We start from the raw sequence: 57,245 nt of genomic DNA, 5'->3' as shown, positions 1-57,245 counted from the left end.
GGACCAAGGAGTCCTGGACCGGCGGGCACGCCAGCCCGCGGGCCGCCGTCGAGGCGTACCGCAAGGCGGCCGCGGCCAAGACCGACGTCGAGCGGCAGGCCGACACGAAGGAGAAGACCGGCGTCTTCGTCGGGGCGTACGCCACCAATCCGGTCAACGGCGCGCAGGTCCCGATCTTCATCGCGGACTACGTGCTGGCCGGCTACGGCACCGGGGCGATCATGGCGGTTCCCGCCCAGGACGAGCGGGACTGGGCCTTCGCCGAGGTCTTCGACCTGCCGATCGTCCGGACGGTGCAGCCCGCCGAGGGCTTCGACGGCAAGGCGTACACCGGCGACGGCCCGGCGATCAACAGCGCGGCGCCCGAGCGCGGCCTGGACCTGAACGGCCTGGCGGTCGCCGAGGCCAAGGCCAGCATCATCGAGTGGCTGGAGGCGAACGGGCACGGCCGGGGCACGGTCACCTACCGGCTGCGCGACTGGCTGTTCAGCCGGCAGCGTTACTGGGGCGAGCCGTTCCCGATCGTGTACGACGAGACCGGTGCCGCCATCGCGCTGCCGGAGGAGATGCTGCCGGTCGAGCTGCCCGAGGTGGAGGACTTCTCACCGCGGACGTTCGCCCCGGACGACGCCGACAGCAACCCGGAGACGCCGCTGTCGCGGGCCCGCGACTGGGTCGAGGTCGAGCTGGACCTGGGGGACGGCCCGAAGCGGTACACCCGGGAGACCAACGTGATGCCGCAGTGGGCCGGCTCCTGCTGGTACGAGCTGCGTTACCTGGACCCGACCAACACGTCGCGCTTCGTGGACGCGGAGAACGAGCGGTACTGGATGGGCCCGCGCGGCGAGGGCGACTGCGGCGGCACCGACCTGTACGTGGGCGGCGCCGAGCATGCCGTACTGCACCTGCTGTACGCCCGGTTCTGGCACAAGGTGCTGTTCGACCTGGGCCACGTGTCGTCGTTCGAGCCGTTCCGCAAGCTGTTCAACCAGGGCATGATCCAGGCGTACGCGTACACCGACTCCCGGGGCAGCTACGTGCAGGCCGAGGAGGTCATCGAGCGCGACGGCGGCTACTACCTGGGCGATGACGTGGTCAATCGCGAGTACGGCAAGATGGGCAAGTCGCTGAAGAACGTCGTCACGCCGGACGAGATGTGCGAGGCGTACGGGGCGGACACGTTCCGGGTCTACGAGATGTCGATGGGCCCGCTGGAGGTGTCCCGCCCGTGGGAGACCCGGGCGGTCGTCGGCTCCTACCGGTTCCTGCAGCGGGTCTGGCGGGCCGTCGTCGACGAGCAGACCGGTGCGCTGCGGGTCACCGACGAGCCGGCCGACGAGGCGACCCGGCGGCTGCTGCACAAGACCGTCGACGGGGTCCGGGCCGACATGGACGGGATCCGGTTCAACACCGCGATCGCCAAGCTGATCGAGCTGACCAACGCGCTGACCCGGCTGCCGGCCACCCCACGTGAGGTGGCCGAGCCGCTGGTGCTGATGCTGGCGCCGTTCGCCCCGCACGTGGCCGAGGAGCTGTGGCGGCGGCTGGGGCACGACACCTCGCTGACGTACGCGGACTTCCCGGTCGCCGACCCGGCGCTGCTGGTGGCCGAGACGGTCACCTACCCGGTGCAGGTCAACGGGAAGGTCCGCGGCCGGGTCGAGGTCCCCGCCGACGCGTCGGAGGAGACGGTCCGCGCCGGCGCCCTGGAGGCGGTGGCCGCGACCCTGGGCGGCAAGGATCCGCGCAAGGTGATCGTGGTGAAGGGCCGGATGGTCTCGGTCGTGCTCTGAACCGGCTGGTGGGCGCGCCCTCGTCGGGCGCGCCCACGGCGGGTTCGTCCTGGTCGGCCGGCGCGCCGTGCACCGCGCCCGGTTTGCGGCACCGCTGTCGAGGCCGGCGGCGGTACCCGGTCGCCGCGATTGCGGCATCGCGGTCGAGGTCGGTGGCGGTACCTGGTCGCCGCGCGGTTTGCGGCATCGCGGCCGAGGCAGGCGGCGGTACCCGGTCGCCACGCGCGGTTTGCGGCACCGCGGTCGAGCTCGGTCGCCGCGCCTGTGGAACTGACGTCACCAAAGACTCAAGCGGTCATCTGTCGGCATCGCCGTCTGAGTCGGCATCGCGTCTGAGCCGGCAGCTGAGTCGGCGTCGGCGTCTCGAGTTGGCGTCGGCCGACAGTGAGCCCCGAACCGGCGCTGATCAACTCGACTTCATTGAAGTCGGGGTATCAACGGCGGATTATCGCCCCGACTTCATGGATGTCGAGTGGATCAACCCGACCAGGGCGGCCCGGGGTGGGTCAAGCCGACCCCGGGTGGGTCAGCCCGACCCGGGTGGGTCAATCCGACCCGGGTGGGTCAGCCCGACCCGGGTGGGTCAATCCGACCCGGGTGGGTCAATCCGACCCGGGTGGGTCAGCCCGACCCGGGTGGGTCAGCCCGACCCGGGTGGGTCAATCCGACCCGGGTGGGTCGACCCGAACCAGGCGGGTCGACCGATCCGAACGTGTCAATTCGATCCCCGTGTGAGCCGGAGTTGGCGTCGGCGTCCGAGTCGTTTCTGACATCAGCTCGAAAGGCTCCGCGGGGCGCTGCCAAGAGCCGGCGGCTGCCACGGCACGAGCCGAGCCGAGCCAAACCAAGCCGAGCCAAACCAAGCCGAGTCAAACCGAGCCGAGTCAAACCGGACCAAAACGAGCCGAAACGGTCAGGCCAGGTCGAGCGCGGCTTCGACCGTCGGGCGGTGCCGGCGTAGCCAGTCGTGCCAGCCGCGTACGGTCTCGACCGCCCCGGCGGCGCGCAACCGGCGCATGCCGGGCTCGTCCCGGTCGGCGCCGGCGGAGATGCCCCGCCACGTGCCCTCGATCTGGTCGAGCATGACCCCGAGCAGTTCGGCCCGGGGGAGCAGCCCTTCGGCCCGCCCCTCGTAGGCGTCGCAGAGCAGCGCGCAGCGGCGGGCCAGCTCCGCCGGGTCGGCGCCGTCGCCGAGCTCGGCCCAGTGCCAGCCGGCGAAGGCCACGTCCTCGATCCGCCGGCCGGGGCCGGCGCGGTCCCAGTCGAGGAACACGATCGGCAGCGGCCCGCCCGGGGTGTCTCGGTACACCGTGTTCTTCGGCGACAGGTCGCCGTGGCAGACAGTCTCGGCGGTACCGGCCAGCGGGCTGCCGGCGCAGGCGTCGTGCAGGCGCCGGATCAGCCCGGCCAGCGCGACCAGCGCCGGGTCGGCGAAGTACGCGGGGTCCTCGCGGTCGCGCCACGGCACCCGGCCCTCGACGTAGCTGAGCACCTGCCGGCCGTGCTCGTCGGTGCCGAGGTGCCGGGGCGCGAGATCCGTGCGCGCGAGATGTGCGAGCAACGCGGCCACGAAGTCGTCGTCCGCCGGCGCCGTGCGACGGACGCTGTCGCCGACGCGGAGCACCTCGGCGATGAAGCCCCCGGGCAGCGGCTCGGCGGCGTCGACGCCGGCGGGGCGGTCCGCGGGATCCGGTCTATCGGACACCGGGGCCCTCCGGCGCGCTCCGCCGGCGCCGCTCCGCCCGCCACAGCCGCCGGACCAGGATCGCGCCGGCGACCAGACCGAGGCCTGCGGGGGCCACGGCGAACCACTGCACGTCGCCGGGCGAGGTGACCGCGGCGCCGACCGCGGCGTAACCGAACGCGCTCGGTACCGCGGCGATCACGCTGCCGGCGAGGAACGGCAGCAGCCGCGCCGCGGTGGTGCCGTAGCCGTAGCTGACCAGCCCGAAGCCGGCGATCGGCAGCAGCCGGACGGTGATCACCCCGAGCACGCTCTGCCGGGCGAACCAGCCGTCGAGCCGGGCCAGTCGGCCGCGAACCCGGGCGGCGACGAACTCCCGCCCCAGCAGCCGGCCGACAGTGAAGCCGATGGCGGCGGCCACCAGCGCCGCGGTCAGCGCGTACCCGGCGCCCTCCAACGGGCCGAAGATCGCGCCCGAGGCGAGGGTGATGAAGGTACGCGGAACCAGCGCGACCAGCAGCAGCGCGCCGCCGAGGACCGCCGCGAGCGGCGCGAAGCCGCCGAGCCGGTCGGCCAGCCCGGGCAGCTCGGACGGATCCGGCCGGGGTACCAGGAGCAGCAGCAGGCCGCACGCCGCGATCACGAGCAGCAGCAGCGCGAACCGGACGGCCGACGGCTGCCGCAGCAGCCGCCGGACGGCGGGTGTCATGCGCGGGCGGCGGCCACCGCGGCGCGGCGCTCGGACCGGAGCCGGTCGGACCAGGTGTCGTCCAGCGGCGGCAGCTGGTGGATCCCGGTGGCCCAGCGCAGCAGCAGGTCGGCGAGGGCGGGGTTGCGGGCCAGCGCCGGACCGTGCGAATACGTCCCGAGCAGCTTGCCGCGCCAGGCGCCCTCGCTGGCGCCGTCGTTGCCGACGCCGGCGGTGACCCGGGCCAGCGGGGAGACGTCCGGCCCGAGGTGGGTACGGCCACCGTGGTTCTCGAAGCCGCTCAGCGGCGGAATCCCCAGCCGGGCGTCGATGTCGCCGGTCAGCTCACCGACGGCCCGGGTCTCGCCCCGGTCGGAGGTGATGTCGAGCAGCTCCAGCCCGGCGCACTTGGTGCCCTTGGCGAAGAACGAGTTGCCGAGCAGCTGGTAGCCGGCGCAGACCCCGAACACGACCGAGCCCTGGGCCACGGCGCGGTGCAGCGAGCCGTCGGCGATCAGCCGTTGCGCGCCCAGCGCCTGCGGGCCGTCCTCGCCGCCGCCGACGAGGTAGATGTCCGCGGTGGCGGGCAGCCGCTGGTCGGAGCGGACCTCCAGCACCTCGATCGGCAGGCCGCGCTGGCGGGCGCGCCGGGCGAGGATCAGGGCGTTGCCCCGGTCGCCGTAGGTGGAGAGCAGGTCGGGGTAGACCCAGACGATGCGCAGGCTCTCAGTTGACACGGTCCAACTCCGCTCGGATGTCCTGGAACGCGGTGTAGTTGGCGATGACCTCGAGGCGCCCCGGGGGCACCGCGCGGACCGCCTCGTCGAAGCTCCGTATGTGCTGGAACGGCACGTCGTTGACGTCGAGCCGGACGGCCAGGTCGTACGCCCGGTCGCCGGTGATCAGCACCTGCCGGCCGCGCAGCGGGGCGAAGTCGACGTCGAAGAGCCAGGAGGTGTCCAGCCCGTCGGGGTCCCGCGCGTTGATCGACAGCAGGGTGGGCGCCACGTCGGCCATGTCGAACGCCTCCAGCCAGCTGGCCGGGTTCTTGGCCAGCAGCAGCCGGATGTGCCGCCCGTCCCGCTCGACCTGCGCGTAGCGGCCGGCGATCGAGGTGACGCTGGAGAGCCGGGAGACCGCGTCGACGGGGCGTACGCCGAACTCCGCGGCCACGGCCAGCGCGGTCGCCGCGTTGCCGACGTTCACCTTGCCGGGTAGCTGGAGGGAGACCTTGTGCCAGGCGCCGGTCGGGTCCAGCACGCCGTCGTCCTCCACCGTCCACTGCGGCTGGGGGCGGCGCAGCGGGCAGCCGGTGCACCACCACTGGTCACCGGAGCGCTGGATGGTGGAGCCGCACTCGGGGCAGACCCACGAGTCGTCGTGCCAGCGCTGTCCCGCGCTGAACCAGGTCACCTGCGGCGGGTTGATCCGGTGGTCGTGGTTGGGCGGCGGCGTGGCCGCCCAGACGACCATCGGGTCGTCGGCGTTGGCCACCACCCGGATGTCCTGGTGCCGGACCAGGGCGGCCCGCCAGAGCTGCGCCATCATGGCGACCTCCTTGGCGCGGTCGAGCTGGTCGCGGGAGAGGTTGAGCAGCGCCACCACGTGCGGCTCGGTCGCCTCCAGCACCTGGGCCAGGTAGTGCTCGTCCACCTCGAGCACCGCGTAGGGGGTGCTGCCCGCCTTGGCCAGGGCGGAGGTGTGGCCGGTCGGCATGTTCGCGCCGAAGGAGTTGGTGGCGACCTTGCCCAGCACGCCGACCGCGGCCGCGGCCAGCCGGGTCGTGGTCGTCTTGCCGTTGGTGCCGGAGACGAGCGCGATCGCCCGACCGGCGGCGAGGTGCGCGAGCAGGTCTGGGTCGATCTTGAGTCCGATCCATCCGCCGATCACCGAGCCGTCACCCCGGCCCGCGGCGCGCGACAACGCCGCGGCGGTCCGGGACACGGAGCTGGCCACCTTCGCCCGCAGGGGCATCTTCGCGTCCGTCACGCGAGCGAGGTTACCGGACCATCGGTCTCGCCAGATCGCCACCGACGGCGAACCGTTCGGCCGGGGCGCTCTGGCGGGCGGCCGATTCCGGCTCCGCCGGACGGAGTCGATCAATGTCGGAAAGCGGACGCGGTCGGTGGGCGGCTCCGGCCCTCCACTCCGCCCCACCCGCCGTGACGTGCGGTTTTAGGCGCGGATCGGTCGCGCCACGCGGGCATTTCTGGTTGCAGGTGGAGGGAAGTGGAGTAGAGTGGGGCCCGATGGTGAGGCCGGGAGGGCCCACCGGCCCGGGGGGTCAGCGGCGCCGCGAACGCCGCTCAGGGGCGAGGGGGTTGGGCCGTGTTTCTCGGCACCCACACTCCGCGCCTGGACGACAAAGGCCGGTTGATCCTTCCGGCGAAGTTCCGGGATGAGCTGGCGGGGGGTGTCGTGATCACCAAAGGGCAGGAGCGCTGCCTCTACGTGTTCCCGATGCCCGAGTTCCAGCGGATCGCGGAGCAGCTGCGTGCTCAACCGATGACGAGCAAGGCGGCCCGGGCCTACAGCCGGGTCTTCTTCGCCAGTGCGCACGACGAGGTTCCGGACAAGCAGGGTCGGGTGACCATCCCGGCCCACCTGCGGGGATACGCGGCGCTCGACCGGGATCTGGTCGTGATCGGCGCGAGCACGCGGGTGGAGATCTGGGACAAGGCCGCCTGGGAGAGCTACCTCGCCGAGAGCGAGGACGAGTTCGCCGACATCGAGGAGGGGGTGCTGCCCGGCGGTCTGTAGGGCGGACGGCGCCCGGCGTACTGCGAGATCTCCAGCCGCTTTCGAGTTCCTGGCACCCCTTCCCCGGTGCCAGGCGCACGATCTCTCGGGGCCCGCGGCCTCGCGACGGGCGGGAGCGGATGGGGATCTGGCGGTACGGCGGCAGGCGCCGGCCGACGCGGGCGCGAGAAGGAAGAACGGTAACCAGCGGTGGGGGTCGACATGGGGGAGATTCGCGGCACGCACGTGCCGGTGCTGCTCGAGCGCTGTCTCGAGCTGCTGGCCCCCGCGCTGGGTCGGGGTGACCGGACGGTCCACGTCGACGCCACGCTGGGGTTGGGCGGGCACGCCGAGGCGGTGCTCGAGGCGCATCCGCAGACGATCCTGATCGGGCTCGACCGGGACACGGAGGCGCTCGCGCACGCCCGGGTACGGCTGGCTCGTTTCGCCGACCGGATCCACCTCGAGCACGCGGTCTACGACGAGTTGCCCGACGTGCTCGACCGGCTGGGTTACCCGGGGGTCGACGGGATCCTGTTCGACCTGGGGGTCTCGTCGCTGCAGTTGGACGCGCCCGACCGGGGGTTCGCCTACGCGCAGGACGCGCCGCTGGACATGCGGATGGACCAGACCCGGGGGGTGACCGCCGAGGAGGTGGTCAACACCTACGGGCATCCGGAGCTGGCCCGGGTGCTGCGGGTGTACGGCGAGGAGAAGTTCGCCGGGCGGATCGCCTCGGCGATCCTTCGGGAGCGGGAACGGGCCCGGATCACCTCGTCGGCGCGGCTCGCGGAGCTGGTCCGGGACTCCATTCCGGCACCAGCCCGACGAACCGGGGGACACCCGGCAAAGAGAACGTTTCAGGCTTTGCGGATCGAGGTAAACAGAGAGCTGGCGGCGCTGGAGACGGCGCTGCCGGCCGCACTCGACGCGCTCAACGTGGGCGGTCGCATGGTGGTCCTGTCCTACCACTCGCTGGAGGACCGGCTCACCAAGGCGGCGCTCGCCGATCGGGTCCGTAGCACGGGCCCGATCGACCTCCCGGTCGAGCTGCCCGGGACCGGCCCGACGTTCCGGCTGCTGAGCCGGGGCGCCGAGCTGCCCGGGGAGCTCGAGGTCGCTGCGAACCCGCGCGCCGCCTCGGTGCGGCTGCGGGCCGCGGAGCGCATCGACCCGGACGCGCAACGGCAGGGGCGGACCGACCGCGAACGGTCCCGTCGGCGCGTCAAGGCGATGAACCAACCGGGCACGGGGTCCGTGCGATCCGTGGGGGATCGCGAAGGGGCCCCGGGGGACGGGACAGGGACGGACGTAGAGGGGGAGGGGACATGAACGTTGACGGGCGCGAGCGCCGGGACTTCACCGGCGTCGGACAGCGCGCACCGCGGTCGGGGGGCCGGACCGCGGCGGAGCGGGTCAGCCGCGTCGGAAACGGTACGTCTCGCACGGACCGGATGAACCGGCAGGGGGAGTCGAGCGCGCGGGGGGCGCGCGAGTTCCCGGTTCAGGGCAGCACGGCGCTGCGGCCGCAGGAGCGGGGTGGCCCGACGGCCGCCCGCCCGCCTCGGCTGCGGGTGGCGCCGCCACCGCCGATGTCGGTGCCGCGAGCGCCGTTCGCCGCGCTGATCGTGGTGCTGGTGGTCGGCGGGGTGCTCGGCATCCTGCTGGTCAACACCAAGATCAATGAGAACGCGTTCAAGCTGGAGAAGCTGCAGCAGCAGCAGGCCCGGCTGGACCTGGAGCAGGAGCAGCTGAAGAAGGAGATCGCCGACGCCGAGGCGCCGGGCAACCTGGCCGCGCAGGCCCGCAAGCTCGGGCTGGTCGAGTCGGGCGAGCCGGGCTACGTCCGTCTGCCGGACGGCCGGACCATCGGCGTGCCGCAGCCGGCCACCGGCGCACCATCGGTGACCAGCCAGCAGGGCACGGGACGCTGACCGGTGCCACCGCGGTCGGAGGATCCGCGCCGGGACGATCCAGGATCCCGGCGCGGCTCGGCCCGGGAGGGCCGGGGCACTGGTGAACCGGGCGTCGGAGGGATCTCCGGCGCCCGGGCGTACACCCCTCGGGGGCGCACCATCCGGGAGGGGAACGAGCGGGTGTCGCGGGGTGGCGGCGCCGAGCAGCGCCGCACCCCGCGCGGCACCCGGTCGGGCGACCCGTTCCGGCCGGCCCTGCAGGTGCTCGACGGTGGGCGCGCCGGGACCGCCCGGACGGCTCGCCGGGACGCCTCGGCGGCCGGCCGCTCCGGCGTGGTCCGCACCGTGCAGGCGCGCATCCCGGGCAACCCGGCCGACGAGCCGGCGGCGCCGCGCCGCCGGACCGCCCCCCGACCGCCGCGCCGGCCGGACCGGCCCGCCGGGCGGCGGCCGTCGCGCAAGCCGCCCAAGCCGCCGAAGCTCGCCGACCCGCGACTGCGACTGCGGTTGGGCACTGTGCTCACCCTGGCGCTCTTCGTGACCATCGGCATCCGACTGGTCGTCCTGCAGGCGGTGGACGCGCCCGCGTACGCCGGCGGCGGCGTCGCGGACCGGACCCGGACGGTCGACCTGCCCGCTCCCCGGGGCGCGATCTACGACCGCACCGGGGCACTGCTCGCGCACAGCGTGGAGGCCCGGTACGTCTTCGCCGACCCGACCCTCATCGAGGATCCGGCGGGCACCGCCAAGGCGCTCTCCCCGCTGCTGGGGATCCCGGCGTCCAAGCTGACCCGGCTCATGCAGCCGCGCAAGCTGGAGAACGGCAACCCGTCGCGCTTCGAGTACCTGGCCCGGGGGGTGGAGATCGGTGTCGCCAAGCAGGTGCAGGCGCTCGAACTGCCCGGCATCGGCGTGCACCGCGACGAGCGGCGCGAGGTGCCGGGCGACGACCTGGCCGCCAACCTGATCGGCTTCACCAGCCAGGACATGGTCGGGTTGGAGGGGCTGGAGGCCCGCTACGACGACCTGCTGCGCGGCGAGGACGGCAAGCGCGTCTACGAGGCCGGCCTCGGCGACCTGGCCGCCCCCATCCCGGGCGGCTACAGCGAGACGACGCAGCCGAAGCCCGGCAGCTCCCTGCAGCTCACCGTCGACCGGGACCTGCAGTACATGACGCAGGTGATCCTCCGCCGGCACACCGAACAGGCGCGCAACGTCACGGCCGCGGCCGTGGTGATCGACGTCGCCACCGGCGACGTGCTGTCCCAGGCGAGCGATCCCACCTACAACGCCGCCAAGCCGGAGGCGAGCAGCCCGGTCGCCCGGGAGGACGTGGCCACCAGCTTCGTGGTCGACCCCGGCTCGGTGCACAAGGCGATCACCTTCGGCGCGGCGCTGCAGGAGGGGGTGATCAAGCCGGACACCACGCTGCCCATCGAGAACAGCATCAAGATGGGCGACACCTGGTTCTCCGACACGCACCCGGCGAACGGCCGACGGATGAGCATCGCCGGGATGCTCGCGTACTCCTCGAACGTCGGCACCATCAAGGTCGCCGAGAAGCTGGGCCGGGACCGCCTCATCGACTACCAGCGCCGGTTCGGGCTGGGCCAGCCCACCGGGGAGGGCATGCCGGGGGAGGCGAGCGGCCGGCTGCTGCCCGCGGAGGAGTGGAGCGGGTCGTCGTACGGGTCGGTGCCGATCGGGCACAGCGTGGACGCCACCGCGCTGCAGATGGCCGCCGCGTACGCCGCCATCGCCAACGACGGGACGTACATCCAGCCGCACCTCATCAAGGAGGTCATCGGGCCGGACGGGAGGCGGACGCCGGCCAAGGCCCCGGTCACCCGCCCGGTGCTGAGCCCGCAGAACGCCCAGGCGCTGCGCACGCTGCTGGAGGCGGTCACCACGGTCGACAACGCCACCGGCGTGACGGCCGCCGTCCCGGGATTCCGGGTCGCCGGCAAGACCGGCACCGGCTGGCGGCTGGTGGACGGGAAGAAGCAACCCGGCGAGGTCTCCTCGTTCATCGGCATGGCGCCGGCCGAGAAGCCCCGCTACGTGATCGCGGTCTTCGCGTACGTCCCCGCCGGCGGCGGCGCGGCGATCGCCGGACCGGCGTTCAAGGAAATGATGCAGTTCACTCTCCGTCACTACAAGGTGCCGCCCTCGACGACGAGCAAGTCGCCCGAGTTCGTGGTCTATCCGCGCTGAGCAGGCACGGCGGGACATCATCGGTGAGTGGGGACGAACCACCGGGGCGGCTGTGCGGCCGACGCCGGACGACCGGGTAGGGTCTGACGCCGTGTCCGGCAATCCTCGTCCCCGTACGGTCACCGGAACCCGGCTCGGCGACCTCGCAGCCCGGCTCACCGTCGAGCCGCCGACCGACGCCGCCGACGTGGTGGTGACCGGCATCACACACGCCAGCCAGGAGGTCCGCCCCGGCGACCTGTACGCGGCGCTGCCCGGCGCCCGCCGGCACGGCGCCGAGTTCGCCGCCGCGGCGGCCGCCGCCGGTGCGGTGGCCGCGTTGACCGACCCGGCCGGCGCGGCCGCGGTGGCGGAGGCCGGCCTGCCGGCCCTCGTGGTGCCCGATCCCCGCGCGGTGCTCGGCGCGCTCGCCGCCGCCGTCTACGGCGACCCGACCGCGGGGCTCACCGTGATCGGGGTGACCGGCACCGCCGGCAAGACCTCGACGGCCTACCTGATCGAGTCCGGCCTGCGCGCCGCCGGGCACACCACCGGACTGATCGGCACGGTGGAGACCCGCCTCGGCGACCTGGTGATCGAGAGCGTGCGGACCACCCCGGAGGCGACCGACCTGCACGCCATGCTCGCCGCCGCGCGCGAGCGCGGGGTGACAGCCGTGGTCATGGAGGTGTCGAGCCACGCGCTGGCCATGGGCCGGGTCGGCGGCGTTCGCTTCGCCGTCGGCGGCTACACCAACTTCGGCTCCGACCACCTCGACTTCCATGCCGACTCGGCGGAGTACTTCGCGGCCAAGGCGCAGCTCTTCGACGGTCGCTGCGGGGTGGAGGTGCTCAACCACGACGACCCGGCGCTGCGACCGCTCTTCAAACCGGCCACGGTCAGCTACTCGGCGTCCGGTGACCGGGCCGCGACCTGGTGGGCCGACGGGATCGGCGGCGAGGGCTACGCCCAGCGCTTCACCGTGCACGGCCCGGACGGGCTCACCCTGCCCGGGAGCGTGGCGCTGCCGGGCCGGCACAACGTGGCCAACGCCCTGCTCGCCATCGCCGCGCTGACGGCCGTCGGGGTGGAGCCCGGCACGGCGGTCGCCGGGGTGGCCGCCTGCGGCGGCGTGCCGGGTCGGCTGGAGCTGGTCACCCCCGCGGACGCGCCCGTCCGTGGCGTGGTCGACTACGCGCACAAGCCGGACGCGATCGTGGCCGCCCTGGCCGCGCTGCGTGAACTGAGCACCGGCCGGCTGATCTGCGTGATCGGCGCCGGTGGGGACCGGGATCGGGGCAAGCGGCCGGTGATGGGCGCCGCCGCCGCGGAGGGAGCCGACGTGGTGCTGGTGACCGACGACAACCCGCGGACCGAGGATCCGGCGGCCATCCGCGCCGAGGTCCTCGCCGGGTCCCGGCAGGCCGGTACGACGGCCCGGATCGCCGAGGTGGCCGGCCGTCGGGCGGCGATCGACGAGGCGGTCCGGCTGGCGGAGCCGGGCGACGTGATCGCGCTGCTCGGCAAGGGCCACGAGCGCGGGCAGGAGGTGGCCGGCGAGGTGCTGCCGTTCGACGACCACACGGAGCTGGCGGCCGCGCTGCGCGCCCGCTTCGGCGACCTGGCGGGTCACCGGTGATCCCTCTGACGCTGGCCGAGGTGGCCACCGCCGTCGACGGTCGGCTCGTCGGCGCCGACCCGGACGCCCGGGTCACCGGCTCGGTCGAGTTCGACTCGCGCAAGGTGAACGCCGGCGGGCTCTTCGTCGCCTTCCCCGGCGAGAAGGCCGACGGGCACGACTTCGCCGAGGGGGCCGTCGAGGCCGGCGTGGTGGCCGTTCTCGGCACCCGGGAGGTGCCCGGCGTGCCGATGGTGCTGGTCGACGACGCGCGGGACGCGATGGGGCGGCTGGCCCGTACGGTGGTCGACCGGCTGCCGCAGCTGACCGTGGTCGGGTTGACCGGCTCCTCCGGCAAGACCACCACCAAGGACCTCGTCGCCCAGCTCAGCTCCCGCCTCGGCACCACGGTCGCGCCGCCCGGCTCGTTCAACAACGAGCTCGGGCATCCGTACACGGCGCTGAAGGCCGATTCGGAGACGCGCTACCTGGTGATGGAGAAGGGCGCCCGCGGGATCGGGCACGTGCGTTACCTCTGCGAGCTGGTGCCGCCCCGGATCTCGGTGGTGCTCAACGTCGGGACGTCGCACATCGGCGGCTTCGGCTCGCAGGCGAACATCGCCCTGGCCAAGGGGGAGCTGGTCGAGGCGCTGCCGGCCGACGGCCTCGCGGTGCTCAACGCCGACGACCCGCTGGTCGCCGCGATGGCGTCCCGCACCGAGGCCCGGGTGGTCTTCTACGGCGAGGCGGCGGACGCCGACGTGCGGGCCGAGGACGTGGCGCTCGACGAGCGGGGACGCCCGTCGTACACGCTGGTCACGCCGGAGGGGCGCGCGCTGGTGCGGCTCGGCCTGACCGGCCGCCACCAGGTCTCCAACACGCTCGCCGCGGCGGCGGTCGCCCGGGAGCTGGGCATGCCGCTGACCGAGCTGGCGCAGGCGCTGGGCGAGCTGGGACTGGTCTCGACCCGGCGGATGGATGTCTTCGACCGGCCCGACGGGGTGACGGTCATCGACGACTCGTACAACGCCAATCCGGCCTCGATGTCGGTGGCGATCAAGGCGCTGGCCGCGCTGGGCGGCGGGCGGCGTACCGTCGCGGTGCTCGGCTACATGGCCGAGTTGGGGCCGTACGAGTACGACGGCCATGCGGAGGTCGGCCGGCTCGCGGCCGAGCTGGGCGTCGACCGGCTGCTCGTGGTGGGCGAGTCGGCCGCGCCGATCCACGAAGGCGCGACAGCGGTAAGCAACTGGGGAGGAGAGTCGGTGCTGCTCACCGATCAGGCGGCAGCCGTCGAGGTGTTGCGGGAGGAGCTACGGCCGGGCGACGTCGTCCTGGTCAAGGGCTCCCGGTACCGCACCTGGGAGGTGGCCGACGCGCTGCGCGCTGACGCCAGTGGGGAGACCGCTGCATGAGGGCGGTAATCGTCGCCGTCGGGGTGGCCTTCCTGATCTCGCTCTTCTGCACCCCGATCGCGATCAAGGTCTTCGCCCGGCTGAAGGCCGGCCAGCCGATCCGATCAAACCTCGGGCTCGCCAGCAATGAGGGCAAGAAGGGCACGCCGACGATGGGCGGCGTGGTCTTCATCCTGGCCACGGTCATCGCGTACGTCGCGGGTCACCTGGCCCTGACCACCCTGCCGGACCTGCAGATCGCCCAGGTCGAGCCGACCATCACGGCGCTGGTGCTGCTGGGTCTGATGGTCTTCTCCGGCGCGGTCGGCTTCATCGACGACTTCCTCAAGGTGCGCAAGCGGCACAGCGGGGGTCTCAACAAGCGCGGCAAGCTGCTGGGGCAGATCCTGGTCGGCGCGGTCTTCGGTGTGGTGGCGCTCTACTTCCCGAGCACCATGACCGATGCGAAGGGCACGGCGACCAACACCGAGACCGTCGGCAGCACGACGTTGAGCTTCATCCGGGACATCCCGGCGCTGGAGCTCACCAAGGTCGGCGCGGTCATCCTCTTCATCTTCGTGGTGATGGCGGCGACGAACGGGGTGAACCTCACCGACGGCCTGGACGGTCTCGCCACCGGCGCGTCGGTGATGGTCCTCGCCGCGTACGGGCTCATCGCGTTCTGGCAGTACCGGCACTGGTGCGCCGACCCGAGCTACACCCGGGACTACTGCTACGCGGTCCGCGACCCGCTGGAGATCGCGCTGATCGCCGGGGCGGCGGCCGGGGCCTGTGTGGGCTTCCTCTGGTGGAACACCTCACCGGCCCGGATCTTCATGGGTGACACGGGTGCGCTCGGCCTCGGTGGCCTGATCGCCGGCATGGCGATGTCCACCCGGACCATCATGCTGCTGCCGATCATCGGCGGCCTCTTCGTGATCATCACGATGTCCGTCGTGATCCAGATCATCTCGTTCAAGACCACCGGCAAGCGCGTGTTCCGGATGTCGCCCCTGCAGCACCACTTCGAACTGGCGGGGTGGAGCGAGGTCAACATCGTGGTCCGGTTCTGGATCATCGCGGGCATCTGCGTGGCGATCGCCCTGGGCCTCTTCTACAGCGAGTACCTCGCCAACGTCACCTGAGCCGTCCGGCCGGCCGGGCCGACCGTCCCGCCCGTCGGGAGGTCGGCCCGCCGCTGGTCGGGACGGCCGGCGTCCTGCCGCGCGGGCTCCGCGCGCGGCTCCCTCCTCGCGGCCCGACACGCCGAAGGGGCGGTTGCGGGGGCGGGCGCCCGGCGTAGCCGCGATGATGTCCGGGTGGGGGAGGAACGAGGCACCGAGGGCACCAGCAAGGCCCGGCCCCGGCGGGAGCCGGGTGGCGGGCGTACGACCGAGGCGGCCGCCACGGCGCGGGGGCCGGACGACACCCCGGCGCTACCGCGCGGGCTGGACGCGGCCGGCGGCCTCGCGGCGCTGCGCGGGCTGCTGGACCGCCCGATGGCCTCCTACTATCTGCTGATCTCCAGCGCCGGCCTGCTGCTGCTGATCGGCCTGACCATGGTCTTCTCCGCGACCAGCGTGAAGGACTACGCCGAGGACGGCAACGCCACGGCCTCGGTGGTCAAGCAGGCGATCTTCGCCGTGATCGGGGTGGGCGCCTTCTGGGCCTGCCAGCGGCTGCCCGCCACGACCTACCGGGCGCTCGGCCGGCCGCTGCTCTTCACCGCGATCGGGCTGCTGCTCGTGCTCAACCTGCTGGTCGCCTGGGCCCGGGTGAGCGGAACGGATTCGGCCTCGATCGGCCCGATCGAGGCGTACCTGAACTGGCTGTTCATCGGCGGGATCCAGGTGCAGCCCTCCGAGCTGGCCAAGTTCGCGCTGGTGCTCTGGGGCGCGCACGTGATCGCCCGCAAGGGCGCGGCGCTCGGCTGGTGGCGCGAGCTGGCCACCCCGCTCGTCCCGATGGTCGGCCTGCTCTTCGTGCTGGTCGGCTACAACGACCTGGGCACCATGATCTGCCTGCTCGCGCTGGTCGTCGGGCTGCTCTGGGCGGCCGGGGTGCGGCTGCGGGTCTTCGGCGCGCTCTCGGTCGCCGGTCTGGTCGGCGTCGGCCTGCTCATCGCGGTCGCGTCGCTCGGCGCGGGCTCCGGCGAGCGGGGCGCGGAGAACTACCGCCTCGCCCGCTTGATCTCCTTCTTCAACCCGCCGGACCCGGAGGAGTGCAAGCTGACCGACTGCTACCAGCTCTTCCAGGGGCGGCTCGCGATCGAGCACGGCGGCTGGTTCGGCGTCGGGCTCGGCAAGAGCAGCCTGAAATGGGACTGGCTGCCCGAGGCGCACAACGACTTCATCTTCGCCATCGTCGCCGAGGAGCTGGGGGTGGTCGGCTGCGCGGTGATCCTCACCCTCTTCGCGGTGCTCGCCTACACCGGGCTGCGGATCGCCCGGCGGGTCGACGACCCGTTCCGCCGGCTCGCCGCCGCCGCGGTGACGACCTGGCTGGTCAGCCAGGCCGTCATCAATGTCGGTGGGGTGGTCGGGCTGATGCCGATCACGGGTCTGCCGCTGCCGTTCATCTCCGACGGTGGAAGTGCGCTGGTCGTCACGCTCGCGGCGGTCGGCATGCTCGCCTCCTTCGCTCGCGCCGAACCCGATGCGGCCAGAGCCCTCCATGCCCGTCCGCCGGCCCGGTGGGTCCGACTACTCTGGGCCCCGTTGCCGCCGCTTCCCGGCCGGCGTCGCCGGACGGCGCCGCCTCCGGCTGCCCGTGGGCCGGTGCCCCGGGCGCGGCAGCGGCGGTCCGACGAAGAGGCCGCACCCCGCGGCGCCCGGCAGACCCGGGCGCGGAGCGGGACGGCGAGCGAGAGGAGACGCTGATGGGTCCGCTGCGTTCGGTGGTGCTCGCGGGAGGTGGCACCGGGGGGCACGTCTACCCGTTGCTCGCCTTCGCCGACTGCCTGCGCCGACACGACCCCGGCGTCCGGATCACCTGCCTGGGCACACCCCGGGGGATGGAGAACGACCTGATCCCGCCGCAGGGCTACGACCTGCGGCAGATCCCCGCCTACCAGCTGCCCCGCTCGATCAACATGAACCTGGTCCGCACGCCGGGCCGGATGTGGACCGCGGCCCGCGCCGCGGGCAAGGTGATCGACGAGGTCCAGGCCGACGCGGTGGTCGGCTTCGGCGGGTACGTCTCGGTGCCGGCCTACCTCGCCGCCTGGCGCCGGGAGATGCCCATCGTCATCCACGAGGTGAACGTGCCGCCGGGGGTGGCGAACCGGCTCGGCATGAAGTTCACCAAGCACGTCGCGGTCGGCTTCCCGCACCAGCCCCAGCAGGCCGAGTCGTTGCGGGACGCCCGGGTGGTCGGTGTGCCGCTGCGGCGCAGCATCGCCGGGCTGGACCGGGCCGCGCTGCGCAACGCCGCCCGGGCCCACTTCGGGCTCCGTCCGGACCTGCCGGTGCTCTTCGTCGCCGGTGGCTCGTCGGGCGCCCGCTCGATCAACCTCGCGGTCGCCGGCGCGGCCAAGGAACTGGCCCGCAACGGCGTGCAGGTGCTGCACGTGATGGGTGCCCGCAACGAGCCGGTGCCGATCCCCACCGACCTGCCGGTGCCGTACGTGACCCTGCCTTATCTCTCCGAGATGGAGCTGGGCTACGCCGCCGCCGACCTCATGCTCGCCCGGGGCGGGGCGATGACCGTCGCCGAGGTCGCGGCCATCGGCCTGCCCACGATCTTCGTGCCGTACCCGCACAGCAACCAGGAGCAGAAGCGCAACGCGCTGCCCGTGGTGGAGGCCGGCGGCGGGCTGCTCGTCGACGACACCGAGATGACCCCGGCCTGGCTGGAGCGGACGGTGATCCCGCTGGTCCGCGACCCGCACCGGCTCGCCGCGATGGGGGCGGCCGCGGCGGCGTACGGGCGGCGCGACGGCGACGTGGCGTTGCTGAACTACGTCCTGGAGGCGGTGGCCTGATGACCGCGCAGTTCACGCCGGCCGGCACGCTCACCGCCGAGGACCTCGGCACGATCCACCTGATCGGCGTGGGCGGGGTCGGAATGAGCGGCCTGGCCCGGCTCTTCCTCACCCGCGGCATCCCGGTCTCCGGCAGCGAGTTGCGGGAGTGGCCGTCCCTGGCCGGGCTGCGCGCTCTCGGCGGCACGATCCACATGAGCCACGAGGCGACCAACCTCGACGGTGTCGACACGGTGGTCTACTCCTCGGCGATCCCCCAGGACCATCTGGAGCTGGTGGAGGCGCGCCGGCGTGGCCTGCGGGTGCTGCACCGGTCGGAGGCGCTCGCGGCGGCGATGACCGGTCGGCGGGCGGTGGCGGTCGCCGGCACGCACGGCAAGACCACCACGACCTCGATGGTCACCATGGTGCTCCAGCAGGCCGGCACGGATCCGTCCTTCGTGATCGGTGGCGAGATCTCCGAGGTCGGCTCGGGCGCCCACCACGGCACCGGCGAGCACTTCGTGGTGGAGGCGGACGAGAGCGACCGCTCGTTCCTGATCTACCGCCCGTACGTCTCGATCATCACCAACGTCGAGGCCGACCACCTGAACACGTACGGCGACTACGCGACGCTGGAGGCGGCGTTCGTCGAGTTCGCCCGGCTCACCGACCCGCACGGGTTCATCATCACCTGCGCCGACGACCCGGGCGGGCGACGGCTGACGGAGACGCTGCGCGCCGAGGGGCGCCGGGTGCACACGTACGGTGAGTCGGCCGACGCGGACCTGCGACTGACCGAGATCGCCTCGTCGGCGCAGGGCGTGCGCTATCTCGCCGCGATCGACGGACGGTCGTTGGGCGAGTTCCGCCTGCCGGTGCCGGGGCGGCACATGGGCCTCAACAGCGCCTCGGCGGTGCTCACGGCGTACCTGCTGGAGCTGCCGCTGGAGGCGGCGGAGGCCGCGCTGGCGGCGTTCCCCGGCGTGCGCCGGCGCTTCGAGCGCAAGGGCGTCGCCGACGACGTGCTGGTCTACGACGAGTACGCCTACCACCCCACCTCGATGACGCTGGCGCTGCAGACGCTGCGCGAGGTGGCGGGGGACGGCCGGCTGATCGTGGTCTTCCAGCCCTACCGGCTCTACCGCACCCGGGACCTGCAGGAGGAGATCGCCCAGTCTCTGGCGATCGCCGACGAGCTGGTGCTGCTGGAGGTCTTCGGCCCCGGTGAGCTGCGCCAGCCCGGTGAGGGCTCGGCCGCGCTGATCGAGGCGGTGCCGCTGCCGGCGGAGCGGAAGGTCTTCGTCGACTCCTGGGAGGCGGCGCCGGTGGAGGTGGCCCGGCGGGCCCGCCCCGGTGACGTGGTGGTAACGATGGGCGCGCCGCCCATCTCGCTCATGGGCGACCAGCTGCTGGACGCCCTGCTGGCCCGTACGGAGGACGCCTCCGGGGCGGCGACGCGGGCCCCGGGCGGTGCGTCCGGCGGCAGCATGGCCATCGGGGGCACGGTGCCGGGCGCGCCGGCCGCCGGCGGCGGTCAGGCCGCCGGTGACGCCGTGACCCCGGACGGCGCGACGCCCGCCGGCGGATGAGCCCCGGGCCGGCCCGGGGGAGGACCACCGGGGAGGCGGCCGGGCGGCGCGGGCGCGTCGTCCGGCGCTGGCAGCTGGTCCGGGCGGACAGTGACGCGGTGCCGCCCTCGACCCGGCGCTTCATGCGCCGGGCCCGGCAGCGCCGGATGCGCGCCGCGCTGCCCTGGGCGGTCGCCGCGGCGGTGCTCGCGCTGGCCGGACTGATCACCTGGGTCGTCCTCGGCACCGGCCTGTTCGGGGTGCGCGAGGTGCGTGTGGAGGGCGCCGAGATCGTGACGCCGGTGCAGGTACGCGAGGCCGCCGGCGTGCCGGACGGGATCCCGCTGGCCCGGGTGGACCTGGCCGGCACAGCCGGGCGGATCGGCGCGCTGGCGCCGGTGGAGCGGGCGACGGTGTCCCGGGACTGGCCCGGCGCGCTGGTCGTACGCGTGGTGGAGCGCACCCCGTTGGCGGCGGTGCCACAGGGGGAGCGGTTCGTCGTGATCGACCGCAGCGGCACCGCGTTCCGCACTCTGGACGAGCGTCCGGACGGCTTGCCGCTGGTGCGGGTGAGCCGGCCGGGGGCGGACGATCCGGGCACCCGGGCGGCGGTGGAGGTGCTCGGCGCGCTCACCCCGGAGCTGCGCGACTCCCTGGTGGACGTCACAGTGGAGAGCCTCGCGCTGATCAAGCTTCGCCTGGCCGGTGGTCGGACGCTGATCTGGGGCGACGCGTCCCGGGGCGAGGAGAAGGCGCGGGTGGCCACGGCGCTGCTCGATCAGCGGGCGAGGACGATCGACGTGAGCGCGCCAGAGGTGGTCACCTTCCGGTGACGACGGTCCCGCACCGGTCGGATCGACGTGACCCGGCCCGCTCCGGCGGCGACACGCCGACCGGGTCCTTGGCTCCTGGCGCGAGGACGCTTACGTTGCCCCGAAGAGGATCAGTGGTTGACATAACTGTAAGCCTCTAGTAGAGGGTGAGGGTTCGTTCCCTTGTCCTCGTTGGAGACTGCCGACGTCGACCGCTGGCCTGGCCAAGCCGTGTGGGTCGGCCCATGCCAATCTCGAGGGGGAAAGGACCTTCAGATGACACCTCCGCACAACTACCTGGCGGTCATCAAGGTCGTCGGCATCGGTGGCGGCGGCGTGAACGCCGTCAACCGAATGATCGAGGTTGGGCTCAAGGGCGTCGAGTTCATCGCGATCAACACCGACGCGCAGGCGCTGCTGATGAGCGACGCCGACGTGAAGCTCGACGTCGGCCGCGAGCTGACCCGTGGGCTCGGCGCGGGCGCCAACCCGGACGTCGGCAAGAACGCCGCCGAGGACCACCGCGACGAGATCGAGGAGGTGCTCAAGGGCGCCGACATGGTCTTCGTGACCTGCGGTGAGGGTGGTGGCACCGGCACCGGCGGCGCGCCCGTGGTGGCGAACATCGCCCGCAAGCTCGGCGCGCTCACCATCGGCGTGGTGACCCGGCCGTTCTCGTTCGAGGGCAAGCGCCGGCAGGTGCAGGCCGAGGCCGGGATCGACGAGCTGCGCAACCAGTGCGACACGCTGATCGTCATCCCGAACGACCGGCTGCTCGCCCTCGGCGACCGCAACATCAGCATGATGGACGCGTTCCGCACCGCCGACCAGGTGCTCCTCTCCGGTGTCCAGGGCATCACCGACCTGATCACCACGCCGGGTCTGATCAACCTCGACTTCGCCGACGTGAAGAGCGTGATGAGCGGCGCGGGCAGCGCGCTGATGGGCATCGGCAGCGCCCGGGGCGAGAACCGCGCGGTGGAGGCGGCCGAGGCGGCGATCTCCAGCCCGCTGCTCGAGCAGAGCATGGACGGCGCCCGCGGGGTGCTGCTCTCCATCGCCGGTGGCTCCGACCTCGGTCTGTTCGAGATCAACGACGCGGCGCAGCTGGTCACCGACGCGGCCCACCCGGACGCGAACATCATCTTCGGCGCGGTCATCGACGACGCGCTCGGCGACGAGGTGCGGGTGACCGTCATCGCGGCGGGCTTCGACGGTGGGGCGCCCGCGTACAAGGCGGCCGAGCCGGGGCGGAAGACCAACCAGAACCAGCCGGCACCGCAGAACCCGCCGGTGGCGGCGTCGCCGACCGTGCCGGCGCCGCAGCAGTCGCCGCGCCGCGTACTCTTCGACGACGTCGACGTGCCCGACTTTCTCAAGAACGGATCCTGAGCGCCACCGATGACCGACAGCTCGACCAGGGTGCGGCCCGACCGCCGTGCCGAACTGGCGGCCGCGCTCGCCGGGGTACGCTCCCGGATCGCGGACGCCTGCGCGGCCGCCGGACGGGACCGCGCCGAGGTCACCATGATCGCGGTGACGAAGACCTATCCGGCCGTCGACGTGCTGGCGCTGGCCGAACTCGGCGTGACCGACGTCGGGGAGAACCGGGACCAGGAGGCCGCCGCCAAGGCCGCCGAGGTCGCGGCGGCCGGGGTGACGCCGCGCTGGCACTTCGTCGGACGGCTGCAACGCAACAAGGCCCGTTCGGTGGTCGGCTACGCCGACGCGGTGCACTCGGTGGACAGTGTCCGGCTGGCCCGGGCGCTGGACGTCGCGGCGGCCGGTCGGGACCGGCCGTTGACCGCGCTGGTGCAGGTGAGCATCGACGGCGACTCGGCACGCGGTGGCGCGCTGCCGGACTCGGCCGATCCGGACGTCGGGCTGGGCGCGGTCGCCGAGGCGATCGCGGCGGCGCCGGCGCTGCGGCTGGCGGGGCTGATGGCCGTGGCGCCGCTGGGCTGGGAACCGGAGCGGGCCTTCGCCCGGCTGGCCGAGGTGGCCGAGTGGATGCGGACGCTCCACCCGGAGGCGACGGCGCTGTCGGCCGGTATGAGTGGCGACCTGGAAATCGCGATCAGATACGGCGCGACACATGTCCGCGTCGGTAGCGCGTTGCTCGGAATGCGCCCCACGCTGCGGTAGCCTGACCGCGAAAGAAGCAAATTACATCGGTGTTGTTTCAGGAGCGGCATCCCGTCGTCGGGGGGTCGTGGCACACGACGCGAATCGCGTGCCAGTGGATTGCCGTTCCGGTCCGGTGGGCAGAGGTAGGTCCACTCGCGACAGCGACACGGCACGGGGGCGCGTGCCGCACGGCGGATGGAAGGGCGCGGGATGGGTGCACTGCGCAAGGCGGGGGTCTGGCTCGGTCTGGTCGAAGAGGACGACGAGCGGGCCTACGACGACGGTGGCTACGACAAGGGTGGCTACCGTGACTCGCGCTACCGGCAGAGCCGGTACGCGGAGGAGTTCGCCGACGAGGAGGACGAGGCCGAGGAGCCGCCGGCACCGCGCCCGCGGCTGGGGGAGCGTGGCCGCCTCACGGAGCGGACGAGTGGTCGTGCCACGGAGGCCGAGCGGACCGAGTCGGAGCGCCCGGAGCGCCCCGAGCGGTCCAGCGTCCGGTCGATCACCCGGTCGACGGGGGAGACCTCCGGCGCGCTGACCTACCACACCCGCGACAACCTCGCCCTCGCCCCGCAGACCGCGCCGCGGGAGCGGACGGTCGCCGCCGACGAGGAGCAGCGTTACCAGATCACCACCCTGCACCCGACCACCTACCGCGAGGCGCGCACCATCGGCGAGCATTTCCGCGACGGGGTACCAGTGATCATCAACCTCACCGAGATGGACGAGGCGGACGCCCGCCGTCTGGTGGACTTCGCCGCCGGGTTGGCGTTCGGGCTGCGCGGTACGATCGAGCGCGTGACCAATCGGGTGTTCCTGCTCTCACCGGCCAACGTCCAGGTCACCGCGGAGGACAAGGCCAAGATCGCTGAGGGCGGGTTTTTCAGCCTGAGTTGACCCCGCCCGACCCGAGGGACGTCGCCTGCCGTGTTGTCGATCCTGCTCCAGGTTCTGTACCTGGTCCTCTATGTCTTCCTGTTGCTTCTCCTGTCCCGGTTCGTCCTGAGCGCGGTGCTGCAGTACGGACGTCGTTGGCAACCGGGTCGCGGCGCATCGGCGGGACTGGAATCCGTGTGGAGCGTCACTGATCCCCCTCTCAGCGCGTTGAGGCGTGTGATCCCTCCGCTTCGAATTGGTACCGTGAGCATCGACCTGGCCTCCCTTGTGCTCCTGGTTATCCTGTTCGTGCTGATGGAGTTCGTGTTGAGGCCGTCGATCTTGGCAACCGCCTGATGACCGACGCGCTTTCGCGGCCGCAACTGACCCGAGGAGTTTCGATGCCGCTGACCCCGGCCGACGTTCACAACGTCGCCTTCAAAAAGCCGCCGATCGGCAAGCGGGGGTATGACGAGGAGGAGGTCGACGCCTTCCTGGACGAGGTCGAGCGCGAACTCGCCCGTCTCATCGAGGAGAACAACGAGCTGCGCGCCCAGGTGGAGCGCGGCGGCCGTGGCGGCGCCCCCGCCGGCCCCGGCGGTGACGCCCGCCTCGCGGCGGAGCTCAACGACGTCAAGGCCCAGCTCGACCGGGTGCAGCGCGACAAGGCCGCGGCCGACCAGGCCGCCCGTGCGATGCAGGCCGAGCTGGAGCAGGTGCGGGCCGCCGGCGGCGTTGCCGCTGCCGCCGCCGTCGGTGACGGTGAGCAGCAGGCCCTGCGGGTGCTGATGATGGCCCAGCGGACGGCTGACGACCACGTCACCGCCGCCCAGCGCGAGGCCGACCAGGTCCTCGCCGAGGCTCGGTCGAAGGCCGAGGAGGTGACCCGGGAGGCGCGGGCGAAGGCCGACGCGCTCGAGCGGGACGCCCGCCAGCGGCACCAGGAGGCCATGGGCGGCCTGGACGCCAAGCGCACCGCGCTGCAGAAGCACATCGAGGAGCTCAAGCAGTTCGAGCGCGAGTACCGCACCCGCCTCAAGGCCTACCTGGAGAGCCAGCTGCGCGACCTCGACGGCCGCGGTCAGGGCCTGGAGGCCGAGATGACCCGCTCCGAGAGCGGTCGCGTCGCGGGCGGTAACGGGCTGGCCACCGCTGGTCTCGCCAGCTCCTACGGTGGCGGTCGCTCCGGCGCTCTCGAGGCCGGTCGCTGATCTTCGGTCGGCGGCCGTCAGCGTGACGGTCGCCGACCACCTGGACCGTACGACGCGGCGGGGGTGAGCCCGTGATAGTCGCAAGCCTTGTGCTCATCCTCGTCGCTGTGGCGCTGCTGGTGGCGGGTCTCGCCGGCGGCTCCAGCCCGATGTTGATCATCTCGATCGCGGCCAGTCTGCTGGCCGCCGTCGCGTTGGTGGTGGGTGCCCGCCAGGCCGCCGTCACCCGGGCGACGGCGGATCCGGTCCGGGACGACCGGCGGAAGCCGGACGAGACCCGGCCGGCCGAACCGGTAGCCCCGGACGTGGCGTACGGTCCGGCGCCGGTCGAGCCGGAGATCCCGGTCCAGCATGTTCCCTCGACAGTCGGCAGCGGCGACGGGTGGCGGCAAACGCCCGTCCCGCCCGCCGACGACGAGTCGCCCCCGCCGGCCACCGGCCCCGCGGGAGCGTACGACGACGAACCCGGAGCCCAGCCCGTGACGCCCGCCGAGGCGTCGCGGGTGGCCCGGCTCTTCGACGAGGTCCACGTGGTCGACGGTCGTCCCCGCTACCACCTGGCCGACTGCGCCCATCTGGTCGAACGAGCGCACGAGCCGCTGCCGGCGGCGGAGGCGGTCGAGCTCGGCTTCACCCCGTGCGCCCGATGCACGCCGGCCACCGCGTTGCTCGCCGACATCCGGCCGAGCTGAGCGAGGATGCCGGTGCCCGCGCCCGACAGGCTCACCGTGGCCGTCCGGGTCAAGCCCGGCGCCGCCCGGTCGCGGGTCGGCGGCCGGTTCGACGGCCCGCACGGGCCCGCACTGGTCATCGCCGTGAACGCGCCGGCGGTCGACGGCCGGGCCACCGAGGCCGCCCGCCGGGCACTCGCCGGGGCGCTCGACGTCCGCCCCTCGGCGGTTTCGCTGCGCGCCGGCGCGGCCAGCCGCGACAAGCTCTTCCTCATCGAACGGCCCGGCCCGGCGCTGCCCGAACTGCTGCGCCGGCTGCGCGACGGATCCGGCGAGTGAGGAGCTGCCGGGCTGGGCGATCGTGACGCCCGGGCTGGACCTCGCGCTGCTCGTCGGCGCCGCCGTGCTGCTGATCGCGGTCGGCGCGGTACGGCTTTCCAGCCGTCTCGGGGTGCCGAGCCTCCTGGTCTACCTGGCGCTGGGCGTCGCGATCGGTGAGGCCGGGCTGGGCATCCAGTTCGAGGACGCCACGCTCACCCGTACCCTCGGCTTCTGCGCGCTCATCGTGATCATCGCGGAGGGCGGGCTCACCGCGCGCTGGAGCACGCTCCGCCCGGTGCTCGGGCTCTCCGCCGTGTTGGCGACGGTCGGGGTGATCGTCAGCATCGTGGTGGTCGGGGTCGCCGTTCACTTCCTGCTCGGGCTCGAGTGGCGGCTGGCGCTGCTCTACGGCGCGGTGCTCTCCTCCACCGACGCGGCGGCGGTGTTCGCGACCCTGCGCCGGCTGCGCCTGCCGCCCCGGCTGGTGGCCTCGCTGGAGGCCGAGTCCGGCATGAACGACGCCCCGGTGGTGCTGCTCGTGGTGCTGCTCTCGGTGGAGAGCGCCGGGCATCCGTGGTGGTACGAGGTCGGCCTGGTGGGTTACGAGCTGATCGTCGGCGCGGCGGTCGGTGTCGGGGCCGGGCTCGCCGGGCGGTGGACGCTGCGCCGGGCGGCGCTGCCGTCGGCGGGGCTGTACCCGATCGCGGTGGTGGGCTTCACCGTGCTGGCGTACGCGGCCGGGGCGGTGCTGCACGCCTCCGGTTTCCTCGCCGTCTACGTGGCCGGGGTGCTGCTCGGCAACGCCCGCCTGCCGCACCGGCAGGCCATCCTCGGCTTCGCCGACGGGCTGGCCTGGCTGGCCCAGATCGGTCTCTTCGTGCTGCTGGGTCTGCTGGCGTCGCCGGGCCGGCTGGACGCGGCGGTGCTTCCTGCGGTGGTGACCGGGCTGGCCCTGGTGCTGGCGGCCCGGCCGCTGTCGGTGGTGGTCTCCGCGCTGCCGTTCCGGGTCGGTCTGCGCGAGCAGGCCTTCCTCTCCTGGGCCGGGCTGCGCGGCGCGGTGCCGATCGTGCTGGCCACCATTCCGCTCTCCGAGCGGGTGCCCGGCGCGGACCGGCTCTTCGACGCCGTCTTCGTGCTGGTGGTGATCTTCACGGTGCTGCAGACCACCACGTTGGCGCCGGTGGCCCGCCGCCTCGGCGTGACCGCGCCGGCCGAGGCCGCGGAGGTGCACGTCGAGACGGCGCCGCTGGAACGGATGCGGGCCGATCTGCTGCAGCTGGAGGTGCCGGAGGGGTCCCGCCTGGCCGGGGTGCACATCGACGAGCTGCGGCTGCCGCAGGGGGCGTCGGTGACGCTGGTGCTGCGGGACGGGGTGGGTTTCGTGCCGCGCCAGGACACCCGGCTCAAGGCCGGCGACAGCTTGTTGATCGTCGCTACGGCGGGCGCGCGGGACGAGGCGGAGCGGCGGCTGCGGGCGGTCAGTCGGCGGGGTCGGCTGGCCCGGTGGTTTGGCGAGTACGGCGACGACCGCGACGATTGATCTGCTAGCGTTCCTTTTGCCCCAGTTAGGTGGGGCTTGGGGCTGAATAGTGGTGCGTCGGTGCGGCACGTTGTCGGACGCCTGTACGTTCCGTATTCTTGCCAACCTCTGGAGTGCGCGGCGGTCGTAGCCGCGCGCCCCTTTTCGTACCTGGGGGTCGCCGGATCGGTACCCCCTGTCCAGGTTCCGCGGATCGCCGCGGTTCCGCAGCCTAGGGAGCGACCCATGGCGAAGCCAGCCGAGACCAGGACCGCCGGCCGCAAGGCGCCGGCGAAGCCCGCCCGCAGTGCCGCGGAGACCGAGAAGATCCGGGCCGCTCTGGCGGCGCGGCGGGACGAGCTGCGCGCCGAGTACGATCAGACGCTGAGCGAGATCACCGAGCTGCAGCGCGATCGGCTGACCGACTCGGCCGGGGACGACCAGGCCGACACCGGGACCAAGACGTTCGAGCGGGAGCAGGAGATCTCCCTCGCCAACAGCATCCTGGAACGGATCACGCAGGTCGAACGGGCGCTGGAGCGGCTCGACAAGGGCAGCTACGGCTGGTGCGAGCGGTGCGGCAACCCGATCCCGGTGGAGCGGCTCGCCGCCTTCCCGTCGGCCACCCTCTGCGTGACCTGCAAGCAGCTGGAGGAGCGGCGCTGAGGTCCGCTCCCCGGCGGCGAAGAAGACGGTGAGCGATCACCGCCGAGTCGATGGGGAGCAGATGAGCGAAGCACCGTCCGCCGGAACCGGCAGTGACGAACCGGTCCGCCGGAGGGCCCGGCCGGGAGCCGTCGCCATCCTCGCCGGCACAGGGCTGGCAGCCCTGCTGCTGGACCTGCTCACCAAGCACCTGGCGCTGGTCCACCTCACCGACCGGGAGCCGCTGCGGCTGCTCGGCGGGCTCATCTACCTCAACCTGATCCGCAACAGCGGCGCCGCGTGGAGCATCGGCTCCGACCACACCTGGGTCTTCCCGCTGATCACCATCGCGGTGATCGGCTGGATCGTCTGGATGGCGCTGCGGCTGCGCTCCGTCCCCTGGGCGATCTCACTGGGGCTCGTGCTGGGCGGGGCGCTCGGCAACCTCATGGACCGGATCTTCCGCGCCCCCGGGCACTTCGTCGGCCACGTGGTCGACATGATCAGTGTCTTCGGTCCGTTCGGCGAGTACTTCCCCGTGTTCAACCTGGCCGACAGCTCGTTGGTCTGCGGCGTCATCCTCGCCGTGCTGCTGGAGCTCACCGGACGCCAGCGCGACGGCGGCCGGGTCGGCCGGGACGGCCGCCCGGCGGCGGACCCGGCGACCGTCACCGAGCAGCGGGAGCGCGCATGACTTCGGCATTCGCCGGCGGAGGCGGGCACCGGTCGCTCCCCGTGCCGGACGGCCTCGACGGCATGCGGCTGGACCAGGCGGTCTCGCGGCTCTTCGGCCTGTCCCGCACCGCCGCGGCGGCGCTGGTGGACGCCGGGGACGCGCTCGTCGACGGCGCGGCCCGTCCCAACTCGCACAAGGTCAAGGCCGGCTCGTGGCTGGAGGTGACCCTGCCCGCCCCGCCCGCGCCGCCGACCGTGGTGCCCCAGGCGGTGCCCGGCCTGCGGGTCGTCTACGCCGACGACGACATCGTGGTGGTGGACAAGCCGGTGGGCGTCGCCGCCCACCCGAGCCCCGGCTGGACCGGCCCCACCGTGATCGGCGCGCTGGCCGCCATCGGCCACCGCATCTCCACCAGCGGCGCGGCCGAGCGGCAGGGCGTGGTGCACCGGCTGGACGTGGGCACCACCGGGGTCATGGTGGTGGCCAAGAGCGAGCACGCCTACAGCGCGTTGAAGCGGGCGTTCAAGTACCGCGACGTGGAGAAGCGCTACCACGCCGTGGTGCAGGGACACCTGGACCCGCTGCGCGGCACCGTCGACGCCCCGATCGACCGGCACCCCACCCACGACTACCGGTGGGCGGTGGTCTCGGGCGGCAAGCCGAGCATCACCCACTACGACACCCTGGAGGCGTTCCCGGCGGCCAGCCTGCTCGACGTCCGGCTGGAGACCGGTCGTACCCACCAGATCCGGGTGCACCTCTCCACCCTGCGCCACCCCTGCGTGGGCGATCTCACCTACGGCGCCGACCCCACCCTCTCGGCCCGGCTGCGGCTCGACCGGCAGTGGCTGCACGCCCGCGAACTGAGCTTCCTGCACCCCCGAACGGGGGAGCAGGTCCGCTTCGTCAGCGACTACCCTGACGACCTGGAACGCGCGCTCCGGATCCTGCGCGACTGAGAGACTGTCGGAACCCTGCGGCGGCTGCGGCGGGCCCAGCCGACGACCGGCGGCGTTGGAGATCGGTCCGGATACGACAACGGTATCCGGACCGATCTCCGCCGTGCCGGATCGTCGCCCGGACTCCGCCTCGCCCGCCCCTGGGTCTCCCGACGATCTCTGAGCGAGCGGCCCGCCCGACACCGACCAACGAGGGGAACCCGCCCGTGCGTGCCGGCGACCTGCTGCGCCAGATCGACCAGCGGCTCCTGCCGCTGCTGAGCCAGGCGGTGGCGCGGCTCGGCGAGACCTCCGCCCGGTCGCGGGTGCTCGCCGGCACGGCACTGCTCTCGGTGACGGCGGTGCTGCTCACCGCCGTCTGGGCCGCCGACGACCGCCCGGTCGGGGATCCGACCGTCGGCGAGGTGACCCGGGTCGGAGTGGTCGACGGGGACTCGGTGCCCGGCTACCTACGGGCCGCGGCCGCCGATCTGGCCACGCTGGCGGAGCCCGCCGCGACCCCCGCCGACGGCACGTACGCGCTGGTCTCGCTGGACAGCTACCTGGCGCCGCAGGGCCTGGACGCGGTGCTCGGCGACGTGTCGGTCGCCGCGGTCTTCGGGCGGGTGCCGCTGCCCGGCCGGCAGACCGAGATCGTCCGGATACCGGCGCAGCGCGTCCCCGAGGACGTGATCGCCGCGATGGCCGAGGTGGCTGCCCGCAAGGACCGGGAAGCCGCCGACTACCGGGCCCGCGTCGCCGCGACGACCGGCGATGCCGAGCTGCGCCAGCTGTACGCCAGCGGTGCCGAGGTGGCCGACGCCGAGGCCGCCGCGTACCGCGCCGGGTGCGCCTGCGTGTACGCGGCGGTCGTCCGGGCGCAACCGGCGACGCTGCGTGCCGTGGCGTCGCGGCGCGCCGTGCGGGCGGTGGATCCGGCGCCCGAGGTGCACCGGCTCGACCGGACGGTCTTCACCCCGCCGCTGCCCGAACAGCGCGACGTGGTCCGGCCCCCCGCCGATGCGGCGCTGCCCGAGGCGACCCCGTCGCCCTCCGCGAGTTCGCCCACGGCGTCGCCCAGCCCGACGGCGGTCGAATCGTCGGAACCAGCGCCGACTGTCACGGAGTCGTCACCCACGCCGGAGCAGGAAACGCCTTCAGCTCCGCCGCCGACCGTCACCACCTCGCCCGATGCCTCCGGTGGACGCCCGGTGCAGCCGACACAATCATGATCATGCCGCCGGAGGTGCGCGGGGCGGTGTGGCCCGCATAGGGTTTCCTTCGTAGCCTGTCAGGCGAAGGACGATCGCGCTGGGGAGGGCGAGCCGTGGAGGGCAGCGAGACCGGCTGGGGCCGGCCGGCCGAACCAGCGCCGCGATGGCGAGCGCTGCTCGACCGCGCCCGTCACGCCGGCAGGGGGGCCGAGCAGCCCGAGCCCGACCGGCGCGTCGAGGATCCCCTGCCACCACCCAGACCGCTCGTGCCACCCGAGTCGTTCGCGCCACCCGAGTCGTTCGCCCCGCCGGAGCCGTTGCCGCGCCGGGCCGCCCCCAACGGCTACGCCGGGCGGGCAGCGGCCGGTCAGCCCGGCGAGCGGCCCTACGGCGCGGATCCGAGTTATCGGGCGGAGGCGACCTACCGGGTCGACCCGTCGCACCGGGCGGAGCCGGCGTACCGGCCCGACCCGGGTTATCCGGGCGAGCCGGGGCACCGGGCGGAGCCGACGTACCGGCCCGACCCGGGTTACCCGGGCGAGCCGGCGCGCCGGGTGCCGGAGCAGCGCCGGCCGGAGCCACCCGAGTCGCGCTACTCGCTGCTGGACAACGGCTACCGGCCCGAGCAGCCACCGGCGGAGTCCCGCTACGCCCTGCTGGAGAACGGCTACCGCCCGGAGGTGGGCTACGCCGCCCCGCCGGCCCCGGCCCCCACCCCGCCGCCCGCGCCCCCGGCGATCGCGCCGCCGCCCGCCACCGAGCGGGGCTACCCGGCGCGGGCCGAGCGGCGCCCGCCGACGCCCGACCCGGAGGTGGAGCGGGCCCGGGGGGTGCTGCGCCGGGAACTCGGGTCGCCACGCGTACTCGCCTTCGCCAACCCCAAGGGCGGGGTGCACAAGACGACGGCCACCGTGCTCGGCGCGGCGACCATCGGCAGCGTCCGGGGTCGGGGCGTACTGGCCTGGGACGACAACGAGCTGCGCGGCACGCTGGGACTGCGGGCCGGCAGCGCCCGCCACGCCCGGACCATCCGGCACCTGATCACCGAGCTCGCGCAGATCGAGATCCTCGAAGGGGACACGCTGCTCGAACGCCTCGACGACTACCTGCGGCACGCCTCCGACGGCTCGTACGACGTGCTGGCCGGGGAGGAGAGCCCGCGCTTCGCCCAGCGGCTCGACCAGTTCACCGTGAAGCGGGTGCTGGAGCTGCTGCGGCGCACCCACGAGGTGGTCTGTGTGGACACCGGCAACAACGTGGAGAGCCCCAACTGGCGTACCGTGATGCAGGCCGCCGACCAGCTCGTGGTCACCACCGTGCCGCGCGAGGACGCCGCGTTCAGCGCGGACTGGATGCTCGACCTGCTGCACGAGGTGGGCATGGGCGAGCTGGCCGAGAACGCGGTCACCCTCATCTCCTGCCCGACCCCGGGTCGTTCGCCACTGCAGGACGACCTGGAGCGGCACTTCGCCAGCCGTACCCGCGCGGTGGCGGTGGTGCCGTACGACCCGGCGCTGGAGACCGGCTCCTCGATCGAGTACGCCCAGCTCCAGCCGGAGACCCGGCAGGCCTGGTTGCGGGCGGCCTCGGTCATGCTGGAGCCGTTCGCCCGGTGAGGGAGTCTGCCGCCACCGGCACCCCCGCCCGTTCGTCCGCCTGAGAGGATCATCGGGTGAGTCCGGACACCCCCGACCCCGACCGTCCCGTCGTCCACCCCGGCGAGCCCGAGCCGGCCACCTCGGCCGAGGCCGACCCGCGCTCCGGCGGAACCGCCGGCGGCGCGCAGCCGTACGCCACCGACGCGGCCCGGTCCGGGTCGGATCCCCGCACGCCCGCCGCTGGCGGTGCGACGCCGGCCCGCGTGCCGGCGCCGCCTGGGACCGACCCGATCGACCCGGGGCCGGAGACCGGGGAGACGGCGCCGACGACGGCGGCCGAGCCGCCCCGACCGGCCGCCTTGCTCCCGGAGCCCGACCCGGCGCCCCGGCGCGCCTGGGCCGGCGCCGTCGGCGTGGGGCTGGCGCTGGCGGTGCTCGGTGCGCCCCTCGGCCTGCTCTGGGCGGCCGTCGCCCCGGGCACCCCGGTGATCAAGGCCACGCTGGGCGCCGTCTACGCCGACCCGCAGCCGGAGCAGCCGATCGCGGCGGACAGCTGGTTCAGCCTGCTCGGTCTCGGGTTCGGGGTGCTCGCCGGCGTGGCGGTCTGGTTCGTGCTGCGCCGGCGGCGTGGCCCGGTCGGGCTGGTCAGCGCGGTGCTCGGCGCCTTCGCCGCGGCGGTGGTGGCGTGGCAGGTGGGGCGGCACGTCGGGCTGGCCGAGTTCGACCGGCTGCTCGCCACCGCACCCGAGGGGCAGGCCTTCACCAAACCGGCCGACCTGCGGGCCGGAGGGATCGAGTGGCTGTACGGCGTGCTGCCGGTGCCGCACGGCAACCTGCTGCTGCCCGCCTTCGGCGCGGCCGTCATGTACACCCTGCTCGCCGGCTGGTCCCGCTGGCCGTCGCTGCGCCCCGAACCCGAACCGGACCCGGCCGGGGTCAGTTGGGCGTCGGCGGGGACGCCAGCTCCTCCAGCGGCACCGGAACCGCCCGCACCTGGCGCAGCAGAGCCGCCTCGCGGTTGAGCAGCCGCAGCTCGGTGCGGAGCCGGGTGGTGGTGTCGTCGATGGCGAGCAGCCGCTGCCGGTCCTCGACGGTGAGCGCGGCCGTGGCGGCGACCAGGTGGGACAGGACCGTCGGGTCCTCCGGGAGCTGCTCGGAGATCTCCTGCTGCTCGGGCCTGATCAAGCCGAGGTACTGCCGGAAGACCGAGATCACCCGGGCGGCGAGCAGCTCGGCGGCCTCGTCGGCGCCGCCGGGCTCGGGCAGCCACTCCACCTCGGCGGTCAGGTAGGCGGCGCTCCGGTCCACCTCGGCGATCCGGAACCGCCGCCGGCCGACCGTGACGATGTCGAAGCCGCCGTCGGGCAGCTCGGTGACCTGTCGCAACTCGGCGGTGCAGCCCACCTCGTGCAGGGTGACCTCCCCACCGCCGGGCACCGGCCGGCCGTCGGGCGCCGTCGGCGCGACCTCCCAGCCCGCCTGGATCGCCACCACGCCGAACTCGCGCGCAGCGCCCTCGGGCAGCTGCACCAGATCCCGGATCAGGGCGCGGTAACGCTCCTCGAAGATGTGCAGGGGGAGGACCAGACCGGGGAAGAGCACCGTTCCGAGCGGGAACACCGGCAACCGCGCAGTCACGCCGTCGAGCCTAGCCCGATCCGCCGGCGGCGGCGTGTCCCGGCTCACCGTCCCGCCGTACGGGCGGTGCGGGTCGGCCCGCTGACCGGCCGCCTAGACTCGCAAGGGTGTTGAAACGGATCGACCTGCGCGGTGGCGGCCGCGACCCGCGCCGCCTCCTGCCCCGTGCCCAACTCGACGTCTCGGTCGCCGTCGAGCGGATCCGGCCGGTCGTGGAGGCGGTCCGGGAGCATGGCTACGCGGCGATCCGCGAGGCGAGCGAGCGATTCGACGGGATCTGCCCCGACGTGCTGCGCGTGCCCGCCGAGGCGATCGCCGCCGCGGAGGGCACCCTCGACCCGGAGGTACGCGCCGCGCTGCTGGAGTCGATCAGCCGGGCCCGTCGGGTGCACGCCGAACAGCGGCGTACCGACCACACCACCCAGGTGGTGCCCGGCGGCACGGTGACCGAGCGCTGGGTGCCGGTCGAGCGGGTCGGTCTCTACGTCCCCGGCGGCCTCGCGATGTACCCGTCGACGGTCGTCATGAACGTGGTGCCCGCTCAGGAGGCCGGGGTCCGCTCGCTGGTGGTGGTGAGCCCGCCGCAGAAGGAGAACGGCGGCCTGCCCGATTCACGGGTGCTCGCCGCGTGCGCGCTGCTCGGCGTCGACGAGGTCTACGCGGTCGGCGGCGCCCAGGCGGTCGCGATGCTCGCGTACGGGGCGAGCGTGGACGCCGAGGGCGGCGCGCACTGCGAGCCGGTCGACATGATCACCGGCCCGGGCAACATCTGGGTCACCGCCGCCAAGCGGCTGCTGCGCGGCGTGGTCGGCATCGACGCCGAGGCGGGTCCCACCGAGATCGCCATCCTGGCCGACGAGAGCGCCGACCCGGCGCACGTGGCCGCCGACCTGATCAGCCAGGCCGAGCACGACCCGCTCGCCGCCAGCGTCCTGGTCACGCCCTCGGTCGAGCTGCTCGAAGCGGTCGAGCGGGAACTGGCCCGGCAGGTGCCCGCGACCAAGCACGCGGAGCGGGTCAGCACCGCGCTGACCGGCGACCAGAGCGGCGTGGTGCTCGTCGACGACCTCGACGCCGGGCTGCGGGTCGTCGACGCGTACGCGGCCGAGCACCTGGAGATCCAGACGCGGGACGCCCGCGAGTGGGCGCTGCGCGTCCGCAACGCCGGCGCGATCTTCGTGGGCGCCTGGTCGCCGGTGTCGCTCGGCGACTACTGCGCCGGCTCCAACCACGTGCTGCCCACCGGTGGCTGCGCCCGGCACTCCTCCGGCCTGTCGGTGCAGTCCTTCCTGCGCGGTATCCACCTGGTCGAGTACTCGCAGGACGCGCTGCGCGAGGTCGCCCCGCACGTGGTCACCCTGGCCACCGTGGAGGACCTGCCGGCGCACGGCCAGGCGGTCCGGGCCCGGTTCCCCGAGGCGCTGTCGTGACGGCCCGGCCGGCCGGACGGACGCCTGTCGACGTACGGCGCGGCAGGGCGGTGTCGTGACCACCCTCGACGACCTGCCGATCCGCGACGACCTGCGGGGGCGGACGCCGTACGGCGCGCCGCAGCTGGACGTGCCCGTGCGGCTGAACACCAACGAGAACTCCTACCCGGTGCCGGAGCCGGTGGTCGAGGCGATCGGCAAGGCGCTCGCCGCCGAGCTGCGCGACCTCAACCGCTACCCGGACCGGGACGCGGTGGCCCTCCGCGCCGACCTCGCCGGCTACCTGGGGCACGGGCTCACCGTCGAGCAGGTCTGGGCGGCCAACGGCTCCAACGAGATCCAGCAGCAGCTGCTCCAGGCGTTCGGCGGGCCGGGGCGCAGCGCGCTCGGCTTCGTCCCGGCGTACTCGATGCATCCGCTGCTCGCGCTCGGCACCGGCACCCGGTGGGTGCCCGGGCGGCGCGGCGCGGACTTCGGACTGACCGCCGAGGAGGCGGTGGCGCAGGTCCGCGAGCACGCCCCGGACGTCGTCTTCCTCTGCTCGCCGAACAACCCCACCGGGACCGCGCTGGACCCGACGGTGGTCACCGCCGTGCTCGACGCGGCGCCCGGGATGGTCATCGTCGACGAGGCGTACGCCGAGTTCGCCCGCCCCGGCACGGTGAGCGCCCTCGCGCTGCTGCCCGACCACCCCCGGCTGGTGGTGACCCGGACGATGAGCAAGGCGTTCGGGTTCGCCGGCGGCCGGCTGGGCTACCTCGCCGCCGACCCGGCGGTGGTGCAGGCGGTGCAGCTGGTCCGACTGCCGTACCACCTCTCGGCGCTCACCCAGGCGGCGGCCCGCGCGGCGCTGGCCCACCGCGATGCCCTGCTCGCCACGGTGGCGGCCATCAAGGAGCAGCGCGACCGGATCGTCACCGTGCTGCGCTCCCGCGGTGTGCCGGTGGCCGACAGCGACGCCAACTTCGTGCTCTTCGCCGTCGACGGCGACCAGGCGGCGGCGTGGCGGACGTTGCTCGACCAGGGTGTGCTGGTCCGCGACGTGGGCCTGCCCGGGTGGCTGCGGGTCACCGCCGGCACGCCCGCCGAGACCGATGCCTTCCTCACCGCCATGGACAAGCTGTAGTGGGCGCGCCAGCCCCGCGATCGAGAGGCGAGCAATGAGCCGCACCGCACGGGTCGAGCGGATAACCAAGGAGACCAAGGTCCTCGTCGAGATCGAGCTCGACGGCACGGGCAAGGCCGACATCGAGACCGGCGTCGGCTTCTACGACCACATGCTCAACCAGATCGCCCGGCACGGCGGTTTCGACCTGACTGTGCACACGGTCGGCGACCTCGAGATCGACGCGCACCACACCATGGAGGACACCGCGCTCGCGCTCGGCGCGGCGCTGGACCGGGCGCTCGGGGAGAAGGCCGGCATCCGGCGCTACGGCTCGGCCACCGTGCCGATGGACGAGGTTCTGGTCCGGGCCGCGGTGGACCTCTCCGGCCGACCGTACGTGCTGCACGACGAGCCGCCGCTCGCGCCGTACATCGGCCCGGTCTACCCGACCAGCATGACCCGGCACATCTGGGAGTCCTTCGGCCAGGCGGCGCGGATCACCCTGCACGTGGACGTGCTGCGGGCGGCCCGACCCGGTGGCCACCCGGACGCGCACCACGTGGTGGAGGCACAGTTCAAGGCGGTGGCGCGGGCGTTGCGGGAGGCGACCGCGATCGACCCGCGGTCGGCCGGGACGGTACCGAGCACGAAGGGGGCGCTCTGATGACTGTGCGGAACGCGGCGGTTCGGCGTACGGACGGGAGGCGGCGGTGAGCGCGGTCCTGCCGATCCTGCTGCTGGTGCTGGCCGGTGTGCTGGTGGGCGGCGTCTGGTCGCTGCACCGGCAGGGCGCGCCGCGGCGCGCGGTGCTGCTGACCGCCGTGCTCGCGGTGCTCGCCACGGCGGGCGGGGTGCTCTGGTTGCTGCCGGCGGCCGGGACGTGAGCGGCCCGGACGTGGTGGTGCTCGACTACGGGTCGGGCAACCTGCGCTCCGCCGAACGCGCGCTGGCCGCCGCCGGGGCGACGGTACGGGTGACCGACGACCTCTCGGCCGCCTCGACCGCGGCGGGGTTGGTGGTGCCGGGCGTGGGCGCCTTCGCGGCGTGCATGGCCGGGATCGAGGCGCTCGGGGCCGGCCCGGTCATCGCCGACCGGGTGGCCGCCGGCCGCCCGGTGCTCGGCATCTGCGTCGGGATGCAGGTGCTCTTCGAGCACGGTGAGGAGCACGGCGTGGTCAGCAAGGGGCTCGGGCTGCTGCCCGGCGGGGTCACCCGCCTCCCGGCGACCCGGCTGCCGCACATGGGCTGGAACACGGTCGACGCCCCTGGGTCGTCGGTGCTCTTCGCCGGCCTGCCGCCGGAGAGCCGGTTCTACTTCGTCCACTCCTACGGGGTCGCCGAGCCGGCGGCGCTGGCCGCCGCCGGAGCCACGGTCACCACCGCCCGGCACGGCGCCGACTTCGTGGCGGCCGTCGAGCGGGGGGCGCTCTCCGCCGCGCAGTTCCACCCGGAGAAGTCGGCCGACACCGGCGCCCGGCTGCTGCGCAACTGGCTGGCCACGCTGTGAGCGCGGTCGGGCAGTCGCCTGCCACGACCGGGCGGGGCGCGGCGTGAGCAAGGAACGTGCCCGCCGCAGAGCGGTGCGCGAGGCGGAGCTGGCCCGGGAACGCGCCGTCCGCCGGCGCCGGGTGGCCCGTCGGGAGCATCGCCGCAGGCTGGTACGACGGCTCACCCCGCAGTGGCGTCGGCGCAGCGCCGGCCGGCTGGCCCGGCACAGCCGCGCCGAACGGGCCGGGATCGTGCTGCTCACGCTGGCGTCGGTGATCCTGATCTGGTCGCTCGTGGACGACCTGGCGCTGCGCCTCGTGCTGATCGTGCTACTGCTGCTCGTACTGCCGGCGATCGTGGTGATCGCCCTGGACCGTCGTACCTGACGCGAGGAGAAGACGTTGAGCCTCACCCTGTTGCCCGCCGTGGACGTCGCCGACGGCCAGGCCGTCCGGCTCGTGCAGGGCGCCGCCGGCAGTGAGACCACTTACGGCGACCCGCTGGAGGCGGCGCTGGCCTGGCAGCGCGACGGTGCGGAGTGGATCCACCTCGTCGACCTGGACGCCGCGTTCGGCCGCGGCTCCAACGCCCACCTGCTCGCCGAGGTGGTCCGCCAGCTCGACGTCAAGGTCGAGCTCTCCGGCGGTATCCGTGACGACGAGTCGCTGCTCGCCGCGCTGGGTACCGGGGCTGCCCGGGTCAACATCGGCACCGCCGCGCTGGAGGATCCGGAGTGGTGCGACCGGATCGTCGGTGAGTACGGCGACCGGGTCGCGATCGGGCTGGACGTGCGGGGCCGTACCCTCTCCGCCCGTGGCTGGACCCGCGACGGCGGTGACCTGTTCGAGGTGCTGGAGCGCCTCGACAAGGCCGGCGCGGCGCGCTACGTCGTCACCGACATCACCAAGGACGGCACGATGCGCGGGCCGAACCTGGAGCTGCTGCGTGAGGTCTGCGGTCGCACCGGCGCGCCGGTGATCGCCTCCGGGGGCGTCTCCACCCTGGACGACCTGCGCGCCCTGGCCGCCCTGGAGTCGATCGGTGTGGAAGGCGTGATCGCCGGCAAGGCGTTGTACGCGGGGGCGTTCACCGTGGCGCAGGCGCTGGAGACGCTCTCCGCCGCCTGACCGCCACCGGGCCCGGTTCGTGCCGCCCGCGGCGTCCGTGGCCACGTGCCTGCCCGGACGGCTCCTCCGACGCGCCTCACGGTCCTCGACCGGCTCGACGCCGCTTGCGAGACTGACCGGGTGGGTGGGGCGGTCATCGGCCGGGACGGTGTGCTGAGCCAGGCCCGGCGGGCCCTGGACGAGGGCCGGCCGGTGCTTCTGGAGGGGCCGGCCGGCATCGGCAAGACGGCGGTGCACCGGTGCCTGCTCGACGCCGCCGCCCGGGACGGCTGGCTGCTGTTGTGCTGCGCGCCGACGGAGGTCGAACGGGCGCTGCCCTTCGCCGCGCTGGCCGACGTGCTCGCGCCGATCGCCGATCGGGTGGCGGAGCTGTCGCCGCCGCAGCGTACGGCCCTGGCCGGGGTGCTGCTCTCCGCCGAGGTGACCGAGCCGGTCGACGAGCGGGCGGTCGGGGCGGCCACCCGGGCGTTGCTCGAGGCGGCCGCCGCCGACCCGGAGCGGCCCCGGGTACTGGTCGGGGTGGACGACGCGCCGTGGCTCGACCCGCCGAGCGAGCGGGCGCTGCGGTTCGCGTTGCGTCGCGTGGTGCCCCGGGTCGCCGTGCTGGTGACCGCGCGATCCGAGGGTCCGCGGGCCACCCCCGCGCCGCTCGGCCTCGACCACGGCGCGACCGGTGTGCTGTTGGAGCGGCTGGCCGTCGGCCCGCTCGGCGTGGGCGCACTGCACCACGTGCTGCGGGCGGCGACCGGCGCCACCCTGCCCCGGCCGCTGCTGGTCCGCCTGGCCGAGGAGTCCGGCGGGAACCCGCTGCTCGCCATCGAGCTGGCCCGGGCGGTGCTGCGGCTGCCACACCGGCCGGACCCGGGGGCGGACCTGCCGGCCGCGCCGTCGCTGCGGCAGCTGGTCGCCGATCGGCTGGCCGCCCTGCCGGCGCCGACCCGGCACGCGATCCGGCTCGCCGCGCTCTCCGGCGTACCGACTCTGGACGGGCTGGCCCGCGCCGGGGTGGCCGCCGCCGACCTCGACGCCGCGGAGGAGGCGGGCCTGGTGGTCGTCGCCGGGGAGGAGGTGGCCTTCGCCCATCCGGTCTACGCCGCGGCCGTCCGCGCCGACGTGCCCTCCGGGGTGCGCCGACGCCTGCACCGGCTGCTCGCCGACACCGCGCAGGACCCGGACGAGCGGGCCCGGCAACTGGCCCGGTGCGTGAGCGCGCCGGCCCCCGAGGCGGCCGCGGAGATCGCCGCCGCCGGGGCCCGTCAGCAGGCCCGGGGCGCCCCGGAGATCGCCGCCGGGCTGTACGACACGGCGGCCCGTCTGGCCCCGCCCGGGACCGTCGCCGAGCACGCCCGGTGGCGGCTGGCCGCCGCGCAGTGCCGCTACGACAGCGGTGACTACGCGGCCGCCCGTACCGCGGCCGAGCAGGCCGCCGAGGAGTTGACCGGCCCGGCGCGGGGGGAGGCGCTGCTGCTGCGGGCCGTCATCGGCTGGAGCGCCGACGAGTCGCCGGAGAAGGTCATGGCGGCCGCCGAGCGCGCGCTCGCCGCCGCCCTGCCCGGCACGACGCTGGCCGGACGCATCCACGCACACCTCGGCATGTTCGAGGACGCGCCGGACCTGGCCCGCCGGCACGCGGAACACGCCGCCGCGCTGCTGGCGGGGAGCCCCGACGACCGCCCGGTCTACGCCGCGGCGCTGCTGCTGCTCTTCTTCAACGAGGTGCGGGCGGGTCTCACCGCCCGGACGGAGCTGCTGGAGCGGGCGCTCGCCGCGGAGGGGGAGGAGCCGTCCTGGTTGGCGGGGACCGTGCCGGCGATCTGGTGGCGGTCGCTCGACGAGCACGACCGGGCCCGCGCGCGGCTGCACCGGATGCTGGACCGGGCCGTCGTCCGTGGCGACGAGCCGTCCCAGCATGAGCTGTTGTGCCATCTCGGTGAGACCGAACTGCTCGCCGGTCGCTGGGCGGACGCCGCCGAGCACATCGCGGCGGCCCGCGAGCTGGGCGAGCAGTACGGCGCCGACTCGGCGGGCGTCGAGTGGCTGGAGGGGCTGCTGCTGGCGTACCGGGGGCGGGTGGACGAGGCCGCCCGCATCGCGGACTCCGGCCTGCGCCGCGCCGACGAGCTCGGTGACCGGTGGCGACGACGGATCCACGCCCAACTCGCCGGCTACGCGGCGCTGACCGGCGGGCGTCTGCCGGACGCGGCCCGGCACTACGGCCTGCTGGCGGCCACCGTGGACGAACTGGGACTGGTCGAGCCGCTCGCCCAGCGGTTCGAGCCGGACTGGCTGGAGGCCTGCGTCGGGGCCGGCGACCTGGCCACCGCGGAGACCGTGCTGGAGCGGCTGGCGGTACGGCACCGGCGGCTGGCCCGGCCGTGGACCACGCTGGGGCTGGCCCGGGGACGGGTGCTGCTCGACGGTGCGCTCGGGCGGGACACCTCCGGCGCGCTGGTCGAGCTGGCCGCCGCCCGGGCGGCCGTACCGGCCGACGTGCTGCCGCTGGACCGGGCCCGCTGCCTGCTGGTGGCCGGTGTCGCGTACCGGCGGCTGCGCCGGCGGCGGGAGGCACGCGACGCGCTGACCATCGCCGCGGCGGAGTTCGACGCGCTCGGGGCGGCGTCGTTGGCGGCCCGGGCCCGTGCCGAGGTGGAGCGCACCGGCCGCCGGGTCGCCCCGCGTCAGCTCACCGGCACCGAGCTGGAGGTGGCTCGGCTGGCGGCGGCCGGGCGGACCAACCGGGTCATCGCCGACACGCTCTTCATCAGCCCGAAGACGGTCGAGGCCAACCTGGCCCGGGTCTACCGCAAGCTCGGGGTGACCAGCCGCGCCGAACTGGGCGCCACGATGGCCCGCGGGGCGGGCGTCGAGGAGTGACGGTTCGGGGCGTGCGCCCCGACGGCTGGCGGGCTGCGGCGCGGGTCTCGACGGCTGATGGTTCGCCGCGCGGGTCTTGACGGGTGACGGGCTGCGGCGGGCGCGTCGAAGGATAGGGAAACACCCGATTACCCCGGCGGCGTACCGGCCTAGCGTCGAGGCATGTCCATTCGGCTCTTCGTCCTCGAGCGGTACGACCGCGCGCCGGGGGAGTCCGTCGACGAGCCGGTCGGCGCGCTGACGACGGGTGTGACCCGGCTGCGGGGCGCCGTGCGGATCCCGGCCGACGACGTGGTGCTCGCGCTGGTCGAGGGGCCGGACGCGGAGACGGTGGCCGCGGTGGCCGCCGCTGCCGGCTGGCGGGTGGACCGGCTGGGCACCGCCGAGTGGATCGTCGAGCCGGAGAGCCCGGCGACGCAGCCATGGGGGGAAGAATCATGACCGAACCGCCGGCCGGCCGGTCGCCGGAGCACCGTCCCGAACCGCGATCGTCGCGGCGCCGGGCGGCGCTGCCGATGGTCACGCTGGCCCTGGGCCTACTGCTCGCCGGCTGCTCCGGGTCGTCGTCCGATCCGGACGCGCCGCCCGCCGAGCCCACCCCGGCCGGGAGCAGCTCGGCTGCCGCAGCGCCGGCCGACGCGAAAGAGGCGCCGGTCGACGCCTGTGCGCTGCTCACCGACGCGGAGGTGACCGCCGTTCTCGGTCGGCACGAGGGGGGCCGTCCGGGCGAGGGGAGCTGTGTCTGGGAGAACCCGGAGTCCTACCACTCGGTGACTGTGGAGATCGGCGAGCCGGGCACCGCGGCGACCGGCCGGCTGCCCACTCCGGATCCGGCCTTCGGGGAGCCGGAACCGGGCCCGGACGGCATCCGGTTCGTCCGGGGCAACGGCGCCGAGTTCGTCGTGGACGACCGCTACTGCCATCTCGTCGTGGTCACCTCGGTCACCGACGACCGTGACCGTCCCACCCTGATCCGGCTCGTCGGCGCGGTCCGGGACCGGCTGTGAGCACCACGGAGGTTGCGTTGAGACAGATCCGTCGTCCTGCCCGGCCCGCCGCCGCGCTGCTGGCAGCGCTGCTCGCCGCGACGGTCGCCGGCTGCGGCTCCGAGCAGGAGGACCCGCCGGTGGCCCCGGTCGGGGCGGCGCCCTCGGAGCAGCCGGCGACCGGTGCGGAGCCGTCACCGCCGGCCGCGCCGCCGGCCACCGTGGACCCGTGCGCGTTGGTGACCAGGAAGGAGGCCGAGCAGCTCGCCGGCACCAAGCTGGACGCCGCCGTGCCGGTGCGCGAGACCTGCACCTACACCGGCCCGGTCACCGGACCCACGGCGCAGGTGGAGGTCTTCGTCGGTGACGGCGCGAAGAAGTTCCTCGACATCGAGCGGGAGCTCGGCCACGAGCTGCGACCGCTGGCGGGCGTCGGCGACGAGACGTACGCGAGCCTCGAGGCGGTCTTCGTCAGCCACTCCGGCCAATGGGTCTCGGTGCGCCTGGTCCGGCTCAACGACCCGGCGGAGAACCGTGCGCCGCTGGAGCGGATCGCCCGCACGGTGGCCGGCCGGATCTGAGCGGAACGGGGGAGATGATGCGTGGGGTGCGGTCGCGGGCGTCGGGCGGTCCCGGGACCGGGCGGCGGGTTCGCGTACGTTCGCTGGCGGGGTTGACCGCGCTGACCGTGCTGCTCAGTGGAGTGGTGGCCTGTCAGGGCGGGAACGGGGGCGACAGCGCCGTCGTGGATCCGTACGATCCGGCCGCCGTCCGGTACGGGCTGGCGCCGCGGCCGCACCCCGACGTCACGTACCAGCCGGACGTGGTCTTCGTCGGCGGCGGTGGGAACGCCGTCCGCTCGGTCACCGACGACGGCCTGACCTGGCGGATCGACCCGGACGCGAAGCACGCCGGGGATCTCGCTCCCGGCCGGGTCATGTTCCTGACGTCCCGGGCGGTCGGCCGGGTGCTGGAGGCGCGCCGAGACGGCGGTGACCTCGCCGTCACGATCGCTCCGGTCGAGCTGACCGAGGTGATCCGGGACGGGAGTTTCCGCACGGACGCGCCGGTGCCGTTGGACCGCCCGATCGCGTACTCCGCGGGTACCCCGGCGTGGACGGTGGCCGACCTGCCGCCCGAGCCGACGCCGAGCGGCGGCACCGGCGGTGGTGCGCCGATCGCGGAGACCGGCGGTGCTCTCCCCAGCGGGCTCGCGACGGGCGGGGGCGAACGGGTCGGGCCGGGCGGTGGAGCGCCGGTGGGGCGCGCCCGTCTCGTGCCGGTCGGCGCGCCGGCCCCCCGCCCGCCGGCGCCGCCGGCGCGGTTGAGCGGTTCGGAGACGGCGCAGACCGGCGACGCCCGGCTGACCGCGGAGTGCTGCCGGGACGGGGTCGCCGCCCGCTTCGACTACGACGACAGCGAGATCCGGATGAGTGGCTCGGTGAGCCTGCTCATGGACCGGCCGAGGGGCACCTTCGACTTCGCCATCTCGGGCGCCACGATCACCCGGGCGGAGTTCAGCATCACCGGCGGCGCCGGCCTGCGGGTGGCGGTCAAGGCGGCCACCAAGGTCGGCAACACCCGCAACCTCTCCAAGTCGCTGGTGTTGCCGACCGCGTTCGACTTCCCGGTCGGGACCATCCTCGGGGTGCCCTTCTCGGTTCGGGTGAGCCAGTCGTTGGAGATCAAGACGGCGTTCAGCGCCAAGGACGGCTACCTGGAGGCGGGCGGCGAGTACTCCCTGTCGGGTGCCTTCGGCTACGGCTACCACCGCCCGTACTGGGGACCGGTCTCGCCGGGCGGGTTCGGTGTCCGCAAGAGCCTCACCAACTCGATCACGGGTGTCTCGGTCGGGGTGAGCGGGCTGGTCGTGAGCTACGACGTGAAGTTCAGTGTGGGGATCGGGGTGGTCGGGTTCCACGCCGGTCTGTACGTCGCCCTGCGCGCCTCGGTCGGCGCGAGTCTCGGCTCGGGGGCGGGGGCGCCCCTGCTCGCCTGTCGGGGCGCGGGGTTCGGTCTGACCCTGCGGTACGGGCTCGACTACTCGATCCCGAAGGTGGTGGCGGACGTGCTCAACTTCTTCCTGAGGACCTTCAATACGAAGCCGATCAAACATCGGGGGGAGTTGGGGGACGAGCACGTGGTGCTCAGGCGGAGCGAGACGGTGCCGCCGGACGCCCCGCTCTGCGTCGGCTGAGCGGCCGCCGCGCGGGCCGCCGGGCTTACCGCGCCGGTGGTGCTGGCGCCGAGGCCGATAGGTTGCGCGCAATTTAATTGCGCGCTACCTTTTCCGGATGATCGATGACCTGGTGCTGCGCCGCCAGGTGTGCTTCGCCCTCTATGCGGCGTCGCGCGCCGTGACCGACGTCTACCGGCCCATCCTCGACGCCGTCGGGCTGACCTATCCGCAGTACCTGGTGCTGCTGGTCCTCTGGGAGCACGACGGCGACGCCCCCACCGTCTCCGCTCTCGGCGCCGAGCTGCGGCTGGACTCCGGCACCCTCTCCCCGCTGCTCAAGCGGCTGGAGGAGGCGGGCCTGGTGCTCCGGCGGCGGTCGACGCGCGACGAACGACGGGTCGAGGTGGAGCTGACCGACGCCGGCCGTGCGCTGCGGCGGCAGGTGGAGGACGTGCCGCGGCGGATCGCCGGGGCCACCGGGCTCTCCGAGACCGAGCTGGTCGCCGTCCGCGACACCCTCACCCGGGTCGCCGAGACCATCCACCGACAGAAGGAGCAGTGACCCCTCATGCAGGTGCTCTACACCGCGTCCGCCACCTCCACCGGTGACGGCCGCAGCGGACACGTCCGCACCGTCGACGGCATCCTCGACCTCGACCTCGTGCCCCCCACGGAGATGGGCGGCGCCGGTGGCGGCGCCAACCCGGAGCAGCTCTTCGCGGCCGGCTACGCGGCCTGTTTCCACTCCGCGCTGCGGGCCGTCGCCCGCCGGACGAAGGTGGACGTGACCGACTCCGCCGTCGAGGCGGAGGTGAGCATCGGCCCGAACGGCGCCGGCGGCTACGAGCTGACCGTCGCGCTCGTCGTCGACCTGCCCGCCGCCTCGCGGGCCGCCGCCGAGGAGCTGGTGGCCCAGGCGCACCAGGTCTGCCCCTACTCCAACGCCACCCGCGGCAACGTCGAGGTCGCGCTCCGCGTCCGGGCGGCGGCGTGACCGGGGCGGTGAACCGGGAGATCCACCTGGCGTCGCGCCCGCAGGGCTGGCCGACGGCGGAGAACTTCCGGCTGATCGAGACCGAGGTGCCGAAGCCCGGGCCGGGGCAGCTCCTGGTTCGCAACCGGTACATGTCGGTCGACCCGTACATGCGGGGTCGGATGAACGACGCGAAGTCCTACGTGCCGCCGTACGCGCTCGACGCGCCCCTGGACGGGGGCGCGGTCGGTGAGGTGGTCGCCAGCGAGGCCGACGGTTTCGCCCCCGGCGACGTGGTGCTGCACGGGCTCGGCTGGCGGGAGTACGCGCTGGTCGAGGCGCGCTCCGCCCGCCAGGTCGACCCGGAGCTGGCGCCGCTGACCAGCTACCTGGGGGTCCTCGGCATGGTGGGGCTGACCGCGTACGCCGGGCTGTTGGAGGTGGCCGGGATGCGGCCCGGGGAGACGGTCTTCGTCTCCGCCGCGGCCGGCGCGGTGGGCAGCCTGGTCGGGCAGATCGCCAAGCTCCGGGGCGCCGCCCGGGTCATCGGCAGCGCCGGTTCGCCGGCGAAGGTGGACCGGCTGACCGCGCTCGGCTTCGACGCGGCGTTCGACTACCACGACGGTCCGGTCCGTACGTCGCTGAAGGCGGCCGCGCCGGAGGGGATCGACGTCTACTTCGACAACGTGGGCGGCGACCACCTGGAGGCCGCCATCTCGGCGCTGCGGCCGCACGGCCGGGTGGCGGTCTGCGGGATGATCTCCCAGTACAACGACACCGTGCCGCCGGCCGCGCCGCGCAACCTGGCGCAGGTCATCGGCAAGCGGCTCACCCTGCGCGGCTTCCTGGCCGGTGATCACGCGGGGCTGCGCGACCAGTTCGTCCAGGAGATGGCCGGCTGGCTGCAGGCGGGTCGCCTCCGCTACGACGAGACGGTCGTGGACGGCATCGAGAACGCCCCGTCGGCGTTCCTCGGCCTGCTCCGCGGAGAGAACCTCGGCAAGATGCTGGTCCGCCTCTGAGCAAGGGCCCCTCCCGCCGTCCCCGGTGGTGAGGGGCCCTCCGCACCCCGGCCGGTGGCGGGCTTCACACCACCACCGGGGTCCGCGACGCGTCCGGCAGGGCGGCCGGCCCAGCGCGGCGGGATAGGCTCGGCGACATGACGGTGGCGGTACGGGTGATCCCCTGCCTGGACGTGGACGCCGGGCGGGTGGTCAAGGGGGTCAACTTCGTCGACCTGCGCGACGCGGGCGACCCGGTCGAGCTGGCCGCGGCGTACGACCGGGCCGGCGCGGACGAGTTGACCTTCCTCGACGTGACCGCCTCCAGCAGCGACCGCGGCACCATGCTCGACGTGGTGCGGCGCACCGCCGAGTCCGTCTTCATTCCGCTCACCGTCGGCGGTGGCGTACGCAGCGTCGCCGACGTGGACACCCTGCTCCGCGCCGGGGCGGACAAGGTCGGGGTGAACACCGCGGCGATCGCCCGGCCGGAGCTGATCGCCGAGGTCGCCGACCGGTTCGGCCGGCAGGTGCTGGTGCTCTCGCTCGACGTGCGCCGCGCCCCCGGCGTCACCGCCAGCGGTTTCGAGGTGACCACCCACGGCGGCCGGCGGGGCACCGGGATCGACGCCGTCGACTGGGCCCGCCGCGGCGCCGAGCTGGGCGCCGGGGAGCTGCTGGTCAACTCGATGGACGCCGACGGCACCAAGGCCGGGTTCGACCTGGAGCTGATCCGGGCGGTCCGGGAGGTCGTGGACGTGCCGGTGGTGGCAAGCGGCGGAGCGGGTCAGGTGGCGCACTTTCCGCCGGCGATCACCGCCGGCGCGGACGCGGTGCTCGCCGCGAGCGTCTTCCACTTCGGTGAGTTGACCGTCGCCGACGTGAAGGACGCCCTGCGCCACCGCGGCCACCCCGTCCGCTGACGGTCGCGGCCCGCGCCGGCGTCGGGATCAGCGGTCCGGATGCCCCTCGGGGGAGCGGCGCGGGGCCGGAATGGAGCGGACCACGTACTCCTGCACCGCCGCGGCGTGGTCGGCCTCGTCCAGCGTCCACTCGGCGCTGCCCGGCGCGTGCCGCCGGCCGAGCACACCCTGCATCTTCTCCACAGTGGTCGTCACGCCGGCGCTGGGCCGGCTGCGCCAGAGTTGCTCACCCTCGGCGGTGATCCGGAACCAGCCGTCGTCGACGCTGACCAGACCGGCGCCGAGCAGCCGGCGCACGGCCGTCTCCAGCTCGTCCCGCTGCGGGATGGCCCGGTTGAGGTGATCGGCGGTGGAGAGCACGTCGGCGAGGCGTACGCCCTCGGGGCGCCGGCTGGACGCGGACCGGCGGTGCCTTCCGGCGCCGCTCGCGATGACCAACGACACGAAGATCCAGGCGTCGTTCCAGCGCCATCCGCTCTCCCCCATGCAGAAATGATGCCGGTCCGGCTCGCGGAAGGAAACACTTGGTCGGCGTACGCCCTCCCGCCCGGCGAACGTCTGCTGGCCGGACGGGGTCGGGGGTGGGTCGAGGCGTCAGCCCGCCGGCTGCGCGGCCACCCGCCCCGGGCCGACGTCCCCGGGCTCCGCGACGGCGAACAACGGTACGAAGAACTGGGCGAGCGGCCCGATGGCGAGCGCGTACGCCACCGTGCCGATGCCGGCCGTGCCGCCGAGCAGGAAGCCCAGCGCCAGCACGGTGATCTCGATGACGGTGCGCACCAGCCGGATCGAGCGGTGCGGTCGACGGGCCACGAAGCCGGTCATCAGCCCGTCGCGCGGGCCGGGGCCGAGCCGGGCGCCGAGGTAGAGGCCGGTGGCGGCGCCGTTGGCCACGATGCCGGTGACGAGCAGTCCAATTCGGATCCAGAGTGGTCCGACGGCGGGCAGCAGCGCGAGCGTCGCGTCCACGACCAGTCCGATGACCACCACGTTGCTGACGGTGCCGAGGCCGGGCCGTTGCCGCAGCGGGATCCAGAGCAGCAGGACGACCGCGCCGACGGCGATGGTCACCGTGCCGAAGGAGAGGCCGGTGCGCTCGGAGAGCCCTTGGTGGAACACGTCCCAGGGGTTGAGCCCCAGCCCGGAGCGGATCATCAGCGCCATGCTGATCCCGTAGAGGGCCAGGCCGAGGTAGAGCTGGGTCAGCCTGCGGACCGGACGGTGCCGCAGATTGCCAATTGTTGCCATGCATGCCACCCTAGGGGCCAATTCATCGAGTGATAGAGCCAATCCGGGGGAGGTGGCCATGACCAGCCAGGTCCGGGGAGTCCAATTGGCGCGGCTGCTCGGTCAGTGGCATGCGCTCCCGGGCCGTCGGCGCAGCCCCGACTACGCCGCGCTCGCCGGAGCGGTCCGCGGGCTGCTCGCCGACGGCCGGCTGCCGTTGGGCGTACGGCTGCCCGCCGAGCGGGAACTGGCCCAGGCGCTGAAGATCAGCCGGACCACGGTCACCGCCGCCTACCGGCAGCTGCGGGAGAGCGGTCACCTGGCCAGCCGGCGGGGCGCGGGAAGCTGGACCATGCTGCCCGGCAACCACCGGGTGACCAGCACCGGATTGTGGACGCCGCTGGACGACGTCGACATGATCGACCTCGGGATCGCCGCGCTGGCCGCGCCGCCGGAGCTGATGCCGGCCGCCCGGGCCGCCACCGAGGACCTGCCCCGCTACCTGGGCGGGGCCGGATACCACCCGACGGGCATCGTCGAGCTGCGCGAGGCGATCGCGCAGAGCTACACCGAACGGGGCCTGCCGACCTCGCCCGACCAGATCATGGTGACCAGCGGCACCCAGCACGCCCTCGATCTGGTGCTGCGGCTGGCCCTGTCACCCGGCGCCGGAGTCCTGGTCGAGTCGCCGACCTACCCGAACGCGCTCGCCGCGCTCGCCGCCCGCCGGGCCCGTATCGCCACCCACGGGCTCGCCGCGGACGGTGCGGGCTGGGACACCGACCTGCTGCTCGGCAGCATCCGCCAGGGGCGGCCGAAGCTGGCCTACCTGATTCCGGAGTTCCAGAATCCCACCGGCCACCTGATGGCGGGCGAGCTGCGGGAGCGGGTGGTGGCCGCGGCCCACGCCGCCGGCACCGATCTGGTGGTCGACGAGTCCTTCGTGAGCCTGCCGCTGGACGGCACGCCGGTGCCGCCGCCGGTGGCGACGTTCGACCGGCACTCCCGAGTGATCTCCATCGGCGGAATGAGCAAGCCGTACTGGGGCGGACTGCGGATCGGCTGGGTCCGCGCCTCCGCCCCGCAGGTGCAGCGCCTGGCCGCCGCCCGCGTCGGCGTGGACATGGCCAGCCCGGTGCTGGACCAACTGGTGGCGGTGCACCTGCTGGCCGAGGCGGCCGGCATCGTCGCGGACCGGCAGGCGCAGCTCACCGTCCAGCGCGACGCCCTGCTGGGTGCGCTCGCTCAACGGCTACCGGACTGGCGGGTCACCGTGCCGCGCGGCGGGGTGACGCTCTGGCTGGAGCTGGACGGGCCGATCTCCAGCGCCCTGGCCCGGGCCGCCGAGGAGGTCGGCGTACGACTGGCGCCGGGTCCCCGGTTCGGCCTCGACGGCACCCTGGAGCGATTCCTGCGGCTGCCGTTCACGTTGCCCGCGGCCGAACTCGTCGACGCGGTCGGCCGGATCGCCGCGGTCCGCTACGACCTGGACCGGGCCGCCCGTCGACAGTGGCGGGAACCGACGGTCATCGCCTGAGGACGCCGGCCCCGCCCCGGGACGGGAGCGAGGCCGGCGTGGTTCGGCTCAGAGCTCGGCGAGCGTGCCCTCGTACATCTTGTCGATCTCGGCGGCGAAGTTCGCCTCCACCCCGCGGCGCTTGATCTTCAACGACGGGGTGATCTCGCCGTGCTCGATGGCCAGGTCGCGGGGCAGGATGGTGACCTTCTTGATCCGCTCCCAGCGGTTGAGCTTGCTGTTGAGCTGGGTCACGTACTCCTCGACCATGGCCTGCGCCTGCGGCGCGGTCACGATCTCGGCGTAGTCGCGTCCCGCCAGGTCGGTGCCGGCCACCCAGCCCTTGATCGCGTCGGGGTCGAGCGTGACCAGCATGGTGCAGTAGTTGCGAGCCTGGGAGATGACGACCGCCTGCGAGGTGTACGGGCAGATCGCCTTGAACATCCCCTCGATGTGCGAGGGCGCGATGTACTTCCCGCCGGAGGTCTTGACCAGGTCCTTCTTCCGGTCGGTGATGCGCAGGTAGCCGTCGTCGTCGAGGCTGCCGATGTCACCCGTGCGGAAGAAGCCCTCCTCGGTGAACGCCGCCGCCGTCTCCTCGGGCAGGTTGTGGTAGCCGCGCATCACCGGCCGGCCGCGCACCAGGATCTCCCCGTCGCTGTCGATCCGGCACTCCAGGTCGCCCATCGCCTTGCCGACCGTGCCGATGCGCAGCCCCGCCGGTGGGTTGACGAAGTTGCCGGCGCTCGTCTCGGTCAGCCCGTACCCCTCGGAGATCGGCAGGTTGGCGGCGGCGAAGAAGGTGGCGATCTCCGGGCTGAGCGGCGCGGCACCGGAGACCAGTACCCGGATCTGCCCGCCGAGCCGTGCCTGGAGCTTGCTGAACACCAGCTTCTCGGCCACCCGGTAGCGCAGCTTCAGTCCGGCCGGGAGTGGCTTGCCGGCCTGCTCCAGCGCGACCTTCTCCTTGCCGACCCGGACCGCCCAGCCGAAGATCTTCGCCTTCGCGCCGCCGTCGGCCTGCGCGGTGGTCACCGCCCGGTTGTAGACCTTCTCGAAGACGCGCGGCGCGCCGCACATGAGCGTCGGCCGGATCACGCCGAGCAGGTCGACCAGCCGGTCCACCCGGCCGTCCACGTAGGTGGGCAGGCCGACGTGGATCGCGCCGCAGAGCAGGGTCTTGCCGAACGAGTGCGACAGCGGCAGCCAGAGGTACTGGAGGTCGTCCTCGCGCAGCAGCCCCAGGTTGGCCTGCGCCACGCCCTCCCAGCACCAGCCGCCGTGCAGCAGCTCGACCCCCTTGGGGCGGCCGGTGGTGCCCGAGGTGTAGATGAGGGTGGCCAGGTGCTCCGGGCCGATCCCGGCGACGATCATGTCGATCAGGTCCGGCTCGGCGGCGAGGGCCCGCTCACCGCGCTGCTCCAGCTCGGCGAGGGTGAGCTGGGGGACGGCGGCGGCCGGGTCGGGCGTGCCGTCGAAGAGCACCACGTGGGTCAGCGCGGGCAGGTCGGCGCCGGCCACCTTGGCGGCCTGGGCCGGATCCTCGGCGAAGAGCACCCGGGAACCCGAGTCGGCGATGATGTAGGTCGCGTCCTCCGGCTCGGTGGTGGGGTAGACGGTCGTCGTCGCACCGCCGGCACACATGATCCCGAGATCCGCGAGCACCCACTCGATCCGGGTGTTCGCCAGGATCGCCACCGGATTCTCCAGGCCCACGCCGAGGCCGTGCAGCCCGGCGGCGATCGCCTTGGCGCGCTGTCCCATCTGGGACCAGGTCAGCCAGACCGGGCCGGAGTCGTCGGCCGCGGGGTGGGCGAAAGCGTGGCGGTCGGGGGTCGCCGCCACGCGTTTGAGGAACATGTCGGGGATGGAACGGTACGGTACATCGAGAGACATCGCTGTGCCGCCTTCGGGGGTGTGACGTGACGGGCGTCACGTCATGGTGGTTACCGAAGGGTATGCGTGGCACCCCCGGCCGGGCTACCCCCGGTGATCGTCCGGAAGGGCGGCCGGCGTGGCCGTTCAGGCGTACCGGGCGGCGACCAACGACCAGTCGTAGGTGGCCCGTACCCAGTTGCGCCGTGCGGCGAGCACCTGGTTGACCGCCGGGTCGCCCGCGGCGAGCAGCTCCGCCTCCGCCGCCAGGTACGCCGACAGGGTGTCGTTGAACCGGTCCGCCGCCGCGTGCAGCGCCGCGAGCTCGTCGCGGCCGGACTCCCGGGCGATCACGGTGACCAGGTTGTGCCCGTCCGGCGCGGAGCGTTCCTTCGAGTAGGAGAAGACGTCGTTGCACCAGCAGACCAGGTCCGCCGCGAGCGTGTCGACGGTGAGCAGGGCCGGCTCGGTCCGGGTCGCGGCGCCGGGGAAGCCCGCCAGGGCCAGGTCGGTCAGCGCGAAACTGGGGTGTACGCCGCCGGTGTGCCGGCGCATCTGCACGTACTCGGCCACCCCGGGCGCCCGCCCGTGCTCCCGGTTGCTCGCCTCCCACAGCAGCGCGAGCAGGTAGTCCCGGACCCGGCTCACGAAGCGCAGCAGCAGGGCCGAGCGGCCGTGGGCGCGTACCCGGCGGCAGAGATCGTGCAGCGCGGCGCCGAGGGGGCCGGCGGACGGTGTCACCGGCCCCTCGCCGTGCCCGTCGAGCACGTCGAGCAGCTTCGCGACGACCGGTGCGAGCCGGGTGGGCGCGGCGCCGAGGCCGTCCTCGTCGCAGGCGTCGTCCATCACGAAGAGCCAGGAGATCAGGTCGGTCAGCAGCCGGACCTCGTCGAGCGGGCCGTCGGGCGCGGCCCGACCGGCCAGCCCGGCCGCGTCCGCCCGGCGCAGCCGGCTCAGCCGGTGACCGGATTCGATCAGACCGAAGCTCTGCGCCCAGGCAGTGCTCTCCCCCGTCAGCCGATCCGTGCTGTCATGGCGCCGTGCGGGGAAGGGGGGTTCCCGCAGCGCCGAGACCGCGAAGGTCCGCATCGTGCCCCCACTCGCGCCGTCCGGTGCGAACGACGCGGGAAAGCGTACGGGAGGAGAGATCGGTTCGGGTCGCTGGGTGCACATTGCAGGACGGTCGGTGAGTGACCGATTATGTGCACTGAGTTATATGCCGAGGTTGGCCCCGCGCAGCCGCTGCGTCAACTCCGCCGGGCCGTCCAACTGAACCCGGGCAACCCGTTGCCGCCCGGAGAGGAAGAGCGTGAGTTCGCCCGGTGGCGCGACCAGCCGCAGCTGCTCGCCGCCCCGACCGGTGGAGAGCTGCCCGTGACCGGGCGCCTGCACGTAGACGTCCGCGGGGAACCGGCGCAGCGCCAGCCGGGCGAGCGGGGCGGCCCGCCGCCACAGCGTGGACCGCAGCCCGGCGGGAAGCTCGCGAGGCGACCACCCGGCCCCGCCCCGCCGCACGTCCTCGTGGTGGATGAAGAACTCCATCGTGTTGGCCAGCTCGTCCGTGAGCGGGTTGCTGACCGGGCTCCAGAGCGGCGGCCGGCGCACCTGGGCCACCAGCTCGGCGAAGGGACGTGCGGCCACGTCCCGCCGGACCCGCTCGGCGTAGTCGCGCAGCGGACGGAGCACGAGCCCCCCGGCCGCGTCCGGCCGGCGTTCCCGGACCACGAGGTGCGCGGCGAGATCGCGGACCGACCAGCCCTCGTTGACCGTCGGCGCATCCGGTCCCAGGGTGAGCATGAGATCGGCCAGCGCGTCGCGCTCGGCTCGGGCGTACCGGGGCATGACCAGATGGTAAGCCGGGACGGCGCCCGGCGCGCCGCGGCGGCCCGTCGGCACGTCGGGGACCGGAGGGACCAGGTCGCGGCCGGCCGGACGCGGCCCGATCCGCCCGGCCCACCGCTGTGTCGGCCACGTGACGGCCGACATAGCCGGGCGGACGGCGGGGCCACCCCCGGACCGGTAAGGATGGGGGAGATAATTGCGGCTTACGGCGGGGGAGAACGTGTCGAGCGGTACGAATCGGGACGTCGTCGGTCGGGGACTGGCGGTCCTCGGGCGGGCGATCCGGGAACAGCCACGGATCTTCACGGTCGCGGTCGTCGGCAGCGTGCTCTTCGGATCCATGGTGATCGCCAGCGCGTACGTGGTCGGCGCGGTGGTCGGGGACGTGGTCGTCCCCTCGATCGAACGCGGTTCGGTCGCCGCGGGCACGTTGGCGCTGGCGGCGGTGGCGCTCTTCGGGATCAGCGTCGTGCGGGTGGTGGGCATCTTCGGCCGCCGGCTCGGCGCCGGCTACATGCAGTACCGGCTCCAGGCCGCGTACCGCCGCCGGGTCACCCGCCGCTATCTGGAGCTGCCGCTGGCCTGGCACCACCGCAACTCCACCGGCACTCTGCTCTCGAACGCGAACTCCGACGTCGAGGCCGCCTGGTACCCGATCGCGCCCCTGCCGTTCGCGGTGGGCACGCTGGTCATGCTGGTCGGCGCGGTCGCCTCCCTCTTCGCCACCGACTGGGCGCTGGCCCTGGTCGGGCTCGCCGTCTTCCCGGCGCTCTTCGTGCTGAACGTGATCTACTCCCGCCGGATGGCGCCCCGGCAGGCGCGCGCCCAGCGGCTGCGCGCCGAGGTCAGCGGAATCGCGCACGAGAGCTTCGACGGGGCGCTCGTGGTGAAGACGATGGGGCGGGAGGCGCAGGAGACCGGCCGCTTCGCCGGCCGCGCCGGTGAGCTGCGGGACTCGCTCATCGCGGTGGGTCGGCTGCGCGGCGTCTTCGACCCGATGCTCGAGACCCTGCCCAGCCTCGGCACCCTCGCCGTCCTGGTGGTCGGCACGTTCCGGCTCCGGCAGGGCGCGATCGGCGTCGCCGAACTGGTCAGCGTCGCCTTCCTCTTCACGGTCCTGGCCTTCCCGGTGCGGGCGATCGGCTGGGTGCTGGCCGAGCTGCCGCGCAGCGTCGCCGGCTGGGACCGGCTGCGTCGGGTGCTCGACGCCACCGGCGAGATGCCGTACGGCGACCGCGAGCTCGACCCGGCCGACCCCACGCCGGCCCCGCTCACCTTCGACGACGTCTCCTTCGCCTACGAGCCGGCCGAGGCGCACCTGCCCGGCGCCGAGGTGCTCGGCGAGGTCTCCTTCACCGTGCCGCCCGGGAAGACCGTGGCGCTGGTCGGGCCGACCGGCGCCGGCAAGTCGACGATCGCCTCTCTGGCCGTACGGCTGGTGGACCCGCGCTCCGGCGCCGTCACCCTGGACGGTGTGGACGTACGCGAGCTGACCGCCGGGTCGCTGGCCCGCACCGCGGCGCTCGTCGCCCAGGTGCCGTTCATCTTCGACGACACCGTCCGGGCCAACATCGCGCTGGACCGGCCGGGCGTCACCGACGACGACGTGTGGGCCGCGCTGCGGCTGGCGGAGGCGGACGGCTTCGTGGCCGCGCTGCCCGACGGGCTGGACACCATGGTCGGGGAGCGCGGCACCTCGCTCTCCGGCGGGCAGCGGCAGCGGATCACGCTGGCCCGCGCCCTGGCGGGCCGGCCGCGGCTATTGGTGCTCGACGACGCCACCAGCGCGGTCGACCCGCGGGTGGAGGCCGCCATCCTGGCCGGGCTGCGCTCCGCCGACCGCTCCGGGGTCAGCCCCGCCTCGATCCTCGTGGTGGCGTACCGGCGGGCCACCATCGCGCTCGCCGACGAGGTGATCTACGTCGAGCAGGGCCGGGTGCTGGCCCGGGGCACGCACGCCGAGCTGCTCGCCACCGTGCCCGGCTACGCGAACCTGGTCACCGCCTACGAGCAGGCCGAGGTGGAGCGGACCCAGGAGCAGCCGTACGACCCCGAGGCGGATCCACTGCACTCGGGTCTGGAGATCGAGGTGGACCGGTGAGCGCGAGGAGTGCAGCGCAGCGGAGCCCCGCAGTCGCGAACGAAAGGCGAGACCGGTGAGCGCGAGGAGTGCAGCGCAGCGGAGCCCCGCAGTCGCGAACGAGAGGCCGAACCGGTGAGCACGACGAGCACCGCACAGCGCGGGGCGGAGGCGCCCGAACCGACCGAGACGACCTGGCAGACCCTGCGGCGCGGCCTCGCGCTCTCCCCGGAGCTGCGTACCGGGTTGCTCGGCACGCTCGCCCTGGCCCTGGTCTACATGGTCGGCCGGGTGGCCGTGCCGGTCGCCGTGCAGCAGGGCATCGACAACGGCATCGTCGGCGGGCTCGACCTTGGCGTGATCTGGACGGTGGTGACGGCCGCCGCGGTCATCCTGGCGGTGACGACGCTCTGCGGCTACCTGATGATGCGCCGCCTCTTCACGGTCAGCGAGACCGCGTTGGCGAACGTCCGGATCCGGGCGTTCCGCCACGTGCACGACCTGTCGATGCTGCACCAGCAGTCCGAGCGGCGCGGCTCGCTGGTCTCGCGGGTCACCAGCGACGTCGACCAGATCACCCAGTTCCTCCAGTGGGGCGGGGTGATCCTGCTGGTCAACCTTGGTCAGCTGGTGGTGACCACGATCGTGATGCTGGCGTACTCCTGGCAGCTGACGTTGATGGTCCTCGCCGCCTTCCTGCCCGCGGTCTTCGTGATCCGGTCGCTGCAGCGTCGCCTCGGCACCGCGTACGGCATCGTCCGGCAGCGCACCGGAACGCTGCTGGGTGCGATCGGTGAGAGCGTGGTCGGC

The 57,245-nt window shown here is 73.8% G+C and carries 55 protein-coding genes (2 of these 55 cut by a window edge); 45 read left to right on the top strand and 10 right to left on the bottom strand.

What is annotated here, in order from left to right; genetic code table 11:
- Window positions 1-1,793 carry the 3' portion of a leucine--tRNA ligase gene (gene leuS / locus D7147_RS15515; RefSeq protein WP_120678199.1) on the top strand. 1,048 nt of this gene lie to the left of the window's left edge, so only the last 1,793 of its 2,841 coding nucleotides appear in the window; its start codon lies off the left edge, out of view; it ends in the stop codon at window positions 1,791-1,793.
- A 913-nt stretch (window positions 1,794-2,706) separates the two neighbouring features.
- Here the strand turns inward: leuS and D7147_RS15510 are convergent.
- From D7147_RS15510 to D7147_RS15495, 4 genes are read right to left on the bottom strand one after another with little or no spacing between them, the layout of a single operon-like run.
- Complete coding sequence (locus D7147_RS15510) at window positions 2,707-3,498, bottom strand: phosphotransferase (protein ID WP_120678196.1); 792 nt, start codon at window positions 3,496-3,498, stop codon at window positions 2,707-2,709.
- Window positions 3,488-4,186, bottom strand: a complete 699-nt coding sequence (locus D7147_RS15505; RefSeq protein ID WP_120678194.1) for a TVP38/TMEM64 family protein — start codon at window positions 4,184-4,186, stop codon at window positions 3,488-3,490. The genes D7147_RS15510 and D7147_RS15505 overlap by 11 nt, the downstream gene beginning before the upstream one ends.
- Window positions 4,183-4,902 (bottom strand): type 1 glutamine amidotransferase, encoded by a 720-nt coding sequence (locus D7147_RS15500; protein ID WP_120678192.1) that lies wholly within the window; start codon window positions 4,900-4,902, stop codon window positions 4,183-4,185. The genes D7147_RS15505 and D7147_RS15500 overlap by 4 nt, the downstream gene beginning before the upstream one ends.
- Entirely contained in the window at window positions 4,892-6,139 is a 1,248-nt protein-coding gene (locus D7147_RS15495) for a MurT ligase domain-containing protein (RefSeq protein WP_120678896.1), read from the bottom strand. The genes D7147_RS15500 and D7147_RS15495 overlap by 11 nt, the downstream gene beginning before the upstream one ends.
- A 354-nt stretch (window positions 6,140-6,493) precedes the next feature.
- On the opposite strand from D7147_RS15495, the gene mraZ reads away from it, so the two are divergent.
- The 25 genes from mraZ to D7147_RS15370 all read left to right on the top strand — a co-directional run bounded on the left by mraZ (window position 6,494) and on the right by D7147_RS15370 (window position 33,190).
- Complete coding sequence (mraZ, locus tag D7147_RS15490; RefSeq protein ID WP_120678190.1) at window positions 6,494-6,925, top strand: division/cell wall cluster transcriptional repressor MraZ; 432 nt, start codon at window positions 6,494-6,496, stop codon at window positions 6,923-6,925.
- Between the two features lie 201 nt (window positions 6,926-7,126).
- Window positions 7,127-8,236, top strand: coding sequence for a 16S rRNA (cytosine(1402)-N(4))-methyltransferase RsmH (gene rsmH, locus D7147_RS15485; RefSeq protein WP_120678894.1), 1,110 nt, complete (start codon window positions 7,127-7,129; stop codon window positions 8,234-8,236).
- Window positions 8,233-8,838 (top strand): septum formation initiator family protein, encoded by a 606-nt coding sequence (locus D7147_RS15480; RefSeq protein WP_120678188.1) that lies wholly within the window; start codon window positions 8,233-8,235, stop codon window positions 8,836-8,838. The genes rsmH and D7147_RS15480 overlap by 4 nt, the downstream gene beginning before the upstream one ends.
- A gap of 3 nt (window positions 8,839-8,841) precedes the next feature.
- Window positions 8,842-11,034: a peptidoglycan D,D-transpeptidase FtsI family protein gene (locus tag D7147_RS15475; RefSeq protein WP_120678186.1), complete on the top strand. Its 2,193-nt coding sequence runs from the start codon at window positions 8,842-8,844 to the stop codon at window positions 11,032-11,034.
- Window positions 11,035-11,086: 52 nt separating this feature from the next.
- On the top strand, window positions 11,087-12,652 hold the full coding sequence (locus D7147_RS15470; protein ID WP_120678179.1) for a UDP-N-acetylmuramoyl-L-alanyl-D-glutamate--2,6-diaminopimelate ligase: 1,566 nt from the start codon (window positions 11,087-11,089) through the stop codon (window positions 12,650-12,652).
- Window positions 12,649-14,046, top strand: a complete 1,398-nt coding sequence (locus D7147_RS15465) for a UDP-N-acetylmuramoyl-tripeptide--D-alanyl-D-alanine ligase (RefSeq protein WP_120678177.1) — start codon at window positions 12,649-12,651, stop codon at window positions 14,044-14,046. The genes D7147_RS15470 and D7147_RS15465 overlap by 4 nt, the downstream gene beginning before the upstream one ends.
- Entirely contained in the window at window positions 14,043-15,170 is a 1,128-nt protein-coding gene (gene mraY, locus D7147_RS15460) for a phospho-N-acetylmuramoyl-pentapeptide-transferase (RefSeq protein WP_120678175.1), read from the top strand. Before D7147_RS15465 ends, mraY begins: the two co-directional genes overlap by 4 nt.
- A gap of 354 nt (window positions 15,171-15,524) precedes the next feature.
- Window positions 15,525-16,904, top strand: a complete 1,380-nt coding sequence (locus D7147_RS15455; RefSeq protein ID WP_120678892.1) for an FtsW/RodA/SpoVE family cell cycle protein — start codon at window positions 15,525-15,527, stop codon at window positions 16,902-16,904.
- Window positions 16,904-18,007: an undecaprenyldiphospho-muramoylpentapeptide beta-N-acetylglucosaminyltransferase gene (gene murG, locus D7147_RS15450; protein WP_120678173.1), complete on the top strand. Its 1,104-nt coding sequence runs from the start codon at window positions 16,904-16,906 to the stop codon at window positions 18,005-18,007. Before D7147_RS15455 ends, murG begins: the two co-directional genes overlap by 1 nt.
- A complete protein-coding gene (gene murC / locus D7147_RS15445) occupies window positions 18,007-19,578 on the top strand; it encodes a UDP-N-acetylmuramate--L-alanine ligase (protein WP_120678171.1) in 1,572 nt (523 codons plus the stop codon). The genes murG and murC overlap by 1 nt, the downstream gene beginning before the upstream one ends.
- On the top strand, window positions 19,575-20,390 hold the full coding sequence (locus D7147_RS15440) for a cell division protein FtsQ/DivIB (protein WP_120678169.1): 816 nt from the start codon (window positions 19,575-19,577) through the stop codon (window positions 20,388-20,390). The genes murC and D7147_RS15440 overlap by 4 nt, the downstream gene beginning before the upstream one ends.
- Window positions 20,391-20,645: 255 nt before the next feature.
- Window positions 20,646-21,761, top strand: a complete 1,116-nt coding sequence (ftsZ, locus tag D7147_RS15435; protein ID WP_120678167.1) for a cell division protein FtsZ — start codon at window positions 20,646-20,648, stop codon at window positions 21,759-21,761.
- A 9-nt stretch (window positions 21,762-21,770) separates the two neighbouring features.
- Window positions 21,771-22,514, top strand: coding sequence for a YggS family pyridoxal phosphate-dependent enzyme (locus D7147_RS15430; protein ID WP_120678165.1), 744 nt, complete (start codon window positions 21,771-21,773; stop codon window positions 22,512-22,514).
- A gap of 192 nt (window positions 22,515-22,706) precedes the next feature.
- Window positions 22,707-23,396 carry a cell division protein SepF gene (locus D7147_RS15425; protein WP_120678163.1) on the top strand — a complete coding sequence of 230 codons (690 nt, stop codon included), beginning with the start codon at window positions 22,707-22,709 and terminating at the stop codon, window positions 23,394-23,396.
- A 30-nt stretch (window positions 23,397-23,426) separates the two neighbouring features.
- A complete protein-coding gene (locus tag D7147_RS15420; RefSeq protein WP_120678161.1) occupies window positions 23,427-23,732 on the top strand; it encodes a YggT family protein in 306 nt (101 codons plus the stop codon).
- Between the two features lie 44 nt (window positions 23,733-23,776).
- On the top strand, window positions 23,777-24,586 hold the full coding sequence (locus D7147_RS15415; protein WP_120678159.1) for a DivIVA domain-containing protein: 810 nt from the start codon (window positions 23,777-23,779) through the stop codon (window positions 24,584-24,586).
- A 71-nt stretch (window positions 24,587-24,657) separates the two neighbouring features.
- Window positions 24,658-25,278 carry a hypothetical protein gene (locus D7147_RS15410; protein WP_120678156.1) on the top strand — a complete coding sequence of 207 codons (621 nt, stop codon included), beginning with the start codon at window positions 24,658-24,660 and terminating at the stop codon, window positions 25,276-25,278.
- 6 nt (window positions 25,279-25,284) lie between these two features.
- A complete protein-coding gene (locus tag D7147_RS15405; protein ID WP_120678153.1) occupies window positions 25,285-25,596 on the top strand; it encodes a DUF167 domain-containing protein in 312 nt (103 codons plus the stop codon).
- A 22-nt stretch (window positions 25,597-25,618) separates the two neighbouring features.
- A complete protein-coding gene (locus D7147_RS15400; RefSeq protein WP_120678147.1) occupies window positions 25,619-27,118 on the top strand; it encodes a potassium/proton antiporter in 1,500 nt (499 codons plus the stop codon).
- A 225-nt stretch (window positions 27,119-27,343) separates the two neighbouring features.
- Window positions 27,344-27,763: a TraR/DksA family transcriptional regulator gene (locus D7147_RS15395; RefSeq protein WP_120678144.1), complete on the top strand. Its 420-nt coding sequence runs from the start codon at window positions 27,344-27,346 to the stop codon at window positions 27,761-27,763.
- A 61-nt stretch (window positions 27,764-27,824) separates the two neighbouring features.
- On the top strand, window positions 27,825-28,436 hold the full coding sequence (lspA, locus tag D7147_RS15390) for a signal peptidase II (RefSeq protein WP_120678142.1): 612 nt from the start codon (window positions 27,825-27,827) through the stop codon (window positions 28,434-28,436).
- Window positions 28,433-29,377, top strand: a complete 945-nt coding sequence (locus D7147_RS15385) for an RluA family pseudouridine synthase (protein WP_120678139.1) — start codon at window positions 28,433-28,435, stop codon at window positions 29,375-29,377. Before lspA ends, D7147_RS15385 begins: the two co-directional genes overlap by 4 nt.
- A 206-nt stretch (window positions 29,378-29,583) precedes the next feature.
- Window positions 29,584-30,588, top strand: coding sequence for a hypothetical protein (locus D7147_RS15380; RefSeq protein ID WP_120678136.1), 1,005 nt, complete (start codon window positions 29,584-29,586; stop codon window positions 30,586-30,588).
- A gap of 95 nt (window positions 30,589-30,683) precedes the next feature.
- Window positions 30,684-32,186 carry a MinD/ParA family ATP-binding protein gene (locus tag D7147_RS15375; protein ID WP_120678133.1) on the top strand — a complete coding sequence of 501 codons (1,503 nt, stop codon included), beginning with the start codon at window positions 30,684-30,686 and terminating at the stop codon, window positions 32,184-32,186.
- A 56-nt stretch (window positions 32,187-32,242) separates the two neighbouring features.
- The gene (locus tag D7147_RS15370) at window positions 32,243-33,190 is read left to right on the top strand and encodes a DUF2567 domain-containing protein (protein ID WP_325050659.1); all 948 of its coding nucleotides are present in this window, start codon (window positions 32,243-32,245) and stop codon (window positions 33,188-33,190) included.
- Here the strand turns inward: D7147_RS15370 and D7147_RS15365 are convergent.
- Window positions 33,105-33,806: an LON peptidase substrate-binding domain-containing protein gene (locus tag D7147_RS15365; RefSeq protein WP_120678130.1), complete on the bottom strand. Its 702-nt coding sequence runs from the start codon at window positions 33,804-33,806 to the stop codon at window positions 33,105-33,107. The genes D7147_RS15370 and D7147_RS15365 overlap by 86 nt on opposite strands.
- A gap of 107 nt (window positions 33,807-33,913) precedes the next feature.
- Between D7147_RS15365 and hisD the strand changes: the two genes are divergently transcribed.
- The 16 genes from hisD (at window position 33,914) to hisF (ending at window position 47,895) form a co-directional block, all read left to right on the top strand.
- Window positions 33,914-35,236 (top strand): histidinol dehydrogenase, encoded by a 1,323-nt coding sequence (hisD, locus tag D7147_RS15360; RefSeq protein ID WP_120678127.1) that lies wholly within the window; start codon window positions 33,914-33,916, stop codon window positions 35,234-35,236.
- 55 nt (window positions 35,237-35,291) lie between these two features.
- The gene (locus D7147_RS15355; RefSeq protein ID WP_120678125.1) at window positions 35,292-36,362 is read left to right on the top strand and encodes a histidinol-phosphate transaminase; all 1,071 of its coding nucleotides are present in this window, start codon (window positions 35,292-35,294) and stop codon (window positions 36,360-36,362) included.
- A 34-nt stretch (window positions 36,363-36,396) separates the two neighbouring features.
- Window positions 36,397-37,008 carry an imidazoleglycerol-phosphate dehydratase HisB gene (gene hisB / locus D7147_RS15350; protein ID WP_120678122.1) on the top strand — a complete coding sequence of 204 codons (612 nt, stop codon included), beginning with the start codon at window positions 36,397-36,399 and terminating at the stop codon, window positions 37,006-37,008.
- Between the two features lie 46 nt (window positions 37,009-37,054).
- Window positions 37,055-37,228 carry a hypothetical protein gene (locus D7147_RS32675; protein ID WP_199716522.1) on the top strand — a complete coding sequence of 58 codons (174 nt, stop codon included), beginning with the start codon at window positions 37,055-37,057 and terminating at the stop codon, window positions 37,226-37,228.
- Complete coding sequence (gene hisH / locus D7147_RS15345; RefSeq protein ID WP_233563160.1) at window positions 37,225-37,851, top strand: imidazole glycerol phosphate synthase subunit HisH; 627 nt, start codon at window positions 37,225-37,227, stop codon at window positions 37,849-37,851. Before D7147_RS32675 ends, hisH begins: the two co-directional genes overlap by 4 nt.
- A gap of 43 nt (window positions 37,852-37,894) precedes the next feature.
- Window positions 37,895-38,218: a hypothetical protein gene (locus D7147_RS15340; protein ID WP_120678119.1), complete on the top strand. Its 324-nt coding sequence runs from the start codon at window positions 37,895-37,897 to the stop codon at window positions 38,216-38,218.
- 15 nt (window positions 38,219-38,233) lie between these two features.
- Entirely contained in the window at window positions 38,234-38,959 is a 726-nt protein-coding gene (gene priA, locus D7147_RS15335; protein ID WP_120678117.1) for a bifunctional 1-(5-phosphoribosyl)-5-((5-phosphoribosylamino)methylideneamino)imidazole-4-carboxamide isomerase/phosphoribosylanthranilate isomerase PriA, read from the top strand.
- A 120-nt stretch (window positions 38,960-39,079) separates the two neighbouring features.
- Complete coding sequence (locus D7147_RS15330; RefSeq protein WP_120678114.1) at window positions 39,080-41,833, top strand: helix-turn-helix transcriptional regulator; 2,754 nt, start codon at window positions 39,080-39,082, stop codon at window positions 41,831-41,833.
- 162 nt (window positions 41,834-41,995) lie between these two features.
- Window positions 41,996-42,274 (top strand): hypothetical protein, encoded by a 279-nt coding sequence (locus D7147_RS15325; RefSeq protein WP_120678111.1) that lies wholly within the window; start codon window positions 41,996-41,998, stop codon window positions 42,272-42,274.
- Window positions 42,271-42,840, top strand: coding sequence for a DUF3558 family protein (locus tag D7147_RS15320; RefSeq protein WP_158609358.1), 570 nt, complete (start codon window positions 42,271-42,273; stop codon window positions 42,838-42,840). Before D7147_RS15325 ends, D7147_RS15320 begins: the two co-directional genes overlap by 4 nt.
- A 17-nt stretch (window positions 42,841-42,857) precedes the next feature.
- Window positions 42,858-43,400 carry a DUF3558 family protein gene (locus tag D7147_RS15315; RefSeq protein ID WP_233563159.1) on the top strand — a complete coding sequence of 181 codons (543 nt, stop codon included), beginning with the start codon at window positions 42,858-42,860 and terminating at the stop codon, window positions 43,398-43,400.
- A gap of 92 nt (window positions 43,401-43,492) precedes the next feature.
- On the top strand, window positions 43,493-45,016 hold the full coding sequence (locus D7147_RS15310; protein WP_147434599.1) for a hypothetical protein: 1,524 nt from the start codon (window positions 43,493-43,495) through the stop codon (window positions 45,014-45,016).
- Between the two features lie 97 nt (window positions 45,017-45,113).
- On the top strand, window positions 45,114-45,560 hold the full coding sequence (locus D7147_RS15305) for a MarR family winged helix-turn-helix transcriptional regulator (RefSeq protein WP_120678102.1): 447 nt from the start codon (window positions 45,114-45,116) through the stop codon (window positions 45,558-45,560).
- Window positions 45,561-45,566: 6 nt separating this feature from the next.
- Window positions 45,567-45,992, top strand: a complete 426-nt coding sequence (locus tag D7147_RS15300) for an organic hydroperoxide resistance protein (protein ID WP_120678099.1) — start codon at window positions 45,567-45,569, stop codon at window positions 45,990-45,992.
- The gene (locus D7147_RS15295; RefSeq protein WP_120678096.1) at window positions 45,989-46,993 is read left to right on the top strand and encodes an NADP-dependent oxidoreductase; all 1,005 of its coding nucleotides are present in this window, start codon (window positions 45,989-45,991) and stop codon (window positions 46,991-46,993) included. The genes D7147_RS15300 and D7147_RS15295 overlap by 4 nt, the downstream gene beginning before the upstream one ends.
- A gap of 137 nt (window positions 46,994-47,130) precedes the next feature.
- A complete protein-coding gene (gene hisF / locus D7147_RS15290; protein ID WP_120678094.1) occupies window positions 47,131-47,895 on the top strand; it encodes an imidazole glycerol phosphate synthase subunit HisF in 765 nt (254 codons plus the stop codon).
- 27 nt (window positions 47,896-47,922) lie between these two features.
- Here hisF and D7147_RS15285 read toward each other — a convergent pair whose 3' ends face one another.
- Window positions 47,923-48,381: a hypothetical protein gene (locus D7147_RS15285; protein WP_120678092.1), complete on the bottom strand. Its 459-nt coding sequence runs from the start codon at window positions 48,379-48,381 to the stop codon at window positions 47,923-47,925.
- Between the two features lie 108 nt (window positions 48,382-48,489).
- A complete protein-coding gene (gene yczE / locus D7147_RS15280) occupies window positions 48,490-49,143 on the bottom strand; it encodes a membrane protein YczE (RefSeq protein WP_120678088.1) in 654 nt (217 codons plus the stop codon).
- Between the two features lie 58 nt (window positions 49,144-49,201).
- Here yczE and yczR point away from each other — a divergent pair, with 58 nt between their 5' ends.
- The gene (gene yczR / locus D7147_RS15275) at window positions 49,202-50,659 is read left to right on the top strand and encodes a MocR-like transcription factor YczR (RefSeq protein ID WP_120678085.1); all 1,458 of its coding nucleotides are present in this window, start codon (window positions 49,202-49,204) and stop codon (window positions 50,657-50,659) included.
- A 48-nt stretch (window positions 50,660-50,707) separates the two neighbouring features.
- Here yczR and D7147_RS15270 read toward each other — a convergent pair whose 3' ends face one another.
- From D7147_RS15270 to D7147_RS15260, 3 genes are all read right to left on the bottom strand, one after another.
- Window positions 50,708-52,534 carry an AMP-dependent synthetase/ligase gene (locus D7147_RS15270; protein ID WP_120678082.1) on the bottom strand — a complete coding sequence of 609 codons (1,827 nt, stop codon included), beginning with the start codon at window positions 52,532-52,534 and terminating at the stop codon, window positions 50,708-50,710.
- A gap of 126 nt (window positions 52,535-52,660) precedes the next feature.
- Window positions 52,661-53,602 carry a terpene synthase family protein gene (locus tag D7147_RS15265; RefSeq protein ID WP_120678079.1) on the bottom strand — a complete coding sequence of 314 codons (942 nt, stop codon included), beginning with the start codon at window positions 53,600-53,602 and terminating at the stop codon, window positions 52,661-52,663.
- A gap of 123 nt (window positions 53,603-53,725) precedes the next feature.
- Complete coding sequence (locus tag D7147_RS15260) at window positions 53,726-54,355, bottom strand: TIGR03085 family metal-binding protein (RefSeq protein ID WP_120678887.1); 630 nt, start codon at window positions 54,353-54,355, stop codon at window positions 53,726-53,728.
- Between the two features lie 220 nt (window positions 54,356-54,575).
- Here D7147_RS15260 and D7147_RS15255 point away from each other — a divergent pair, with 220 nt between their 5' ends.
- Both D7147_RS15255 and D7147_RS15250 read left to right on the top strand, forming a co-directional pair.
- Complete coding sequence (locus tag D7147_RS15255; RefSeq protein WP_120678076.1) at window positions 54,576-56,456, top strand: ABC transporter ATP-binding protein; 1,881 nt, start codon at window positions 54,576-54,578, stop codon at window positions 56,454-56,456.
- A 114-nt stretch (window positions 56,457-56,570) separates the two neighbouring features.
- Window positions 56,571-57,245: the 5' end (the start) of an ABC transporter ATP-binding protein gene (locus D7147_RS15250; RefSeq protein WP_120678074.1), read on the top strand. 1,122 nt of this gene lie beyond the right edge of the window; only the first 675 of its 1,797 coding nucleotides appear in the window; its start codon is at window positions 56,571-56,573; its stop codon lies off the right edge, out of view.

It is taken from the genome of Micromonospora musae (genome assembly GCF_003626545.1).
GTDB lineage: Bacteria > Actinomycetota > Actinomycetes > Mycobacteriales > Micromonosporaceae > Micromonospora > Micromonospora musae.
This window is presented reverse-complemented; position numbering and strand designations above follow the sequence as displayed.

Bases quoted from the DNA above. Each gene is read 5' to 3' on its own strand.
- yczE (WP_120678088.1), bottom strand. From the start codon at position 49,143: ATGGCAACAATTGGCAATCTGCGGCACCGTCCGGTCCGCAGGCTGACC.
- D7147_RS15480 (WP_120678188.1), top strand. From the start codon at position 8,233: ATGAACGTTGACGGGCGCGAGCGCCGGGACTTCACCGGCGTCGGACAG.
- D7147_RS15325 (WP_120678111.1), top strand. From the start codon at position 41,996: ATGTCCATTCGGCTCTTCGTCCTCGAGCGGTACGACCGCGCGCCGGGG.
- lspA (WP_120678142.1), top strand. From the start codon at position 27,825: ATGAGCGAAGCACCGTCCGCCGGAACCGGCAGTGACGAACCGGTCCGC.
- D7147_RS15505 (WP_120678194.1), bottom strand. From the start codon at position 4,186: ATGACACCCGCCGTCCGGCGGCTGCTGCGGCAGCCGTCGGCCGTCCGG.
- D7147_RS15405 (WP_120678153.1), top strand. From the start codon at position 25,285: ATGCCGGTGCCCGCGCCCGACAGGCTCACCGTGGCCGTCCGGGTCAAG.
- D7147_RS15395 (WP_120678144.1), top strand. From the start codon at position 27,344: ATGGCGAAGCCAGCCGAGACCAGGACCGCCGGCCGCAAGGCGCCGGCG.
- rsmH (WP_120678894.1), top strand. From the start codon at position 7,127: ATGGGGGAGATTCGCGGCACGCACGTGCCGGTGCTGCTCGAGCGCTGT.
- D7147_RS15455 (WP_120678892.1), top strand. From the start codon at position 15,525: ATGGCCTCCTACTATCTGCTGATCTCCAGCGCCGGCCTGCTGCTGCTG.
- D7147_RS15265 (WP_120678079.1), bottom strand. From the start codon at position 53,602: ATGCGGACCTTCGCGGTCTCGGCGCTGCGGGAACCCCCCTTCCCCGCA.
- murG (WP_120678173.1), top strand. From the start codon at position 16,904: ATGGGTCCGCTGCGTTCGGTGGTGCTCGCGGGAGGTGGCACCGGGGGG.
- D7147_RS15305 (WP_120678102.1), top strand. From the start codon at position 45,114: ATGATCGATGACCTGGTGCTGCGCCGCCAGGTGTGCTTCGCCCTCTAT.
- hisB (WP_120678122.1), top strand. From the start codon at position 36,397: ATGAGCCGCACCGCACGGGTCGAGCGGATAACCAAGGAGACCAAGGTC.
- murC (WP_120678171.1), top strand. From the start codon at position 18,007: ATGACCGCGCAGTTCACGCCGGCCGGCACGCTCACCGCCGAGGACCTC.
- D7147_RS15415 (WP_120678159.1), top strand. From the start codon at position 23,777: ATGCCGCTGACCCCGGCCGACGTTCACAACGTCGCCTTCAAAAAGCCG.
- D7147_RS15300 (WP_120678099.1), top strand. From the start codon at position 45,567: ATGCAGGTGCTCTACACCGCGTCCGCCACCTCCACCGGTGACGGCCGC.
- D7147_RS15260 (WP_120678887.1), bottom strand. From the start codon at position 54,355: ATGCCCCGGTACGCCCGAGCCGAGCGCGACGCGCTGGCCGATCTCATG.
- mraY (WP_120678175.1), top strand. From the start codon at position 14,043: ATGAGGGCGGTAATCGTCGCCGTCGGGGTGGCCTTCCTGATCTCGCTC.
- D7147_RS15270 (WP_120678082.1), bottom strand. From the start codon at position 52,534: ATGTCTCTCGATGTACCGTACCGTTCCATCCCCGACATGTTCCTCAAA.
- yczR (WP_120678085.1), top strand. From the start codon at position 49,202: ATGACCAGCCAGGTCCGGGGAGTCCAATTGGCGCGGCTGCTCGGTCAG.
- D7147_RS15285 (WP_120678092.1), bottom strand. From the start codon at position 48,381: ATGGGGGAGAGCGGATGGCGCTGGAACGACGCCTGGATCTTCGTGTCG.
- D7147_RS15495 (WP_120678896.1), bottom strand. From the start codon at position 6,139: ATGCCCCTGCGGGCGAAGGTGGCCAGCTCCGTGTCCCGGACCGCCGCG.
- D7147_RS15440 (WP_120678169.1), top strand. From the start codon at position 19,575: ATGAGCCCCGGGCCGGCCCGGGGGAGGACCACCGGGGAGGCGGCCGGG.
- D7147_RS15385 (WP_120678139.1), top strand. From the start codon at position 28,433: ATGACTTCGGCATTCGCCGGCGGAGGCGGGCACCGGTCGCTCCCCGTG.
- D7147_RS15430 (WP_120678165.1), top strand. From the start codon at position 21,771: ATGACCGACAGCTCGACCAGGGTGCGGCCCGACCGCCGTGCCGAACTG.
- hisF (WP_120678094.1), top strand. From the start codon at position 47,131: ATGACGGTGGCGGTACGGGTGATCCCCTGCCTGGACGTGGACGCCGGG.
- D7147_RS15320 (WP_158609358.1), top strand. From the start codon at position 42,271: ATGACCGAACCGCCGGCCGGCCGGTCGCCGGAGCACCGTCCCGAACCG.
- ftsZ (WP_120678167.1), top strand. From the start codon at position 20,646: ATGACACCTCCGCACAACTACCTGGCGGTCATCAAGGTCGTCGGCATC.
- D7147_RS15425 (WP_120678163.1), top strand. From the start codon at position 22,707: ATGGGTGCACTGCGCAAGGCGGGGGTCTGGCTCGGTCTGGTCGAAGAG.